The following is a 56,106-nucleotide window of genomic DNA, read 5'->3' on the forward strand; positions in this document are numbered from 1 at the left end:
CACCGCTGCCCCTTCATGTCCGTACGCAGAGGACCACCATAATGGCCGCGGCCTGCGGCGACGTGACAGGACGTCCGTACGGTGGTGTCGCTTTCCCGGGACCGGGGTATGGATGGCCGATTAGGGCCGTTTGCACGGCGGATGGGGGCCCGGCGCCCTTCGGGCCGACCTGGGACCCGCCGGCTGCGGGTCGACCTAGGCCGTTGTCTACTGAGCGCCCGGGCCCCACCCGGGTCACACCTCCCGACCGGCCGGAACGTTCCCTCGTCGCGGCGCGAGCGCTGAGCCTGGCTCCCAGTGGCGGTGCCCCGGAGCGGCACACCGTCCCTGACCCAGCGGCGCCGCGACGCGTGCGCGGAAGATTCCCCGGTCGGACGTCCGGTGGTGGACTCCGCCGAACCTACCGGCCCCCCGCCGTCGCCTGTCAACAGTCGTTCGACCTGCGGCTTCCGTGTCAAAGCCCAGGTCAGCGCGGAGGACGCGCAGGTCGTACGCGGGAGAAGATCATCGCCCCGTCGGCCGTGTGGATCACTCGCCCGGCCGTACGAAGACCGTGCGGCCGCCCACCACGGTGCGCAGGCAGACGGGCAGGTCCCGGCCCGGAGTCAGATCGGGCAGGCCGGGGGTGCCGGAGCGCGGGTCGGTCGACCAGCGCGCCACCCGGTCGTCGGGGGCCTGGACCACGAGTTCGCCGGTACGCCACACGGCGTAGTCGGCGGGCGCGCCCGGCACCAGGACGCCCGCGTCGTCGCGTCCGATCGCCCGCCAGCCGCCGCGCGTGTGCGCCGTGAAGGCCGCACGCACGGAGACGCGGTGCTCCGCCGTGCGATGGAAGGCGGCGGCCCGGACGGTGCCCCACGGGTCGAGGGGCGTGACCGGGCTGTCGGAGCCGAAGGCGAGCGGGACACCGGCGCGCAGCAGGGCGGCGAAGGGGTTGAGCGTGCGGGCCCGCTCGGCGCCCAGACGCTGGGCGTACATGCCGTCCTCGCCGCCCCACAGCGCGTCGAAGGCGGGCTGCACCGAGGCGGTCAGGCCCAGTTCGGCGAAGGCCGCGACCGTCTCGGGGGTGAGCATCTCGGCGTGCTCGACGCGGTGGCGGGCGGCGCGGATCCGGGCGAGGCCGACCTTGTCGGCGGCGGCGCGCACGCCCTCCACGACGGCGGTCACGGCGGCGTCGCCGATGGCGTGGAAGCCCGCCTGGAGGCCGGCCTCGGTGCAGGCGACGACGTGGGCGGCGACCGCGGCGGCGTCCAGGTAGGCGGTGCCGGTGTGGCCGGCGTCGGCGTACGGCTGGTGCAGGCAGGCGGTGTGGGAGCCGAGGGCGCCGTCCACGAAGAGGTCACCGGCGGCACCGACCGCGCCCAGCTCCCGCGCCTTGTCGACGTCCTGTTCGGCCCAGTAGCCGATCACGCGCGGCCCGGTCTCCTCGGCCGCGAGCCGCAGCAGGCCGGTGAGATCGTCCTCGGAGGAGATCTCCGGTCCTGCGCACTCGTGAACGGTTCCGATGCCGAGGGAGGCGGCGTGGGCGAGGGCGGCGCGCTGGGCCTCGGCGCGCTGGGCGGGGGCGACGGCCCCGAGGGCGGCGGCGCGTACGGCGTGGTGGGCGCCGGCGGTGAGCGGGCCGTCCGCGCGGGCGACGTCACCGGGGACGAGGTCGAGCAGGGCGGTGGTGACGACGGCCGAGTGGACGTCGATACGGCTGAGGTAGAGGGCGCGGCCGCCGGTGGCCTCGTCCAGCTGGGCGCGCGTCGGGGGCAGTCCGTCGGGCCAGCGGGAGGCGTCCCAGCCGTGGCCGAGGAGGACCCGGTCGTCCGGGCGGGCCGCGGCGAAGTCCCGTACGAGGGCGAGGGCCGCCTCACGGGTGGGGGCACCGGAGAGGTCGAGGCCGGTGAGGGCGAGGCCGGTGGACGTGGTGTGCACGTGTGCGTCGGTGAACGCCGGGGTGACCAGGGCGCCGTCCAGGTCGACCACCTCGTCCACACCGTCCGCGAAGGCGTCCGCGGCGCCCTCGGAGCCGACCCAGGCGACCTGGCCGCGTTCGACGACCATGGCCGTCGCGAAGGGGTCGGCGGGACTGTGGACCTCGCCGCGGCGCAGCAGGACGGTCGTGGACGGGGTGGTGGACTCACTCATGAGCACCAGTCTCGCCCCTCGCGTGGACGGCTCCGCACGCAGGTCGCCGCCGCGCGGGGTGCGGGCGCCGCCCCGGACGGCCGGAGGATGCGCGAGGGCAGGGCCGCGCGGCCGCGGGTCAGATGCGCGGCGGCCGGGCCTCGTACGGCGTCGACAGCACGACAGTGGTCCGTGTCGACACCCCTGCCAGGGAACGCACCCGGGCGAGCAGTTCCTCCAGTCCGTGCGGGGTCGACACGCGCACCTTGAGGATGTAGTTCTCGTCGCCCGCCACGCTGTGGCAGGCCTCGAGTTCGGGGACGCCGGCCAGGCGGTCCGCGATGTCGTCGGGGGCGCTGGGGTCGAACGGTTTCACCGAGATGAAGGCGGTGATCGGCAGCCCGACGGCCTCCGGGTCGACGACCGCGGCATAACCGCGGATGACGCCACGCTGTTCCAGCCGCCGCACCCGCTGGTGCACGGCCGACGTGGACAGGCCCGTGGCCTTGCCCAGGTCTGTGTAGCTCATCCGCCCGTCCTTGACGAGCAGCTGCACGATCTGTCGGTCCAGCTCCTCCATGGCGCAAGAACCTACAGTGCGGTTGATCTCCTCGGATACCTGAGCAGCCCAGGTCATGCCCGGTTCGTGATGTGACGGGGAGTCGGCCGGCGGGCCGAGTGGGGACAAACCCGCCGCACGGGGCACCTGCGAGCGGCATGTGACGAAGACCACACCCTCCGGACGGTCTCCGTGATGTTCTCGTGATTACCCCGTAGGGGGGACGGGAAGTGCTTGCTGTGGTCGAGGCCGCAGTGCCGTCACGGCCCAGCCCGAGGGGGAGAATCCCATGCAGAGTCTTAAGCGCCCTGGTCGTACCGCGCCCAAGCGGCAGCAGCCGGTCGTCGAGCCCGTATCGGAGGGCGTCGAACCCGACGCCTTCGACGACGAGGAACTCGACACCTACGACACCTTCGAGATGTACCGGGTGATCTGCCCGGACTGCGCGCAGCCCATCGCCCTGCTGGCGGACGAGGAGGTGCTGCCAGAGCACGCCCTGTGCGCCTCGCCGTGGAACCCGTTCGGGCTCTCGGTCTGCGCCGGCACCGGGCGCCGGGCCACCGAGGCCCGTCCCGCGGACGAGTCTTTCCAGCCCCACGAGCAGGACACCGCCCTGCTGTTGACGCTCCCCCGGGGCCTCGACTGGCGGACGCAGCCCTTCTCGCACGTCGGTGGCCCGGGCTCGCGCCCGATGCGGGTGCCGACGATGCGGCGCGAGGCGGCCTGAGCCGCCCGAGCGCCCACCGTCCGGGGGGACACCCGATTCCGTTGACCCACCCGCGCCACGGCTCCCAGCAGACCGCCGTGGCGCGGGTCGGTACGTTCTTGCCCGGTCGGGCCGGTGCGGGGCGGCGGTGCGTCGGCTCCGGTTCGGCAACGGCGACTCGACGGCGGACGCCCGCGAACTCACGCTCGATTCCGCGGGCCGGTGACCTGTCCGCCTTTGCCGCGTTGCCCGGGTATGACCCTCACGTACTCGGCGACCGAGCGTCGGCGCCGTGTGTTCGTCCCGGTGCCCGCGGGACCGGTTCCGCCCGCCCCGCAACTCCCGGACCCGCCGATCTACCGTGAGCTGATGCGGACCTGGGCCGACCGTGGCCGCACCCTGCCGGGGCACCACGACCCGGAGTGGGTCCGGCTCGCGGCGCCTCCGCGCGGCCTCGGGGACTTCTCCGCCACCGGGGACCTGTTCACCACCGGCGACTTCCGCGTCGCCGGCGCCTTCAGCGTCCCTCTGGACCCGCGAGGTGACGGGCGATGACCATCCGCTGGATCTGGTTGGTGCCCTCGACGATCTGCAGCACCTTGGCCTCGCGCATGTACCGTTCGGCCGGGAAGTCCGCGGTGTAGCCGTACCCGCCGAGGATCTGCACGGCGTCGATGGTGGCCCGCATCGCCGTGTCGGTGCAGTGCAGCTTGGCCATGGCGGCCTGCTTGGCGAACGGCAGTCCGGCGTCGCGCAGCCGTGCCGCCGTCAGGTACAGCGCGCGGCCGGCCTCGATCTGGGTCGCCATGTCGGCGAGCATGAAGCGCAGCCCCTGGAAGTCGGAGATCGGCTTGCCGAACTGCCGCCGGTCGGCCGCGTACGACACCGCCTCGTCCAGTGCCGCTTGGGCGACGCCGATCGCACAGGCGGCGATGCCGAGTCGCCCGGAGTCGAGTGCGGACAGGGCGATCGCGAAGCCCTGGCCCTCGTCTCCGAGGCGCCGGGCGTCGGAGACCCGCACGCCGTCGAGGTGGACCTGCGCGGTGGGCGAGCCCTTCAGCCCCATCTTCTTCTCGGGTACCGCGGCACTCAGCCCCTCGGCGTCGCCGGGGACGAGGAAGGCGGTGATCCCGCGCGGCCCCTCCTCACCCGTGCGCGCCATGACGGTGTAGAAGTCGGCGACGCCACCGTGCGTGATCCACGCCTTGGTGCCGGTGAGCACCCAGTCGTCGCCATCGCGTACGGCCTTGGTGCGCAGCGAGGCGGCGTCCGACCCGGAGGCGGGTTCGGAGAGGCAGTAGGCGCCGAGCAGGCCGCCGCCGAGCATCGTGGGCAGGTGCTCGACCTGCTGCTCCTTGGTGCCGTAGGCGGCGAGCGCGTAGGAGGCGAGCGTGTGCACGCTGACGCCGAGGCCGACGGTGAGCCGGGCCGCGGCGAGCTCCTCGAGGACCTGGAGGTAGACCTCGTACGGCTGCTCGCCACCGCCGTACTCGGCGTCGTAGGGCAGACCGAGCAGGCCGGAGTCGGAGAGCAGGGTGAAGACTTCGCGGGGGAAGCATCCGGCATCCTCCTCCTCGGCCGCGCTCGGGGCGATCTCACGCTGCGCGATGTCGCGGACGAGCGAGATCAGATCCCGTGCCTCGTCCGTGGGCAGTTGCCGGTCCACCGGCTGCGGGGCGCGGTCGGGCATGGCGACGCTCTCCTCCCTGTCGGGCACATCGGCGGACGTGCGCCTTGGGTGGAGGCGGTTCCGCCGGGTCGTTCGGGCCTGGCCGATGCTCGCACTCCCGGGTCGCGGAAGCGGCTGACCAGCGGCTGTGCGCTGTGAGTATGCCCGATCGGAGGCATGGAGTCACCAGTTAACGACCGCTTACTTCAAGAAATGCTCCGACCGGTACGGGAGGGTCTGCTTCCGGCGCCCGCGCCGGGAAAATGGTCCGCACCATTGACCACACTGGTCTAGTCCTTCTACGGTGACGGCCCGAACGCCTTACCGCGTTCATGCCAATCGGCGCGCGTTCCCTCTTCCCCCCACGAGGAGACACCCGATGCACGTCCCGTACCTCCCCCGCGTCCGCCCCGTCCGGGCGCTCCTCTCCGCGCTGTGTTCCGTCGCCCTCGGCGCGGGGCTGCTGGCCGGCGCCGGCACGACGGCGGCCACGGCCGCACCGGAGGCACCCGCCGCTGGGGCCGCGGCCGGTTCGAAGGTCGTCGGCTACTTCACCGAATGGGGCACCTACGACCGCAAGTACCACGCCAAGAACATCGAGACGTCCGGTTCGGGTGCCGAACTGACCCACATCAACTACGCCTTCGGCAACGTCACCGGCGGCAAGTGCGCCATGGGCGACGCCTACGCGGCGACCGACCGGGCGTACACCGCGGCCGAGTCCGTCGACGGGGTCGCCGACACCTGGGACCAGCCGCTGCGCGGCAACTTCAACCAGCTGCTCAAGCTGAAGAAGAAGCACCCGGACCTCAAGATCCTGTGGTCCTTCGGCGGCTGGACCTGGTCCGGCGGCTTCGCGGAGGCCGCGAAGGACCCGGCCGCCTTCGCCCGGTCCTGCCACGACCTGGTCGAGAACTCCAAGTGGGCCGACGTCTTCGACGGCATCGACATCGACTGGGAGTACCCGAACGCCTGCGGCCTGAGCTGCGACACCAGCGGCCGGGAGGCGTTCCCGAAGCTGATGAGCGCGCTGCGTACCGAGTTCGGCCAGGACTACCTGGTCACCGCGGCGATCACGGCCGACGCGACACCCGGCGGCAAGATCGACGCGGCCGACTACGCCGGCGCGGCCCGGTACGTCGACTGGTACAACCCCATGACGTACGACTTCTTCGGCGCCTGGGACGCCACCGGCCCGACCGCTCCGCACTCGCCGCTGAACTCGTACTCCGGTATTCCGAAGGCGGGTTACCACACCTCGGCGACGATCGCGAAGCTCAAGGGCCTCGGCATTCCGTCGTCGAAGCTGCTGCTCGGCATCGGCTTCTACGGCCGCGGCTGGACCGGCGTCACCCAGTCCACCCCCGGCGGCACCGCGACCGGTCCGGCCAAGGGAACGTACGAGAACGGCATCGAGGACTACAAGGTGCTCAAGTCCAAGTGCCCGGCGACCGGCACGGTGGCCGGCACCGCGTACGCCAAGTGCGGGAGCGACTGGTGGAGTTACGACACTCCGCAGACCATCGCGACCAAGATGACGTACAAGAACCAGCAGGGCCTGGGCGGCACGTTCTTCTGGGAGCTGAGCGGTGACACCGCCGACGGTGAGCTGATCAAGGCGATCAACTGACCTGACCCACGGGGGGCGGAGGGGCGGAGACCGGCTCGGGTCTCCGCCCCTCCGTCGCGACTGTCAGGCGTCCCGGCGGGCGGGGGCCGGGGCCGGGTAGGCGGGGTCCAGCTCCTCGATGGCACGCAGAGTGCCGCCGAGCGACTTCACCAGCAGTTCACGCATGGTCTCGCGGGGCAGTTCGGGACGGCCGATCCAGTCCAGGGTGGCTCCCTCGACGCTGCACACCCAGGAGAGCAGTCCCATGCGGGCCAGCTGTCCGACGTCGGAGCGGCCGTACGCCCCTTCGGCGATGGTGGCGACGATCGCCTCGCGGACACCGTCCCGGATGGCGTGCACCTCGGCGTCGAAGCCGACCCCGCCGCTGACGATCGTGCGGTAGGCGGCCTGGTTGTGCTCGGCGTAGCGCAGGTAGCCGTCGATGGTGCGGTGGACGCGGTCCACCTGGGGCAGTTCGGTGCCGCGCGCGGCGGTGGTGACCAGGCCGGTGACGGAGTCCTGGATGATCGCCAGGTAGTAGCCCCGCTTGGACTGGAAGTAGTAGTAGATCAGCCCCTTGGCGACATGCGCCTGGCGGGCGATGTCGTCCATCGAGAGCGCGTCGTAGGACGTGTCGGCGAACAACCTCCGCCCGATGGCGATGAGTTCGGCGCGGCGTGCCGCCGAGCGCTCCGTGCCGCGCGCCCGGGGTCGGGCGTCGGCACGCTGTTGACTAATATTCAATTTCGACCCTGGTCTCCTACGGGGGGCGGGACCTCCGCAGTATGGCAGGTCGGATCGTGGGGCAGGTCACACGAGGGTCACGTCACAGCAGACCCAGCTGCACCACGAACATCGCGAGCACCACGACGAGGGTCCAGCCCATGACGTGCTCGAGGATCTTCGGACCATCGTCCTTGGGGCCGCCGGTACGGACACGGGCGGCGGTGGCGGTGTGTGCGGTCATGGCTTCTCGCTGATCTCGACGTTCGGTGGACTCCCCCGGTTCCCCCCAGCGGTAACCCTGTCCACCTTGCCACCGTGAGCGGCTTTTGCGGCGGAGACCTTGGTCACAGCGGACGGCCCCCGGCGGTGCTTCCGCTGTGCCGGGGGCCGTCGTCGCGGTGCGGGTCAGCGCACGCCCACCGCCGCGAGGGCCTTGCGCTGGCGCGGGCTCGGGTGCGCCGGGAAGTACAGGTAGCAGACGCCGCCGGTGCCGGAGGCGACCTTGCCGGCGGCGTTGTACCGCTTCGTCCTGAGCCAGATGTTCTCCCACTCGCGCCGCTTGTAGACGCGGCGCACGGCCTCGTTGTCGTCCGAGGCCGGGTCGTTGGCGATCACGTCGCCGTCGGCGGTGAAGCCGATCACGGTCATCAGGTGTCCCGAGGTGCCGTAACCGGCCCCCGTCAGCTCCTTCTCCAGGAAGGACTGCGACGTTATGGCGGGGATGCCGGCCGCGATCAGCGTCTCCAGGTCGGAGAGGGAGCCGAGGCGGGTGACCACGCCCTGGAGGCCCTTGAAGGTGGCCGCGTAGGCGGCGTTGAAGGGCCAGTTGCCGCAGCCGGCGTACTGGTAGTCGTACGTGTACCTGGCCGCGTGGCAGACCTGCGGGTCGGCGTAGGAGGGGTCGACCCAGGCGAGCTGCTCCTCGGTGAGGCGACCGCCCCAGTACTCGATGATCATCTGTGAGGAGGTGGGGCTGCACCAGGCCTCGCCGCCGTTGTCGTACTCGGGGTACTGGCCCTTGTGGATCTCCTGCGAGTAGCGCGGAACGCGCAGCTCCTGGGCGAGGCCGGGGGTGGAGGCGGGGACGGTGAAGCGGTCGGGGACGTCGGAGCCCATCGCGCCGAGCCGCCACACGGTGGGCGTGGCCCTCGTGCCGGGGCGGCGGTGCAGGGTGAGCCTGAGCCGGTAGGAGGCCAGGCGCAGGCCCGTGGAGGCGTCGTCGATGGCGAACGTGTCCGTCCAGACGCTGCTCTTGCCGTCCCCCTGGTCGTCGACCGAGGTCCGCCGGATGTCCTGGTCGCCGTCGCCGGCCGCCCAGCGGCCCATCACGTACCAGGGGGTGTCCGTGCCGTCGGAGTAGGTTCCCTTGAGCTCGACCTGGAGCCAGGTGCCGCTCGGGGTGTGCGCGTTCCAGGAGGCGATGACCTCGGTCGAGGGCACGGCGAGCCGGTGGACGGGCGAGGTCCAGGTCGCGTACTCCCAGGCTGTGGTCCTGCCGGTGTGCGGGTCGGTGTAGTCGGCGGTGCCGGCCGGGGCGCCGATCACGACACCGGGCCGGGCGCCCGCGACGGGGCGGGCGCCCTGCACGGTTCCGCACCGCCAGTCGCGGAACGTCGTCCAGGCGCGGTAGTCGACCTTTCGGGCGGTCGCGCGGTCGGGGTCCGCGCCGCCGGTGCCCGTGCCGGGCGCGGCTTCGGCGGTGGCCGGGATCGCGCTGCCCGCCACGGCGGCGGCGACGGCTGCGGCCAGGACGGTTCTGCGGGAGGGCTGTTCGGCTCTGCTCATGGGCGGAAGACCCCCAGGTGTCCGAGTCGGGCGGGTCCGTTGCACGGTTGTGCGCCAACTATGGCCGTAGGCGCCCACTCCTGCCAGCACTTCTGCGCACGCCACGCCACGAATATTGGTGTCGACCAGTGGCGTGGACGCTGGGGAGGCGGAGGAGTGGGGGACGGAAGGGACGGAAGGGTGGGGCGGGGGTCGGTGTCGGGCGGCGGGAGGACAGGGGGCCGCACGGCGGGAGGGTCGGTGTCGCGCGGCAGGAAGGCGGGGGCGGGAGCGCCGCACGGCGGGAAGGCCGGTGTCGGGCGGCAGAAGGGCGGGGGCGCCGCACGGTCGGGCGCGAACGGAACCGACGGCGAGGCGCACGCGGTTGCCTCGGGTACGCCGGGGCCGGCGGGGCGGGAATCGCGTGCCGGGGCGGGCTTGGCGGACGCGGCCGGGATCGCGCATGCCTGGAGCCGGCTCGGAGGCGTGACGGGGAGGCCGGAGGCTCACTCGTCCGGTCCGGTCCGGTCCAGTCAGGTCCGGTCAGGTCCCGTCCGGTCCCGTCCAGTCCAGTCCGGTCCGGTCGGCGTGGTGCTCGGGAGCGACGGACGGCGGACGGCCGGAGCGGGACGGCCGGGGCGGACGGCCGGCGGCGGCTCGTTGGCCGGTCCGGGCGTCGGGAGGCGGGCGGGCGCGGTTAGAGTGCAGGGCGAACGATGTCCGTCCCGACGCGCCGCCCAGGACCCGCCATCCACGACCTCGCAGCCCGGCTCCGCCGGCTTCCCCCTTCCTGCGGGCCCGTGCGCCTGATCGGCGTCGACGGGCACGCCGGCTCCGGGAAGTCGACGTTCGCCGGGCGGTTGGCCGCCGAGCTGGGCGACGTGCGGGTGCTGCACCTCGACGACATCGCCAGTCACGACGAACTGTTCGACTGGACCGGGCGGCTGCTGAGCCAGGTGATCGAGCCCCTGCGGCGCGGCGACACCGCGCACTACGCCACCTACGACTGGCGGGCCCGGTCCTTCGACGCGTCCCGCCCACTGCCGCCGGCCCCGGTGGTCCTGGTGGAGGGCGTCGGTGCCGGCCGCGAGGCGCTGCGTCCGCACCTGGCCCACCTGTTCTGGATGGAGCTGCCGCGCGAGGAGGCGTGGGCACGGGGACGGGCGCGCGACGGAGCGGAGCAGCGGGCGTTCTGGGACGGGTGGATCCCGGCGGAGCGCCGGCACTTCGCCGACGACCCCTCGCGCCCCTTCGCGCATCTTCTGGTGCGGCAGAGGGAGAAGGGGTACGAGGTGCTCCCGGGGCCCGCGGGAACCGCCACCGGGGCCTACTTCCTCACTCAGGGTGACGAACCCTCCGCAGTGTGCTGAACTCGTGAAGATCGCTACTGGGCACCTGGCCGAAGTGCCCCAACTCCGCTTGACCCGGGGGCCGTACAGGTCTTACGTTCTGGATGTGCGGCCATTCGGAGCCGCCGACAGACGCGAAGCCCCCGGTTGTTCCCCCGTGATCGGGGGCTTCGTTCTGCCCTGAGCACGTTCTTCGGCTGCTCCGTGGCGCGAACCGCTCACCCACCGTCACCGCCCCGCGCACTCCCCCATCCGCTCCCACCTCGTGCAACGGCCTGCCCCGGCACCCTTCGGAGGAAAGACCGCCGCGGGTACGATGCCCTCGGTGCGACCTACGGGCGGTTGCCGCGCGCACCTTGCAACTCCGGTCCGCGGCGCAGCCGTTGACCGAGGCGGTCGACGGGCGACGGCCCGGCGGCATACCGACGGGGGCACGGTACGTGGGGGACGGGATGGACTTCGGCACGCAGGGCTCACAGGCCCCGGCCGACCTCGCCTGGCTGCGCGGCGTGGACGCCTACACCATGGGGGCCTATCCGCAGGCGGAGGAGGAATTCCGGGCCGCGGTGCGCATCGACCCCACGATGGCCGACGGCTGGCTGGGACTGCACGCGCTGCGCGTCGACACCACCAACGCGCTGCTCAGGATGTTCCGGCACCGGGAGCGCTTCGGCGAGCAGCGCGCCCGTCACCGCCGCACGCTCAACTCCTGGTACTGGCTGGGCTGGTGGGTGCAACCGGTGCTGGAGAACCCTCGCGATCTGCTGCTGGCCCACGCCTCCCACTGGCTCGACGGCCGCCACGTCCCGGAGCTGGACCGGGCCCTGGCGGGGCTGCCGCCCGTGGACGCCGACCCCCAGGTCCGCTTCCTGCACGCCTGCCGCGCCTACCTCGTCAAGGACTGGGAACAACTCGTCCGGCACACCGACCCACTGCTCGGCGATCCCCTGCTGGGTATCGAGGCCGGCCTGTTCAGCGGCATGGCCCGGGTGCGCCTGGAGATGTACGGGCAGGCCGAGCCGCTGCTGTCGGCGGCGCTCATGCGGTGCCGCAGCGAGCAGCCGCAGCGCAAGGAGCTGCGCTACTGGCTGGCGCGGGCCCACGAGGGCACGGGCCGCAGCGCCGCGGCGCTGCCGCTGTACCGGGCCGTGCACCGCGTCGACCCGGCCTTCATGGACACCTCGGCGCGGCTGGCGGCGATCGCCGAGGGCGACGGCTACGACGACTCCACCGACCTCGCGGGGCTCGCCCAGGCCGGTTTGGGATCGGAGGGCCTGGACGGTCTCGATCCCCTCTTCGGCACCGAGGAGCGCGACCTCAAGGTCTCCGCACCCGACCCCTCGCCGGTCGCCGCCCCGCTGCCCCCGCTGAGCGGTCCGTCGGTGCGCGAGAAGCCCGACGGACCGGACCCCTCGCTGCCCACCGGGCCCACCGACCCCGCGTTACTGGAGGAGGCGCTCGCCGAGCTGGAGCGCATGGTGGGGCTGGAGCCGGTGAAGCGCCAGGTGAAGGCCCTGTCCGCGCAGCTGAACATGGCGCGGCTGCGGGCCGGGCAGGGTCTGCCGGTCCAGCCGCCCAAACGTCACTTCGTCTTCTCCGGCCCCTCCGGCACCGGCAAGACCACAGTGGCCCGCATCCTGGGCCGTGTCTTCTACGCCCTCGGCCTGCTCGGCGGCGACCACCTGGTGGAGGCGCAGCGGGCCGATCTCGTCGGCGAGTACCTCGGCCAGACCGCCGTGAAGGCCAACGAACTGATCGACTCCGCGCTCGGCGGCGTCCTCTTCGTCGACGAGGCGTACTCCCTGTCCAACTCCGGTTACGGCAAGGGCGACGCGTACGGCGACGAGGCGTTGCAGGTGCTGCTGAAGCGGGCCGAGGACAACCGGGACCACCTGGTGGTGATCCTGGCCGGCTATCCCGAGGGCATGGACCGGCTGCTGACGGCCAACCCGGGATTGTCCTCCCGCTTCACGACGCGGGTCGACTTCCCGTCGTACCGGCCGCTGGAGCTCACCTCGATCGGTGAGGTGCTCGCGGCCGAGAACGGGGACGTGTGGGACGAGGAGGCGCTCGACGAGCTGCGCTCGATCGCCGGGCACGTGGTGGACCAGGGGTGGATCGACGAGTTGGGGAACGGGCGGTTCCTGCGGACGCTGTACGAGAAGAGTTGTGCGTACCGGGATCTGCGGTTGTCGGTGTATCCGGGGGTGTTGAGCCGGGATGACCTGGCTACGTTGCGGTTGCCGGACTTGATGCAGGCGTACGGGGAGGTGCTGTCGGGGAGGGGGCCGCAGGACCCTCCGGGGGTGTGAGGCGGGGGTGGGTGCGCGGCCCGGCGTGGCGGGGTGCCGCTGCGCCCACCCGTGCCGCCCCTGGGGGTACCTCCCAGGCCGTTCAGGCACTGGGGGAGGCACGACTGCCCGCAGCTGCGCCTACGTCGCCAGCGTCACCTCCCGGTGGGCCGGGTCCCTGACCTCCCCCACCAGTAGTTCCAGTACGTCCTCCAGCGCGACCAGCCCGAGCACCTTCCCGGACGCGTCCGTCACCTGGGCCAGATGGGTCGCCGCCCGGCGCATCACGGTGAGGGCGTCGTCGAGTGGCAGTTCGGGGCGGAGGGTCGTCATCGGACGCCAGAGCTGCTGCGGGACGGCCCGGTCGGAGTCCTCGGAGTCCATGACCAGGTCGAGGACGTCCTTGACGTGGAGGTACCCCATGAAGGCGCCCTTCTCCGCCGCGACCGGGAAGCGCGAGTACCCGGTGCGGGCGGTGAGCCCGACGATCTCGCCCGGCGTGACCGAGGGGCTGACCGTGATCAGGGACTCGCGTCCGAGCAGTACGTCGGTGACCGGGCGGGAGCCGAGTTCCAGGGCGTCCTCCAGGCGCTCCTGCTCCTCCGGGTCGAGCAGGCCGGCCTGGCCGGCGTCCTCCACCAGCCGGTTGAGCTGCTCGCTGGTGAAGACCGCCTCGACCTCGTCCTTGGGCTCGACGTGGAACAGCCGCAGGATGCCCTGGGCGCAGGCACCGAGCGCGGCGGTGATCGGCCTGCAGAGGCGGGCGAAGGCGACCAGGCCGGGGCTGAGCCACAGCGCGGCCTTCTCGGGGGCGGCCATCGCGAGGTTCTTCGGGACCATCTCCCCGATGACGAGGTGGCAGAAGACCACCGCGGCCAGCGCGATGACGTAGCCGAGCGGGTGGATCACGCCGTGCGGCAGGTGGATCCACTCGAAGACCGGCTCCAGCAGGTGGGCGACCGTCGGCTCGGCGACCGCGCCGAGCGTCAGCGAGCAGACGGTGATGCCGAACTGGGCGGCGGCCATCATCTGCGGCAGGCGTTCCAGGCCGTACAGCACCTGGCGGGCGCGGGCGGTGCCGAGCGGTTCGATCTGGCTGCGGCGTACCGAGACGAGCGCGAACTCGGCGCCGACGAAGAAGCCGTTGGCGAGCACGAGCAGCGCCGCGAAGAGGAGTTGCAGGACGCTCATCGGGCGGCCTCCAGCACGGACACCGGCGCCGTTCGCACCAGCCGTATCCGTTCGGCGCGGTAGTGGCCGACCTGCCGGACGGCGAGCCGCCAGCCGGGCAGTTCCGCCCGGTCGCCGACGGCGGGGATGCGGCCGAGCAGGTCGGCGACGAGCCCGGCCACGGTCTCGTACGGTCCCTCGGGGGCGTCGAGGCCGATGCGGCGCAGGGCGTCGACGCGGCAGCTGCCGTCGACGTCCCAGGCGGGGCGGCCGTCCTCGGGCGGGGCGGGGGCGAGTTCGGGGACGTCTAGGCCGTCGTGCTCGTCGCGGACCTCTCCGACGATCTCCTCGACGATGTCCTCCAGGGTGACGACGCCGGCCGTGCCGCCGTACTCGTCGATGACGACCGCGATGGGCTGCTCGCTGCGCAGTCGGGTGAGCAGCGGTCGTACGGGCAGGGTCTCGGGGACGAGCAGCGCCGGGCGGGCGATGCGGCCGGCGGGGGTGCGCAGCCGGTCGGACGCGGGGACCGCGAGGGCGTCCTTGAGGTGGACCATGCCGACGATCTCGTCGATCTTCTCCCGGTAGACGGGGAAACGGGACAGGCCGGTGGCGCGGGTCAGGTTGACCACGTCCTCGGCGGTGGCCGAGGACTGCAGGGCGCTGACTTTCACGCGCGGGGTCATGACGTGCTGCGCGGTCAGTTCGCCCAGCGACAGGGTCCGTACGAAGAGGTCGGCCGTGTCCTGTTCCAGCGCGCCGGCCCGGGCGGAGTGCCGGGCCAGGGAGACCAGTTCGCCGGGGGTGCGGGCGGAGGCCAGCTCCTCGGCGGGTTCGAAGCCGAGCGCGCGGACGAGGCGGTTGGCCACGGCGTTCAGCGCGGCGATCACCGGGTGGAACAGCCGGGCGAAGGCGTGCTGCGGGCCCGCGACGAAGCGCGCGACCTGCAGCGGCTTGGACACCGCCCAGTTCTTGGGCACCAGCTCGCCGATCACCATCTGGACGGCCGAGGCCAGCAGCATGCCGACGACGACGGAGACGCCGGGTACGGCGCCCTCGGGGATGCCGGTCGCGGTGAACGGGCCGTCCAGGAGCTGGGCGAGCGCCGGTTCGGCGAGCATGCCGACGACGAGCGAGGTGATGGTGATGCCGAGTTGGGTGCCGGAGAGCTGGAAGGACAGCTCCTTGAGGGACTCGACGACCCGGCGGGCGCGTCGGTCGCCGTCGGCGGCGGCCTGCTCGGCGTCGGGGCGTTCGACGGTCACCAGGCCGAACTCCGCGGCGACGAAGAAGCCGTTGGCGAGAATCAGCAGGAAGGCGGCTGCCAGGAGCAGCAGAGGGGTGGTCATGATGCCGCCGCCTGTGGGGAGTCACAGCAGGGGGCGGCGCAGGTACTGCAGGACGATCCGTCCATCGCCGGAGGGAGTCACTCCTCGGGTAGCGGGAACCCCCGCGCACCGGGCGGAGCGACAGGGGCGAGGACGCGACGGCCGCGTCCGCGTTCCCAGATTAATCACGAAAAGGGTGCCCGCGGCAGGGTCGACGCCGCGCGTCAACCGCCGGGAGCCTCGGGGGTGGCTGCGGAACGGACCGCGACGAGGGCGCGCAGAGCGCGCGCGTCCTGGATGGCGCGCTGCCGTGCGATGCCCGGCTGGATGCCGAGCGCGGGCAGGCTGGTGCCGTCGCTGAGGTCGAGGAAGGCCCAGGGGTCGCCCTGCCGGAGGTTGACCCGGAGGATCTCGGCCCAGGCGAGGCGCCGCTTGTTGGTGAGGTTGACGACGGTCACGCCCGTCTCGTCGGCGGTGACCCGGGGCCGGGCCAGCAGGAACAGGACCCCGGCGAGGAGGAGAGCGGTCAGCATGAAGCTGAGGCGCTCTCCCATGCCGAGGCCGTCCAGCAGCATCCCGACCGCCGTGATGGCCGCGAAGGTGAGTACGGCGAGGACGACCAGGACCGCACGGGTGCGGCCCGGCCGGAAGGTCACGGGCAGTGCGGGCAGGTCCGGCGTGGTGTCGGGCATGGCGTCGCTCCGGGTCGTGCTCAGAGACGGCAGGCGTGGATGGCCGTGGTCAGGATGGCTCGGGCACCGATCTCGTACAGGTCGTCCATGATCCGCTGGGCCTCCTTGGCCGGGACCATCGCGCGGACGGCGACCCAGCCCTCGTTGTGCAGCGGGGAGACGGTCGGGGACTCCAGGCCGGGGGTGAGCGCGACGGCCTTCTCCAGCTGCTCCACCCGGCAGTCGTAGTCCATCATCACGTACGTCCGGGCCACCAGGACGCCCTGGAGGCGGCGCAGGAACTGCTGCACCTTGGGCTCGGTCGTCTCGTCGGGCTCCGCGCCGGAGCGGCGGATGACGATGGCCTCGGACTTCATGATGGGCTCGCCGAAGACCTCCAGGCCCGCGTTGCGCAGGGAGGTCCCGGTCTCGACGACGTCCGCGATGACGCCGGCGACACCGAGTTCGATGGCGGTCTCGACGGCGCCGTCGAGGTGGACGACGGAGGCGTCGACGCCCCGGTCGGCCAGGTGGGCGGCGACGATGCCCTCGTAGGAGGTGGCGACGGTGCGGCCCTCGAGGTCCTCGACGCCGTTCGCGGTGCCCGGCTTGCCGGCGAAGCGGAAGGTGGAGCGGGCGAAGCCGAGCGGGAGGATCTCCTCGGCGTCGGCGCCGGAGTCGATCAGCAGGTCACGGCCGGTGATGCCGATGTCGAGCTTGCCCGACGAGACGTAGATCGCGATGTCGCGGGGGCGCAGGTAGAAGAACTCGACCTCGTTGGTCGGGTCGACGATGCGCAGTTCCTTGGACTCGCGGCGCTGCTGGTAGCCGGCCTCATGCAGCATCTCCCCCGCGGGGCCTGACAGGGAACCCTTGTTGGGGACGGCGATGCGCAGCATGAGGTCGGCTTCCTTTGCGTGAAGGGGTGGGGAAAAGGGGGCTGGGCTTTACAGGTGGGCGTAGACGTCGTCCAGGGAGATCCCGCGGGCGACCATCATCACCTGGACGTGGTACAGCAGCTGGGAGATCTCCTCGGCCGCCGCCTCCTTGCCCTCGTACTCGGCGGCCATCCAGACCTCGGCGGCCTCTTCGACGACCTTCTTGCCGATGGCATGGACCCCCTTGTCCACCAGCTCGGCGGTGCGGGAGGTGGCGGGGTCGCCGTTCGCGGCCTTGCGCTGGAGCTCGGTGAAGAGCTCCTCGAAAGTCTTCTTGGACATGGTGGCGCCCACTTTACGCGTAGTGCCGACCGGCCTAACGCCACGGTTCGGATACTGAGCGGAGCGTGGCCGCCGTGGCGACGGCCGCGGTCACCGCCTCGTGGCCCTTGTCCTCGCGGGAGCCCTCGATACCGGCCCGGTCCAGGGCCTGCTCCTCGGTGTCGCAGGTGAGGACGCCGAAGCCGATGGGGACGCCGGTCTCCACGGAGACCTGGACGAGGCCCTGGGTCACTCCCTGGCACACGTAGTCGAAGTGGGGGGTGCCGCCGCGGATGACGACGCCGAGGGCGACGATCGCGTCGTAGCCGCGGCCCGCGAGGACCTTGGCGACCACCGGGAGCTCGAAGCTGCCGGGGACCCTGAGCAGGGTCGGCTCGTCGATGCCCAGCTCGTGCAGGGCGCGCAGAGCGCCGTCCACCAGTCCGTCCATCACCTTGTCGTGCCACTGTGCCGCGACGACGGCGACCCGCAGGTCACCCACGTTGCGTACGGACAGCTCCGGTGCACCCTTGCCGCTCACGTCTCTCCTCGCGTTCCTTACTTACTGGGCTTACTGGTTTCCGCAGGTGGACACGGGCGTCGTGTCCAGCCAGGGCAGGTCGTGTCCCATCCGGTCCCGCTTGGTGCGCAGGTAGCGGAGGTTGTGCTCGCCGACCTGGACGGGCATCGGCTCGCGGTCGGTGACCTGGATGCCGTGCCGTTCGAGGGCGTCGCTCTTGTCCGGGTTGTTGGTCATCAGGCGCACGGCGCGTACCCCGAGGTCCGTGAGGATCTGCGCGCCTGCGCCGTAGTCGCGGGCGTCGGCGGGCAGGCCGAGCTCCAGGTTGGCGTCGAGGGTGTCCCGGCCCCGCTCCTGGAGCTCGTAGGCGCGCAGCTTGGACATCAGGCCGATCCCGCGCCCCTCGTGGCCGCGCAGGTAGACGACCACTCCCCTGCCCTCGGCCTGGATGCGGTCCAGGGAGGCGTCCAGCTGGGGGCCGCAGTCGCAGCGCTGGGAGCCGAAGACATCGCCGGTGAGGCACTCGGAGTGGATGCGGACCAGGACGTCCGTGCCGTCACCGATCTCGCCGTGCACGAGGGCGACGTGCTCGACGCCGTCGACGGTGGAGCGGTAGCCGTACGCCGTGAACTCGCCGTGCCGGGTGGGCAGCCGGACCTCGGCCTCGCGGCGGACGGTGGGCTCCTCGCTGCGGCGGTAGGAGACGAGGTCCTCGATGGAGATGATCGTCAGGCCGTGCTTGCGGGCGAACGGGATCAGCTCGGGCAGCCGCAGCATGCGCCCGTCCTCGCCGGCGATCTCGACGATGGCGCCGGCCGGGCGCAGGCCCGCGAGGCGGGCGAGGTCGACGGCGGCCTCGGTATGGCCGTTGCGGACGAGTACGCCGCCGGAGCGGGCGCGCAGCGGGAAGATGTGGCCGGGGCGGACCAGGTCGGTGGGTTCGGCGGTGCCGCTCGCCAGGAGCTGGAGGGTGGTGGCGCGGTCCGAGGCGGAGATGCCGGTGCTCACGCCGTGCGCGGCGGTGGCGTCCACGGAGACGGTGAAGGCGGTCTTCATCGACTCGGTGTTGTCGTCGACCATCTGCGGGAGGCGGAGCCGGTCCAGTTCCTCGCCCTCCATGGGGGCGCAGATCAGGCCGCGGCACTCGCTCATCATGAAGGCGACGATCTCCTCGGTCGCCTTCTCGGCGGCGATGACGAGGTCGCCCTCGTTCTCGCGGTTCTCGTCGTCGACGACGACGACCGGGCGGCCGGCGGCGATGTCCGCGATGGCCTGTTCGACGGGGTCGAGGGCGAGGTCTTCGATGCCGTCGGTGCTGTAGAGGATGGGTGCCGTGCTCATGCGGGCGCTCCTTCCGGGACGGGCCGCGCCGCGGTGCGGGAGCGCAGCCACCAGTCGCGCAGGCCCCACAGGACGAGCGCGCCGTAGATGACGTAGACGAAGCCGGAGAACGCGAAGCCGTTGGCGAAGTTCAGCGGGACGCCGACCAGGTCGACCAGCAGCCAGGCGAACCAGAACTCGACCATGCCGCGCGCCTGGGCATACATGGCGACGACGGTGCCGACGAAGATGTACGCGTCCGGCCAGGGGTCCCAGGACAGGGACGGGTACAAAGTAAACAGGCCGCCGACCGCGAGGGTGCCGAGGGCTGCCGCCGCGACCAGGACGCCGCGCTCGCGCCAGGTGGCGAACCGGACGGCGATGGAGCCGTCCTGGCTCTGCTGCCGGCCGCGGTTCCACTGCCAGAAGCCCCAGGCGGCGACCACCATGACGACGATCTGCTTGCCGGCGCTGCCGGAGAGGTGGGCGGTGGCGAAGGCCGTGAAGAGGACGAGCCCGGAGACGAACTGCACGGGCCAGGTCCAGATGGAGCGCCGCCAGCCGAGCGCGAGGCCGAGCAGACCGATCACGTTGCCGATCATGTCCGACCACTTGATGTGCTGGTCGAAGAGCGTGAACGCCTCGGAGTTGAGCCAGTTCACTTGGTGTCTCTCTGGGCGGCCCGGGCGCCGAGCAGGCGCTCGACGTACTTGGCGATGACGTCCACCTCGAGGTTGACCGGGTCGCCGGGCTGCTTCAGGCCCAGCGTGGTCAGGGCGAGGGTGGTGGGGATGAGGCTGACGGTGAAGAAGTCGGGGCCGGCGTCGACGACGGTGAGGCTGATGCCGTCGACGGTGATGGAGCCCTTCTCCACGACGTAGCGGGCGAGGTCCGCGGGCAGGGAGATCTTCACGATCTCCCAGTGCTCGGAGGGCTTGCGCTCCAGGATCTCGCCGGTGCCGTCGACGTGGCCCTGCACGATGTGCCCGCCGAGGCGGGCGCCGACGGCGGTCGGGCGCTCCAGATTGACGCGGGAGCCGGTGGTGAGGACGCCCAGGCTGGAGCGGTCGAGGGTCTCGGCCATCACGTCGGCGGTGAACTCGTCGCCCTCGTGGTCGACGACCGTGAGGCAGACGCCGTTGACGGCGATGGAGTCGCCGTGCTGTGCCCCTTCGGTGACCAAGGGGCCGCGCAGGCGGAAGCGACAGGCGTCGTCGAGCGTCTCGACGGCGGTGATCTCGCCCAGCTCTTCGACGATTCCGGTGAACACTTCCCGGGTCCTCCTGCCTCTTCGGGCACGGACTCCGGGGCTGTCGAGAGCGACAGATATCGCGAGCTAGGGCACAGGAGCGACGACGCCGGACGGGCCCACCCGTGACGGGCGAGCCCAGAGATCGGCGGCGCGCACGTGTGCTCGCCCACGGCGCACTGCCTCCCATCCGGACTTTAACCGTCGGTCCAGGAATTTCACCTGGTCAACCGTTCGCTGGAGGCGACCGGGTCGCGGACTGTAACCGCCGGTTCGGACTTTCACCGACCCCGGAGTGCGCTGCTTCTGGTACAGGGCCAGTCTGCCACGCCTGATCGCCGTCCATGCGGACGGAGTGTGTGGGGTGGCTCACAGAATGCTTCCCCGGGCACCTCGGGCGCGGCACGCCCGTCTCCAACTGGTCTGCCACCACCTCGCCTTGAGATTGGTCCATACCTATTGACTCACTGGTCTAGTCCTCTCTAGGGTCTGCGCAACTTCCGTGGAGAGGAACCGACTGTGCCTTCCCCGTCACGCTCCAGATCCCGCCGCAGAGCGGGGCCCGCCCTGTTCGCGGCGGTCGCCGCCGTCGCCGGCCTGCTGCTCGCCGGCCTCCCCGCCACCGCGTCGCAGGCCGCCGACCAGGAGACCTGTCGCCCCGACGGCCTCTACCGGACCCCCGGCGTCGACGTCCCCTACTGCTCGGTCTACGACTCCGCGGGCCGCGAGAAGATGGGCGCCGACCACCCGCGCCGGGTGATCGGCTACTTCACGAGCTGGCGCACCGGCAAGGACGGCAAGCCCGCCTATCTCGCCTCCGACATCCCGTGGGACAAGGTCACCCACATCAACTACGCCTTCGCGCACGTGGACGGCGGCAACAAGCTCTCCGTCGGCTCGGACAGCGCGAAGAACCCGGCGACCGGTATGACGTGGCCCGGGGTCGAGGGCGCCGAGATGGACCCGGACCTCCCCTACAAGGGCCACTTCAACCAGCTGACCAAGTTCAAGAAGCAGCACCCGGACGTCAAGACGATGATCTCGGTGGGCGGCTGGGCCGAGACGGGCGGCTACTTCGCCGACGACGGCGCCCGCGTGGACTCGGGCGGCTTCTACTCCATGGCCACCAACGCCGACGGCTCGGTCAACCAGGCCGGCATCGAGACCTTCGCGGACTCGGCGGTCGACTTCGTGCGGAAGTACGGCTTCAACGGCGTCGACATCGACTACGAGTACCCGACGACGATGAAGGACGCGGGCAACCCGCTCGACTGGTCCTTCGCCAACGGCCGCCGGGCCGGGCTGGTCAAGGGCTACGCGGCCCTGATGAAGACGCTGCGCGAGAAGCTCGACCGCGCGGGCGCCGCGGACGGCAGGCACTACCTCCTCTCCGTCGCCGCGCCGTCCTCCGGGTACCTGCTGCGCGGCATGGAGACATTCCAGGTCCAGAAGTACCTGGATTACGTCAACATCATGTCGTACGACCTGCATGGCGCCTGGAACGAGCACGTCGGCCCGAACGCCTCGCTCTTCGACGACGGCAAGGACTCCGAACTCGCCGCCGCGGGCGTCTACACCACCTCCCAGTACGGCGGCATCGGCTACCTCAACACCGACTGGGCCTACCACTACTTCCGCGGCTCGATGCCGGCCGGACGCATCAACATCGGGCTGCCGTACTACACGCGCGGCTTCAAGAACGTCACCGGCGGCACCGACGGGCTCTGGGGCAAGGCACCCGCCACGGACTGCCCGGCCGGCTCCGGCCTGACCAAGTGCGGCGACGGCGCGGTCGGCATCGACAACCTGTGGCACGACCTGGACACCAACGGCGAGGAGTCCCCCGCGGGCTCCAACCCGATGTGGCACGCCAAGAACCTGGAGAAGGGCGTAGTCGGCGACTACGTCACCGACTATGGCTTCCCGGCGGACACGAAGCTGACCGGGACGTACGCCCGCAAGTACGACTCCACCCTGGTCGCGCCCTGGTTGTGGAACGCCGAGAAGAAGGTCTTCCTGTCCACCGAGGACGAGCAGTCGGTCCAGGCCAAGGCGGACTACGTGGTCGACCGCGGCATCGGCGGCACGATGGTGTGGGAGCTCGCGGGCGACTACGCCTGGGACGCGGGCAAGGGGCAGTACGTGCCGGGCTCGACGCTGACCGACACGATGTACGAGACCTTCAAGGACGCCTCCCCCTACGGCGCCGAGCGCGCCACGATCGACATGCCGGCCGAGGCCCTCGACGTCGACGTGGAGTTCGGGGAGTTCCCGCTCGGCGACTCCAACTACCCGATCAGCCCCAAGCTGAAGATCACCAACAACACGAAGACGGCGCTGCCCGGCGGTACGGAGTTCCGGTTCGACTACGCCACCTCCGCGCCCGGCAATGCCAAGGACCAGTCCGGCTGGGGCACTTCGGTGATCCGCAGCGACCACACGGGCGGCAACGTGGGCGGCCTGAAGGGCGACTACCACCGCGTCTCGCTGAAGCTGCCGGCCTGGCAGTCGCTGGCGCCGGGGGCGTCCACGACGGTGGACTTCGTCTACTACCTCCCGGTGTCGACGCCGTCGAACTGGACGGTCTCCTTCGGCGGGAAGACGTACGCCCTGGCGGGCGACCTGGCCCGGGGAACGACCGTGGTGGAGCCCGGGACGGAGACGCCGACCCCGACGCCCACGCCCACGGGGACCGGGTCCCCGAGCCCGAGTCCGAGTCCGACGGACGGCGCCGGGCAGTGCGCGGCCCCGGCCTGGGACGCGGCCACGCCGTACGGCGGCGGCATCACGGTGTCCCACGAGGGGCACTCGTGGAAGTCCAAGTGGTGGACGAAGGGCGAGGAGCCCGGCACCACCGGTGAGTGGGGCGTCTGGCAGGACCTCGGCGCCTGCTGACCCCGGCGAGACCGGCCCGGCGGCGGTGACGAAGGCCCTTGCCCGCCGCCGGGTCTCCCAATGCCCGGCGGGTCACCCATGGCCCGGCGGGTCACCCATGGCCCGGCGGGTCTCCCGAGGCCCGGCGGGTCTTCCGATGCGCCCGCCGGGTCTTCCGATGCGCCCGCCGGGCTTCTGACAGGGTGAGGCGCATGACGACCGCGATCGCCGAGGAGTTCGAGCGCCACCGGCCCCGGCTGTTCGGCCTGGCCTACCGCATGCTGGGCTCGGCCGACGAGGCGGAGGACACCGTCCAGGACGCCTACCTGCGCTTCAGCGGGGCCGACCGGGCGGGCATCGAGCAGCCGGCGGCCTGGCTCGCCAAGGTCGTCACCAACCTGTGCCTCGACCGTCTCACCTCCGCCCGCGCCCGGCGAGAGACCTACGTCGGCGCCTGGCTGCCGGAGCCGGTGCTGACCTCCGACGGCACCCTCGGCCCCCTGGAGTCGGCCGAGCGGCGTGACGCCGTGTCGACGGCGATGCTCGTCCTGCTGGAGCGGCTGACGGCGACTGGGGGTACCTCCCACGCCCTTTAGGCAGTGGGGGAGGGCGGTGTACGTGCTGCGCGAGGCGTTCGCGTACGGGCACCGCGAGATCGCCGAGGTGCTGGATCTTACCGAGGCGAACTGCCGTCAGCTCTACCGGCGGGCGGTGGCGCGGGTCGGTGAGCCGGGGAAGCGTTTCCCGCTCTCGCCCGAGCGGCAGGAGGAGCTGGTCACGTCGTTCCTCACGGCGGCCCGTGACGGCGACCTGACCGGGCTGCAGCAGCTGCTCGCCGAGGACGTGGTCTGGTGGAGCGACGGCGGTGGCATGGTCACCGCGGTGCGGCGCGCGATCGAGGGCCGTACGAAGGTCGTCCGCTTCGTGCTGGGCGGACTCCCGAAGTTCGCGGCCGACTGGGACATCTCGGTCACCGAGGTCAACGGCGCCGGCGCGCTGGTCGCACGGGTCGGCGGCACGGTCGTCGGCGTCATGTCGTTCGACGTGCGCGACGGGCTCATCACGCAGGTGCAGGTCATGCTGAACCCGGACAAGCTGGACTTCGTACGCCGTCAGCTGGGGCGGTCCTGACATTTCCTCGCCGGAAGTGTCACATCCGGCACCGGCCACGCCGTCCCAGCTGACGACAGGGCGCTCCGTCCGGGAGCGTCCGCCGTGGCGAAGGGGCTGAACAGCATGACCACGATCCTGGTGACGGGCGGCACCGGCACGCTCGGCCGGCTCGTCTCCGAGCGGCTGCGCGCGGACGGGCACGAGGTGCGGGTGCTCAGCCGGCACGCCCAGCCGTACGCCGTCGATCTGCGTGCGGGCGGCAGCGGTCTGGACGTGGCGCTCGGCGGTGTGGACACGGTCGTGCACTGCGCGACCAGCCCGCGCGGCGGCGACGAACAGGCAGCCACGAACCTGATCGCGGCCGCGCGGCGGGCCGGGGTGGGGCACCTGGTCTACATCTCGATCGTCGGCGTGGACCGGGTACCGCTCGGCTACTACCGGTCCAAGCTCGCCGTCGAGCGGCTGGTGGAGGAGTCGGGACTCGGCTGGACCGTGCTGCGGGCGACGCAGTTCCACGACCTGGTGGTGCACGTGCTCCAGGCGCTGGCCAAGGCGCCGGTCGTGCTGCTGCCGGCCCGTGTCTCCGACCAGCCGGTGGAGGTGGCGGAGGTCGCGGAGCGGCTCGCCGAGCTGGCCGGTGGCGCGCCCGCCGGGCGGGTGGCGGACCTGGGCGGGCCCGAGGTGCGGACGTTCGAGTCGCTGGCCCGCGCCTATCTGGGCGCGGCGGGGCGCCGGCGGACCGTGGTGAAGGTGCCGCTCGCGGGGAAGGCTTACCGGGGGTTCCGCAGGGGCGGGCACCTCACGCCCGAGCGGGCGGTGGGCAAGGGGACGTTCGAGGAGTACCTGACGGAGCGGTTCGGCGGCGGGACGGATGGGCGGCGCGGATGAGCGGACGGGACCGGACTAGCAGGCGGCGCGCGATGAGCGCACGGGACCGGACGAACGGGCGGCGCCCGATGAGCGGACGGGACCGGACGAACGGGCGGCGCGCGATGAGCGGACGGGCTCGGGCGAGCAGGCGGGCGCACACAAGCGGGCGGCGCACGATGAGCGGACGGGCGCGGACGAACAGGCGGCGCGGATGAGCGGACGGGCGCGGACGAACAGGCGGCGCGGATGAGCGGACGGGCGCGGACGAACAGGCGGCGCGGACAAGCGGACGGGCCCGGATGAGCGGACAGCGCGGACGAGCAGACGGGCGCGGACGAGCGGGCGGGCGCGGATGAGCAGACGGGCGTGGCTGCGGGCGGGGCTGGGGCTGCTCGCCGGGGCGCAGGTGGTGCTGGGGCTGTGGATCCTGCTACTGCCCGAGCTGTTCTGGAAGTGGCCCTGGGTGTCGCACCTGCCGCCCTACAACGAGCACCTGCTGCGGGACTTCGGCGGGGCGAGCGTCGCGCTCGCGGTGGTGCTGTGCTCGGCGGTGGCGGCGATGGAACGGCGGCTGGTGATCACGGCGCTGGTGGCCTACCTGGTGTCCTCCGTGGCCCATCTCCTCTTCCACGCCCAGCACCTGGAGCCCCTGTCCGCGGCGAGCGGTGCGGGGTTCATGGCGCTGCTGGGAGTGGCGGTCCTGCTGCCGGCGGCACTGCTGTGGCTGGCGGCGGACGGGGCGGCCTTCCGGGAGCCCGAGCCCGCGGGGCGCCCCGTGCTCTGAGCGTCCGCTTGGATCAGGGCCGCTCAGGCGGCGCGAACAGCTCGTCCTGGGCGCGGTCGCGGGCGGTCAGCAGGGCCCCGCGCAGTACGGCGCCGCCGCCCAGCGTGCTGGACCGTACCTCGGTGGCGAGCGGCGACATCCGGGTGAGGCGGTGCTGGACGCGCGCGGCGAGGGCGTCGGAGCCGGCCCGGCCGACCTCACCGGCCAGCACCAGGCAGCCGGGGTCCAGGACGGAGACGACGGCGGCGGCGCCGAGGGCGACCCGGTCGGCGAGCGCGTCGAGGAATCCCTCGGCGGCCGGGTCCGGGTCATGGTCCCGGCCCGCTCCCGACCGGCGTACCGCCTCCCGCACCAGCGCGGCGGCGTGCGGCTCGGGTCCGTCGGGCGTCGCCGTCACGCCGTGCCGCGCCGCCAGGGCGGTCACCGCCGCCGCCCCGGCCACGGAGTGGAAGCCGCCGTCGCAGTCGGTGGCCGACGGCAGGCCCGAGGTGCCGGGCACCGGCATGAAGCCGACCTCGCCCGCGCCGCCGGAGACGCCCCGCCGCAGCGTGCCGTCGAGGACGACCGCGGCGCCGATGCCCAGGCCGAGCCAGAGCAGGACGAACGTGTCCCGGTCCCGGGCGGCCCCGTCGCGCTGCTCGGCCAGGGCGGCGAGGTTGGTCTCGTTCTCGACGCCGACCCGCGCCTCGGGGAACTTCTCCTGCAACGCGACCATCAGCCGGCGGTGCCACTCGGGCAGGCCGGTGGAGTCGCGCAGTTCGCCGCTCGCCGGGTCGATCAGGCCGGGTGCGCCGATGCCGACGGTGTGCAGCCGGTCGGCCCCGGCCTCCTTCGCCGCCCGCTCGACCAGGCTCACCGCCTGCTCCACCGCGGGCCCGGTGCCGGTGTCGTCGCCGATCGGCACGGACGCCTCGGCCAGCACCCGGCCGAGCAGGTCGGAGACGAGCACGGCGACGCCCTCGGTGCGTACGTCGAGGGCGGCGAGGTGGGCGCGCCCGGCGACGATGCCGTACAGCTTGGCGTTCGGCCCCCGGCGCTGCTCGCCCGACTCCCCCGCCACCTCGATGAGTCCGGAGGCGGTGAGGCGTTCGACGAGGTCGGCCACGGTGGGGCGGGACAGGCCGGTCAGCTGTTTCAACTGCCCTGCCGTCAACGGGCCCTCCTGCTGGAGCAGGCGCAGGGCGAGCCGGTCGTTGATGGCCCGGGCGGTGCTCGGGGATGCGGGCATGCCGGGATCCTTCCAGATCGGCGGCGCGGGGGCCCACGCCGGTAATCCCCTATCTATCAGGCAGGGTTCCTGATAGTTTACGCGGCGCAGTGACGCCAGGCAGCCGAGCCGGCCGCGCAGACCCGACGGAGGGGCCCGAGAATGAGCGCAGTGGTCTACGAGCAACGCACGGTGCGGCGCGCCCGGTACGCCGTGGCGGCCGTGTTCGCCGTGCACGGTGCCGTCACCGGCTCGTTCGCCACCCGCGTGCCGTGGATCCAGGACCATGCCGGGGTGAGCGCGGGCCAGTTGGGTCTGGCGCTCGCTTTCCCGGCGCTCGGCGCGTCGGTCGCCATGCCGCTGGCCGGCAGCGTCAGCCACCGCTTCGGCGCCCGCACCGCCCTGCGCGGTCTGCTGGCCCTGTGGACACTGGCGCTGGTCCTGCCGGCCCTCGCCCCGAACCTGCTCACCCTGTGCCTCGCCCTGTTCGTCTACGGCGCCACGGCGGGCATGTCGGACGTGGCGATGAACGCGCTCGGCGTCGAGATCGAGAATCGTCTCGACAAGTCGATCATGTCGGGCCTGCACGGCATGTGGAGCGCGGGCGCCCTGATCGGTTCGGCGGCCGGCACGCTCGCCGCCCACCTGGGCGCGGACGCCCGGCTGCACCACGTGCTGGCCGCCGCGGTGCTGACCGTGGCGGGCCTGGTGGCCTGCTCCTGGGTGCTGGACCTGCAGCCCGCCGAGGACGAGGATCCGCCGCCGAGGTTCGCGCTGCCGCCCAGGTCGGCGCTGCTGATCGGCGCGGTCGGGTTCTGCGCGGTCTTCGCGGAGGGCGCGAGCCTGGACTGGTCGGCGGTCTATCTGCGGGACCAGTTGGAGGCCTCGGCCGGTCTGGCGGCGGCGTGCACGACGGGCTTCACCCTCACCATGGCCCTGGCCCGGTTCGCCGGCGACAAGGTGGTGGACCGGTTCGGCGCGGTGCGCACGGTCCGGGTGAGCGGTGTGCTGGCCACCCTCGGCGGCCTGCTCATCGTCGTCGGGGGCCACCCCGCGGTGGCGATGACCGGCTTCGCGCTGATGGGCCTCGGGATCGCCGTGGTCGTCCCGCTGTGCTTCGCGGCGGCCGGCCGGGCCGGCTCCAACCCCAGCCTGGCCATCGCGGGCGTCGCCACCATCACGTATACCTCCGGCCTGGTCGCCCCGAGCGCGATCGGCGGTCTGGCCCAGGCGACGAGCCTGGTGGTGTCGTTCGGTCTGGTGACCGCGCTGGCCTGCTGTCTGGTGGTGTTCGCGAAGGTGCTGCGGGCCGGGGACCGGGACCGTCCGAAGATCAGTCCGTCGAGCGCAGGAGTGCCCGACCGGCAGTCCTGAAGGTGTCGCTCCACGGCGCCGGGCGCAGCGTCTCCGAATCCAGCCGGACCAGCACCCGGGTGCCGTGGGCGTACGTGGTGGCGCCGTCCGCCGAGCAGAACCGGAAGCCGTACGTCAGCCCGGTCCTGCCGAGCCGGTCCAGCCAGAGGTGGACGGCGTACGCGCCCGGCCGGGTGACCGGCGCCTCGTAGCTGATCGTCAGTTCCTTGACCGCGTTGCAGGCGTCGCCGGCCGCCGCCCAGTCGCCCTCGAACCGGAAGCCGTGCTCGGTCCACAGCTCGGCCCAGGCCCGCTCGACCATCACCGGGTAGCGGGCGTTGTGCAGCAGGCCGAGCGCGTCCAGGTCGTCGAAGTGGACGGTGACGGGGACGAGCCGGCCGTAGGAGAGAAGGGGCGCGGCGGGGGCTTCGGCTGTCACGGGCGGGGCTCCTGGTCTTGCTCGGCTGTGCTCACGTACGGCCGGCCGTACTTGCTCACGTACGGCGGCTCCTTCCATCCTAAGCGGACGCTCAGCGGCGGTCGCCGGGAAGGTGCTGGTCAGCGGGGGGCGCGGGACGTGGGACCGTCCGGTACCCCTGACAATGGTGCGGACAGTCCTCACGTACAGAGAAAGCGAAACCTCACCATGGACCTCGGCGTGCGCTGGAAGCTGCACGGTGACGGGCGCACGCCCGCACCCGGAGCGGTGGTCCGCCCCGACGAACGGCTCTCGTGGCCCCGCACGGCCGGGCTCGGCGCCCAGCACGTGGTGGCCATGTTCGGGGCGTCCTTCGTGGCTCCGGTCCTGATGGGCCTGGACCCCAACCTCGCGATCATGATGTCGGGCGTGGCGACCGTCATCTTCCTGCTCGCCACCCGCGGCCGGGTGCCCAGCTACCTCGGCTGCTCGCTCTCCTTCGTCGGCGTCGCCGCGGTGATCCGCGCCCAGGGCGGCACCAGCGCCACGGTGACCGGCGCGGTGCTGGTGGTCGGTGCCGCGCTGTTCCTGGTGGGGCTCGCCGTGCAGCGGTTCGGGGCGCGGATCATCCACGCCACGATGCCGCCGATCGTCACCGGCGCGGTGGTGATGCTGATCGGCTTCAACCTGGCCCCGGTCACCGCGTCCACGTACTGGCCGCAGGACCAGTGGACGGCGCTGCTCGTGATGCTGTTCACCGGTCTGGCCGTGGTCTGCCTGCGCGGATTCTGGTCCCGGATCGCGATCTTCCTGGGGCTGGTCTTCGGCTACGTGCTCTCCTGGGTCCTCGACCGGATCTTCGGCAAGATCCACTCGGTGGACGGCAGCGGCAAGCTCACCGACCACTGGCGGCTGGACTTCTCCGCCGTGGGCCAGGCCGACTGGATCGGGCTGCCGTCCTTCCACGGGCCGAGCTTCGAGTGGTCGGCGATCCTGGTGGCCCTGCCGGTCGTCATCGCGCTGGTCGCGGAGAACGCCGGACACGTCAAGGCGGTCGGCGAGATGACCGGCGACAACCTCGACGACAAGCTCGGCACGGCCATCTCCGCCGACGGTGTCGGCTCGATGCTGTCCACCGCGGTCGGCGGCCCGCCCAACACCACGTACTCCGAGAACATCGGCGTGATGGCCGCGACCCGGGTCTACTCGACGGCCGCCTACTGGGCCGCCGCGGGCTTCGCCCTGCTCTTCGGCCTCTGTCCGAAGTTCGGCGCGGTCGTGGCCGCGATCCCCGGCGGCGTCCTCGGCGGCATCACCGTCATCCTCTACGGCATGATCGGGCTGCTCGGCGCCCAGATCTGGATCAACGCCAAGGTGGACCTGCGCAACCCGCTGAACCTGGTGCCGGCCGCCGCGGGCATCATCATCGGCGTCGGCAACGTCAGCCTGGAGTTCACCGACACCTTCTCCCTCAGCGGCATCGCGCTCGGCACCGTGGTCGTCATCACCGGCTACCACGCGCTGCGGGCCTTCGCACCGGCCCACCTCAAAACGCAGCAGCCGCTGCTGGACGAGGGCACGTCGACGTACGACGAGAAGGCCGGGGGCAGCGGTGACGGCGGCGACGGGTCCGGCGACGGGTCTCAGCGCGCCAAGGCGTAGGCGTAGGACGGGGTGAAGGTGCCCGGCTTGCCCTTGCAGCCGTCCGACTCCCCGGGCAGCTTGACCCACAGGTAGGCGTCGACGCGCCCCATGCCGGTACTCAGCGTCGGTGCGCGGCCGAGCTTGCGGCCGGCCGGGTCGCACCACTCGCCGTCGGAGGGGGCGCCGTTGCCGTTGCGGCTGGTGTCGATGACGGCGCCCAGGCTCGCGGGGCCGCCGAGGGCGTCGAGGACCGCGCGGACGTAGGCGACCTCGTCGGCGGTGGCGTGGAAGTTGGAGACGTTGCTGAAGATGCCGTCGGAGGAGTCGGCCGAGGCGGCGCCGGCCTGCCTGAGCCAGCCCGCCTGCTTGGCGGGCGCGTGCCAGCCGGAGTGGCCCGCGTCGAAGTAGACCCGGGCTCGGGGATTGGCGTCCTTCAGCACGCGGCCGGCGCGGGCCAGGGAGGCGAAGCGGTCGGCGCGCTCACCGGCGGACAGGCACTCGGCCTGGGCGACCGAGTCGGGCTCCAGGACGACGATGACATCACCGGAGCCGAGCCCGGCGGCGAAGCGGTCGATCCAGTCGTCGTAGGCGTCGAGGTCGGGCGCCCCGCCCTGGGAGTGGCCGCCGCAGTCGCGGTCGGGTATCGCGTACGGCACGACGACCGGCACCCGGCTCTCGGCGGCACCGCCGGAGGTGACGGCGCGGACTCGGGAGGTGATCGTCGCGGGCGTGTAGTCGGCGAACCACACGGCGGCCGGATGGTCGGCTATCCGCGACTCGATGACGTCCTGACGCGGGTCGCCGGGGTGGGCCCGGACCCAGTCGAGGACCTGGGACCGGGGGTGCCGGTAGAGCCGGGTGGAGGCCGCGGCGGCCCGGGGCTTGTCCTTCTCCGCCTTCGCGGACTTCTTCTTCGGCGAGGGACTGGGACTCGCCTTGCTCGCCGGGGCGGAGGGCGAGGCGGAGACCGACGGCGCCGCCGACGGGGACGGGGACGGCGCGACGGGCAGGGACTGCAGCCGCGGTGACCGCGTCACCTCCGGACGGGCCTCGTCCGCCGCTCCGCCGTCGTCGCCGAGCGCGGACAGCATGCCGGCCGCGGTGCCCACCGCGATCACGACGGACGCCGCCGCGACCATCGCGCTGCGCCGGGCGGCACGCCTGCGCTCGGCCCTGCGAGCGGCCAGACGCCGGGCACGAAGGCCTGACACGTTTGGCTTCCTCCTCCCCCGCACAGCGGGCGCGTTCCCCCGTTCTGGGGAAGCGTCGGGCCCGCCGGCACTCCCGCCAGCCTAAAGCTGCGACCCTGCCGCCATGGCGCACTGCGAGCAAGTCCCGGCGGCCGTCCGGACGGTGGACACGGTCCTCTCCCGGATGCGCGCCCTCGACACGTCGCTGCCCGCCCGGGACGGGGTGGCCGTCTTCAACCGCGTCTACCTGACCGTCACGGAGGCCGTCGACCGGCACATCGACGGCGGAGGGTTTCCGGACGCCCGGGCCGCGATCGCGCTGGACGTGCGGTTCGCGGAGCGCTATCTGGCCGCCCTCGACGCGCTGGAGGACGGGCACCGGCCACCCGCGTGCTGGCGGCCCCTGTTCCAGTTCCGCCGCCATCCCGGCGTACGGCCGCTGCAGTTCGCGCTGGCGGGCATCAATGCGCACATCGGCCACGATCTCGCGCTGGCCGTGGTGGACACCTGTCGTACGCTCGGCTGCGAACCCGTCGAGCTGGAGGACGAGTTCGACCGGGTGGGTGACCTCCTCGTGTCGTTGGAGGAGCGTATCCGCGATGAGCTGATGCCGGGTCCCGACCTCCTGCAGATCGCCGACCCGCTGACCCATCTGCTCGGCTCCTGGAGCCTGGAGCGCGCCCGCGACGCCACCTGGGCGTCGGCCCGCGCGCTGTGGGCGCTGCGCCGGCTGCCCGACGTCGCCGAGGAGTTCACCGAGCGGCTGGACGCGGCGGTGGGCTTCGCGGGCCGCATGCTGCTCACCCCGCTGCCGGACTGATCCGGCCGTCGTTCCGGGTGCGCACTCCCGGAACCCCCGTGCGATCGCTGTACGTTGAACCCTTGGGCACCATGCAACATCGCACCCCGACTGCGAAGGAGCACCCAGGTATGACGACCCGGCTCGGACTCGGCCTCCCCCAGATGCGGCAGTACGACCTCGGCAAGGACGTCCCCGACGTGGCCCGCGCGGCGGAACGGCTGGGCTACGAGAGCCTGTGGGTCTTCGAACGGGCCCTGTTCCCCGAGCCCGCCACCCAGGGGCTGTACGGCATCGAGGGCCTGCCCTGGCCGGACGAGTACCGGAACGTTGCGGAACCGCTGGTCACCCTGACCCTCGCCGCAGCGGCCACCGAACGGGCGGAGCTGGGCTCCAGCGTCCTGGTCGCCCCGCTGCACGTCCCTTTCCAGCTGGCGAAGGCGCTGGCCTCGCTGGACGCGGCGAGCGGTGGCCGGGTGGTCGCCGGCTTCGGCACCGGCTGGTCCCACGACGAGTACGCGGCGGCTTCCGTGCGGCCCTTCGCCGAGCGCGGGCGGGCCCTGGACGAGCTGATCGAGGTGTGCCGCGCGGTCTGGGGACCGGACCCGGTGGTGTACGACGGCGAGTTCACGAAGATCGCGTCCGCCGTGGTCGGTCCCAAGCCCGCCCGGCCGATCCCGGTCCTGCTGGCGGCGGGCAGCGGCAGGGCCCGGCGCCGCCTGGTCGACCACGCCGACGGCTGGCTGCCGAACGGCATCGGCGCCGGGGTCGTGGCCGAGCAGTGGCGGCGGCTGCGGGACCTGGCCGCCGAGCGGGGCCGCACGAAGCCGATCCGCACGGTACTGCGGGCCAACGCCCGGTATCGCGCGTCGGCCCACGAGGGCGCCGACCGCCGCCCCTTCCACGGCAGCGTCGACCAGATCGTCGAGGACCTCGCCGCGCACGCCGAGATCGGCCTCGACGAGATCCTCATCGACCTCCAGGGCTCCGCGCGGGACGCCGAGGAGCTGACGGACCTGGCCGCCGAGGTGTACGAGAAGGCTCGCGCGGCCGGGGTCTGACGGACCGGTCAGTCCTCGGGGAGCTCGACCGGCGCGATCCCGTCGTAGACGTCACCCGGGCCCGGGTTGGTCGCGTCGGTCTCCCCGCCGAAGTGGTGCATGACGCCCCAGACCGCGTTCAACGCGGTCTGGACGGCACCCTCGGCCCAGCCGGCCGTCCAGGAGATGTCGTCACCGGCGAGGAAGATGCCCCGCTTGTCCGCGGGCAGCTCCTCCTGCATGAAGTGCGTGAACAGGCGCCGCTGGTAGCGGTAGTGACCGGGGAGGTTGGCCTTGAACGCGCCCATGAAGTAGGGCTCGTTCTCCCAGGAGACCGTCACCGGGTTGCCGATGACGTGCTTCCTGATGTCGACCTTCGGGTAGATCTCGCCGAGCGACTTCAGCATGACCTCCATCCGCTCGTTCGCGGACAGCGGCAGCCACTTCAGGCTGTCGTCGCACCATGTGTAGGAAAGGCAGATGACGGCGGGCTTGTCCGGACCGTCGTCGAGGAGGTAGGTGCCGCGGGTCATCCGGTCCGTGAGCGTCATCGACATGACGTCCCGCCCGGTGTCCTCGTCCTTGTCCAGCCAGAAGGGCCGGTCCACCGGCACGAAGAGCTTGGAGCTCTCCATGTAGTGCGTCCGCTCGATCGCGGTCCAGTGGTCGATCGGGAAGAGCGAGTCGTCGCAGGCGATCTTCGAGAGCAGCATCCAGGACTGGGCGGTGAAGATCGCCGCCTGGTACGTGCGGATGTCGCCGTCGGCGTCGGTCACGGTGATGCGGTTGCCGGCGGTGCGGGTGAGCCGGGTCACCGCCGGGCGCGGCTCGCCGTCCATGTGCAGGGACCTCAGCGAGGTGCCGTGGGGCCAGTGGACGATCTTCTCCGGCTCGCGCTCCCAGATCCTCAGCGGCAGCTGCTGGGAGCCGCCGACGATGCCGCGGTGGTGGTCGTCGGCCTCGGTGTAGACGACGCGGAGGATCTCCAGGATGGAGTTGGGGAAGTCGGTGTCCCAGCCGCCGGTGCCGAAGCCGACCTGGCCGAAGATCTCACGGTGGCGGAAGGACTTGAAGGCCTCCGAGTCGCAGAGGAAGCCGTAGAAGGTCTGGTTGTCGAACTTCTCGACCAGCTTCGCCCAGATCTCGCGGATGCGCGGGACGTCGCGCTCGCGCAGGGCGCGGTTCATGTCGGAGAAGTCGGCGCCCTCTTCGAGGCACTTCGCCCAGGCGTCGGCAACGTCGCGGTAGACCTGGGGGAGGTCGTCCAGCGTCTCGGCGTAGTGCGACTCGCCCTTGAGGTCGACGACGGTCGAGGGCGTCGCCTCGGCGAGGGGGTTGGGGAAGGGGCTGGTCTTCAGGCCGACCAGGTCGATGTAGTGCTGGAGGGCGGTGGAGGAGGGCGGGAAGCGCATCGCGCCCATCTCGGCGGTCAGGGACTCGTCGCAGCCGTCGAAGCCGACGGTCCGCAGCCGCCCGCCGATCTTGTCGGCCTCGTAGACGACGGGCTTGAGGCCCATCTTCATCAGTTCGTAGGCGGCGACGATGCCGGAGAGTCCGCCGCCGATGACCGCGACCTCGGTGCCGTGCTCGGTCGCGGGTATCTGGCCGAGACCCGCCGGGTGGGCGAGGAAGTCGTCGTACGCGTACGGGAAGTCCGGCCCGAACATGGTGATCGGCGGCTGCTGCTCGTCTGCGTGCTCGATCGCGTTGGGCACGGTGGACGTCATGGGGTACGGACTCCTTGCACAGGTGGAACGGGGGTGGGGCTCGGGGCTCGGACTCAGACGAGGGGCCCGTAGAGACCGGGTCGGCGGTCCTTCAGGTACGGGTTCGCCTCGCGGGAGGCGGCGAGGAAGGCCGGGTCGACGTCGGCGAGGACCAGCTCCTCGGCACGCCCGGCCCGGGCACGGGCGGTCCCGTCGGGTCCGGCCAGTGCGGACAGCCCGACGAACTCGAACTCGCCCTCCCGGCCGACGCGGTTGACGTACGCCACGTACATCTGGTTCTCGAAGGCCCGCACCGGCACGACGGACTCGGCGACGAACTGGAACGGGTGCATCTGCGCGGTCGGGACGAGCAGCAGGTCGGTGCCGGCCAGGGCGTGGGCGCGGACGTTCTCCGGGAACTCCACGTCGTAGCAGATCATCAGGCCGACGGTCACCCCGTCGAGCTCGGCCTGGACGACGGGCTGCTCGCCAGGTTTGAAGTGATCGCGCTCGAAGCAGCCGAAGAGGTGGGTCTTACGGTAGTTCGCCGCACGGGCGCCGTCGGCGGAGATCAGCTGGACGGAGTTGAAGACGCTCTCGCCGGCCCGCTCCGGGTAGCCGTAGGCGACGGCGAGGCCGTGGCGTCCGGCGATCTCCGCGACGGCGTCGGCGGAGTCGCCGTCGGCGGGCTCGGCGAGGACGGCGACGTCGTCGCCGATCGCGTACCCGGTCAGGAACAGCTCGGCGGTGACCAGCAGCCCGGCTCCCGCGGCGGCGGCCCGGCCCGCGGCCTCGTCGAGGACCTTGAGGTTCTCGGCGGTGGAGCCGGGCCGGCCGGAGCTCTGGAGCAGGGCGGTGCGCATGCGTGTTCCTCACCGGTGGGCGGGGGTCGGGGGGGCCAGATAGACGGTACGGTCGGCGGACTCGGCCGGACAAGAAGGACCTGTTGCGCGCCGGTGAGCGGATCGTTGCGTTCGCGGGGCACCCCACGGCGATTCGTTGCGCACCCCACGCACCCGGCCGCCCGCGGCCGCAGACGCCCCCGCCCAGCCACCCGTTCCCGCCCCGCCGCCCACCACCCCGGCCGCCCGCGCGTCCTCACCCCGCCCGCCGCCCTGGCCACCCGCCCGTCCTCACCCCGCCCGCCGCCCCGGCCACCCGCCCGTCCTCACCCGGCCTGCCACCCTGGCCACCCACGTGGCCTCACCCTGGCCACCCGCCCATCTTCGCCCCGCCTGCCGCCCCGGCCCCCTTGGCCACCCGCCCGTCCTCACCCCGCCCGCCGCCCCGGCCACCCGCCCGTCCTCACCCGGCCTGCCACCCTGGCCACCCGCGTGGCCTCACCCTGGCCACCCGCCCGTCCTCACCCCGCCTGCCGGCCCCGGCCGCCCGCGCGTCCTCACCCCGCCTGCCCCCGCACAAGCGCGACCGGTCCAGCAGCCCGGCATCGACCACCGGACGGCGAATGCCGGGCGGCGCCGACGGCGGGCGGCCCGGGCCTCGAAGCTCCGTAGACCGCCAGGCGACCGCCGTGAGGACCGCCGGACGACCGCCGGACGACAGCCGGGCGCCAGTCGGCAAGCCGATCGCCCTCTTCCCGTCGCCCGACGGGCCATCACGCGCTCACGCCCCGGCCGCACGGCCGGTTCCGCACGGCCGGTTCCGCACGGCCGGTTCCGCACGCCCGGCTCCTCCCCAGGGTGCAGACCGCGCCCGCCGTGCGGCGGAGGGCACTCGCCCCCGAGCGCGATGTGGTGGGAGCACGGCGCCGGGACAGTGGTGAGCGTTCAGTTCGCCAGTTTCCGCCGACGAGGGGACCGCCTTGAATCGCCGTACGATGACCGCCGCACTCTGCGCCGCACTGCTCCTCACCGCCGTCACGACGGGCGCCGCGGTCGCCTCCGGCCCTCACGAGGAGCGGCCGCCGAGAGAGGCCGCCGCGCTCACCGGCACCGCCGAGCTGTACCGGTCGGCCGGGGACGACATCACCTTCACCTTCGACGCGCATCTGGCGGCCGAGGACAACGACGACCCGCTCAGGGCCACCGGAACGTTCGAGTTCAGCCACTACGTGAACGGCGAGGGCGCCCGCGCGAAGGCCGACGTCGACTGCCTGCTGACCGGCGGTGACGTGGCCGTCGTCTCCGGTGTCATCACCGACTCCGACCTGCCCGGCGCCGAGGGCAAGCGGGTCGGCGTCACGGTCCACGACCAAGGCCGCCACGACCGTCTGGGCTACAGCTGGGCCGCGACGGGCAGCCCCGCGGAGGGCGCGGAGCTGCCCCGGTGCGTGTCCTCGGCGCCCTTCGAGAAGGTCAGGAAGGGAACCGGCGACTTCGAGGTCGTGCCCTGGCAGCCGCGGCTGTAGTCCGGGCGGCGGTGGCCAGCAGCAGCGCCGTCAGCAGATACGGCACCGCGGACAGGGCGAACGCGGTGCCGTGCCCCGTCACCGTGGCGGCCGCCCCGTACGCGCCGTAGGTGGCGAGGGTGCCCAGCTCGGTGCCGAGGCCGGCGACCGAGGTCAGAGTCGCCCGGCCGGTGTCCTGGATGCGCTGCTGGAGACGGGCGTCGGCCAGCACGGTCGCCAGCTGGAAGCCGCCGAAGGCCAGCGCGACCAGGACCAGGGCGGCCGGGGTGCCCGCCGCGGCGCCCACGGCCAGGGCGAGCGCCGAGCCGGTGAGCAGGGCGGCGAACCCGGTCGTGGTCAGGCGTTCGGCGGCACCGGCCAGCAGGCTGCCGGCCGTTGCCCCGGCCCAGATCACCAGCAGCAGCCAGGGGACGGTCTCCTGCGCCACGCCGGTGTCGTGCGCCAGCAGCGGCGTGTACTCGTCGAGCGCGCCCCACACCGCGGTCACGGCCGGTACGAGGAGCAGCGCGCCGCGCACGGACCGGTCGGTGCGGGCCTCCACCAGTCCGGCGCGCAGGGTCGCGGACCATCGGTCGCCGTCGGCGGACGGTGTGCGGTGCTCGGGGAACCGGGTGGCCACGACCGCCCCGGCCAGGCAGACCAGCACGCTCGCCGCGCCCACCGCCTCGTATCCGCCCCAGGCGAACACCGGCCCGGCCAGACCCATCGCGGTCATCGTCGACGCGATCCCGACCGCCCGCGCCCGGCCCATGACGCGGGCGTACCGGTCGGCCGCGCCGGCCCGGTCCAGCTCGTCGTAGACCAGCGCCTCCAGCGCCCCCGAGCCGAGCGCTCCCCCGGCGCCCCACAGCACGAAGCCGAGCGCGAAGGCGCCGTAGGAGGGCACGAGCACCCACAGGGCGAAGCCGGCGGCGGTGAGCAGCGGGCCCAGCACCAGCAGCAGCCGCCGGGAGACGGCGTCGGCCCAGGCGCCGGAGGGCACCTCCAGAACCACGCTGGTCAGCGACCACAGGGCGAACAGGGAGGACATCTGCCAGACGGACAGACCGGTGTCGCTGAACAGCAGCGCGTACACCGGGTACAGCAGGACGAACTCGTCGCAGAACGCGGAGCCGTACAGCGTGCGCGTCAGCCGCCGGGTGGCGGCGGTGGCGGGGGCACGCTCGGGTGAGAGAGTCATGAGGCCTTCCCGAGGGGGCGGATCGGACACCGGAGGTACGGCGTCCGAGGCGGCCCTCGGGAGGAGGCGCTGCTGGTGGATCAATGTCGCCAGGTCATGGCACCGATGCTAGACGGCACGCGGCCCGCTGCCCAGCGATTACCGGAGACGGCCCGACTTACGTGGGTGACCCCGACGAGAAGCGCCGCAGCAGCGGCGACAGCACCAGCACGGACCGGGTCCGCTCCACGAACGGCTCCCCAGCGATCCGCTCCAGGACCCGTTCGAAGTGCCGCATGTCGGAGGCGAAGACCTGGGCGACCGCGTCCGCGTCCCCGGTGACGGTGGACGCGGCCACGACCTCCTGGTAGCGCTCCAGGCCCCGCTGGATGGTCTCCGGCGAGGTGTTGCGGCGGCAGAAGATCTCGACGAACCCCTCGGTCTCCCAGCCGAGCGCGGCGGGGTCGACCCGGACGGTGAATCCGGTGATGGCTCCGGTGGCGCGCAGCCGGTCCACGCGCCGTTTGACGGCGGGCGCGGACAGGCCGACCGACTGCCCGATGTCCGCGTATGAGCGGCGGGCGTCCTCGGCGAGGGCGTGCACGATGCGTTCGTCGAGATCGTTCAGCACTGCGGGTCGTTCACTTCACTTCTGGAGCTACTGGAGCTACTGGAGCTATTGGGGCTACTGGTGCTACTGGAGCTACTGGGGCTTCTGGGCTTCTGGGGTGTCCTGCGTGGCCAGCCGGGAACGGCGGTGGCCGTACACGAAGTAGAACACGAGCCCGACGGCCATCCAGACACCGAAGACCACCCAGGTGACGGTGGACAGGCTGCCCATCATCCAGACGCAGAAGGCGAAGCCCAGCGCCGGCAGGACCGGTGCCAGCGGCACCCGGAAGGTGCGGTGCATGTCCGGACGGGTCCGGCGCAGCACCACTACGGCCACGTTGACCAGGGCGAAGGCGAAGAGCGTGCCGATGCTGGTGGCGTCGGCGAGCTGGCCGAGCGGGATCGCGGCGGCCAGGACGCCGCAGAACAGGGAGACGATCAGCGTGTTGGCCCGGGGCGCGCCGCTCTTGGGGTGGACCCGGGAGAACACCTTGGGCACGAGCCCGTCGCGGGACATGGCGAACAGGACGCGGGTCTGGCCGTAGAGCACGGTCAGGACGACGCTGGCGATGGCGACGACCGCGCAGAACGCCAGCAGGGTGCCCCAGAACTCCTGCCCGGTGACGTCGGTCATGATCTGGGCGAGGGAGGCCTCGGAGTCGGTGAAGGTCCGCCAGGGCCTGGCGCCGACGGCGACGGCCGCGACGAGGACGTACAGCACCGTGACGATGATCAGGGACAGCATGATCGCCCGGGGCAGGTCGCGCTGGGCGTTCTTGGCCTCCTCACCGGCGGTGGAGGCGGCGTCGAAGCCGATGTACGAGAAGAAGAGCGTCGCCCCGGCGGCGCTGACCCCGGCCATGCCGAGCGGCATGAAGTTCTCGTAGTTGCCGGAACGGAAGCCCTGCACGCCGATCGCGCAGAACAGCACCAGCGCGGCGATCTTGACGACGACCATGACGGTGTTGGCCCGGGCGGACTCGCGGGCACCGCCCAGCAGGAACGTCATGGCGAGGAGCACCACGATCAGCGCGGGCAGGTTGAAGATGCCGCCGTCGCCGGGCGGGGCCGACAGGGCGGCCGGGATGGTGACGCCGATGGTGCCGTCGAGGAGTTCGTTGAGGTACTCGCCCCAGCCGACGGCGACGGCGGCCACCGACACGCCGTACTCCAGGACCAGACACCAGCCGCAGATCCACGCGACCAGCTCGCCCATCGTCGCGTAGGCGTACGAGTAGGAGGACCCGGCGACCGGGATGGTGCCGGCCAGCTCGGCGTAGGACAGGGCTGAGAAGAGCGCCGTGAGGCCGGCGATGACGAAGGAGAGCGTGACGGCCGGGCCGGCCTTGGGGACGGCTTCGCCGAGGACGACGAAGATGCCGGTGCCGAGGGTGGCGCCGATGCTGATCATCGTGAGCTGCCACAGGCCGAGGGAGCGGCGCAGCGTGCCGCCCTCGCCCTGGCCGCCCTCGGCGACCAGGCGTTCCACGGGTTTGCGGCGCATGAGGCGCGCGGCCAGGCCCGGGGACGAGGGGGTGGCCGGTCCGTCGTGGTGCGGGGGTGCGCCTTGGTCGAGCACGCGTTGACTCCTTTGTCGCTGCCGGTCGCGCCCGTCGGTGTGAGCGGACGGGCTCGCGGCGGGCTCTGGAGCGGCGGGGACCGGCGGGCACGCTCGTGAAGAGCGGGAACCCACCGAGCGGAGTCCCCGCCACGCCACGTACAGCGCAGAACACTACGAGGGGTGCGGGCCCCCGGTAATGCAGCAACCTTGCGCGTCTCCGCACGATCGTTGCGTTCACCGGGGCGGGGCGCGTGTTCGTTGCGCGGAGGCTGCGGAGCGTTGTGCCCCAGGGTCGGCGGGCCGTGGATCGGACCTGGTCAGCGGCCGTCCGGCTCGCCCGCGATCGCCCGTGCCTCAGCCGCGTCCGCCGCGTCGAAACCGATCTCTCCGGGCCGGTCGCGCGCGGCCTCCTGGGCGTCGATCCAGCGCAGGTGCGCCTCCCAGGCGGCCTGCTTGCTGGTGCCCAGCGCGGCCCCGATCTGCGACCAGGAGGCACCGGCCTCCCGGGCCGTCCGGACGGTGAGCTGGCGCCCGTAGGCCGCCTTGCGGGCCACCACCTCGCTCAGCGCGAGCAGTTCGAGGAGCTGGGTGCGGTCGAGGGCCTCCTCGTCGCTCCCGTCCCCGGCCAGGGACTCGCGGGTGCGCAACTCGTCGAGGCGGGCCACGGCGGTCAGCAGGGTGTGCTGCGGCTCGATGCTCTGCGGTGTCGTCATGCGTCCAGCGTCGCGTCAGGGTGGCTTGACGTCAAGCCTCCCTGACGACGCTCGGACTGGGGTGCTGCTCAGCTCCAGCTGGCGTGCAGCGGCTTGCCCTCGGCGTAGCCGGCGGCGCTCTGGATGCCGACGACGGCCTTCTCGGCGAACTCCTCCAGGGAGGCGGCACCGGCGTAGGTGCAGGAGGAGCGGACGCCCGCGATGATCGAGTCGATGAGGTCCTCGACGCCCGGGCGGGTCGGGTCGAGGAACATCCGGGAGGTGGAGATGCCCTCCTCGAACAGCGCCTTGCGGGCCCGGTCGTAGGCCGACTCCTCGGAGGTGCGGTTGCGCACCGCGCGCGCGGAGGCCATGCCGAACGACTCCTTGTAGGGGCGGCCGTTGGCATCGTGCTGGAGGTCGCCCGGGGACTCGTAGGTGCCCGCGAACCAGGAGCCGACCATCACGTTGGACGCGCCGGCCGCGAGGGCCATCGCGACGTCGCGCGGGTGGCGGATGCCGCCGTCGGCCCACACGTGCTTGCCGTACTTCTTCGCCTCGGCGGCGCACTCCAGGACCGCGGAGAACTGCGGCCTGCCGACGCCGGTCATCATGCGGGTGGTGCACATGGCACCGGGTCCGACGCCGACCTTGATGATGTCGGCGCCCGCCTCGATCAGGTCGCGCACGCCCTCGGCGGAGACGATGTTGCCCGCGACGATCGGGACCTGCGGGTCGAGGTCGCGCACCACCTTGACGGCGCCGATCATCGACTCCTGGTGGCCGTGCGCGGTGTCGATGACGAGGGTGTCCACGCCCGCGTCCAGCAGCTGCTTGGCCTTGCCCGCCACGTCGCCGTTGATACCGACGGCGGCGGCGATGCGGAGCCTGCCCTTCGCGTCGACGGCCGGGGTGTAGAGGGTGGCGCGCAGGGCGCCCTTGCGGGTCAGGATGCCGGCGAGGCGGCCGTCCTTGTCGACGGCGGGCGCGTAGCGCCGGTTGGCGGCGTCGAGGGTGTTGAAGGCCTCGCGCGGGTCCAGGTCCGCGTCGATGAGGATCAGGTCCTTGGACATGACCTCTTCGAGCTGGGTGAAGCGGTCCACACCGGTCAGGTCGGTGTCGGTGACCACGCCGATCGGCTTGTGGTCCTCGTCGACGACGACGCCGGCGTTGTGCGCGCGCTTGGGCAGCAGGGACAGCGCGTCGGCGACGGTCTGGTGCGGGGCCAGCACGATCGGGGTGTCCAGGACGTGGTGGCGGCCCTTCACCCAGGAGACGACGTCGGTGACGACCTCGATCGGGATGTCCTGCGGGATGACCACCAGGCCGCCGCGCCGGGCCATCGTCTCGGCCATACGGCGGCCCGCGATGGCGGTCATGTTGGCGACGACGAGCGGGATGGTGGTGCCCGTGCCGTCCGGGGAGCCGAGGTCCACGCCCTGCCGGGAGCCCACGGCGGAGCGGCTCGGCACCATGAACACGTCGTCGTACGTCAGGTCGTACGAGGGCTGGATGTCATTCAGGAAACGCACGTGCTGCACATCCCAGTCGATCAGAGGTCGCCCCCGGACAGGTCAGCCAGGGGGAAAGAGCACGTACTTCATTCTCCCACGGCTGGTGGCCGACAACCCCCGGGCAGATCATCCAGGCTGGTCAGCGACCCTCTTGGAGGATCCTCCAGGGCCGAGGGTCACGAAAAGCCCCGGCCCGCGGTCCGTCGCCTCGGCGAAGACCTCCTCGGCGACGGACCACTCGTCCGGCCGCGCCTCGGCGTACTCCCGCCAGCCCCGCACGACGAGGACCAGGCCCCGGTCCGCCGCGCCCTCGGGCCAGACGGAGGGGTCGGCGAGGGAGTCGGCGAGCGCGTCCCAGTTCCGGCCGAACCAGTCGGGCAGCGCCAGGTCACGGGCGCAGCGGTCCATCAGGCCCGCCTTGTCCGTGACCCCGTCGAGGTCCAGCGTGACCATGATCCGTCCCGCGGGGTCCTCGTTCATGTCGCGCCCTTCTCCTTCTCCTGATCGCCTGATCGCCAGATCGCCAGATCGCCAGATCGTCCGAGCGCCTGATCGTCCGACCGCCTGATCGCCTGATCCGTCGTCAGATGCCGTCCGGGTCCGTCCGGTTGAGCGTCGACTTCGGCGTCGAGCCCACCGTCATCAGGTAGTCAGCGGCCGACGTGTCCGTCACCAGGCTGGTGACAAGACCGGAGCGCAGCACCGCGTCGATGGCCGCCGCCTTGCGCGCCCCTCCCGCGATCGCCACGACCTCGGGGATACGGCGGAGCTGGTCGGCCTTGACCGTGATGCACCGCTCCCCCAGGTCCCGGCCGACCCGGCGCCCCTCGGCGTCGAAGAGGTGCGCGGACATCTCGGCGGCGACACCGAGCGAGGCGTAGTGCGCGCGCTCCTCGTCGCTGAGCATGTCGTGCACCGTCGAGATGCCGGGCTCCCAGGAGCCGATGGAGACGCAGGCGACCGTGACCTTGTCGAAGTACTCGAAGGCCCGGGCGATCCCGGTCTGGTGGCGCAGCGCCTGTGCGGTCGCCGCGTCCGGCAGCAGCATCGGCGCGTAGATGGGGTGGGCGTCGCCGCCCGAAACCTGGGCGGCGCGGCGCACGGCCTCGACCGAGCCGCGCTCGGCGGTCCCGGCGTCGTACACGCCCGTCAGCTGCACCACCGTGCACGGCGGCAGCTTGTCGAGCGCCGCCGCCATGTGGATGGTGGACCGGCCCCAGGCCAAGCCCAGCACATCACCCTCGTTGACCAGCTCGCCGAGCAGGTCGGCGGCCACCTCTCCCAGGTTCTCCGGGTCGGGCGTCTCCTCGGCATCGGCCGGGGACTCCACCACGACGGCGTGCCTGAGCCCGTAGCGGGCCCGCAGGGCATCCGAGCGCTCGGCGTCCAGCTCGGCCGGCACCCGGATCTCGATTCGTACAAGGTCTCTCTCAAGGGCGGTCTCGAGGACCCTGGCCACCTTGAAGCGGCTGACGCCGAACTCCTCCGCGATCTGGATCTTGGACTTGCCCTCAAGGTAGAAGCGGCGGGCCATGGCCGCCGCCTGGACCAGCTCAGCGGGTCCCATCCGCATGGCTGAACGGCCCGCCGACATACCCGACACGGCGATCTCCTCACTGCTGTTCACACTCTGGATACGCCGTTCATCCTTGCAGATTCGGCGCACTTGATCAGCCCTGATGGGAGCCGTTCACGTTCTGTTCCTCAGTGGTCGCACGCCCAGGACGCCTTGGCGGTCGCCGCCTCGGCCTGCGTGCGCAATGCACGTACCGCCTCGGCCGGGTCGGACGCCCCGTACACGGCGGAACCCGCGACGAAGACGTCGGCGCCGGCCTCGGCGCACCGCTCGATCGTCGATGCCGACACCCCGCCGTCGACCTGGAGCCACAGCTCCAGACCGTGCTTCTTGATCAACTCACGGGTGCGCCGGATCTTCGGGAGCATGATGTCGAGGAACGCCTGCCCGCCGAAGCCCGGTTCAACCGTCATGATCAGCAACATGTCGAGTTCCGGGAGCAGATCCTCGTACGGCTCGATGGGCGTCGCCGGCCGCAGCGCCATGGACGCGCGGGCGCCCTTGGCCCGGATCTCCCGGGCGAGCCGCACCGGCGCGGCGGCCGCCTCGACGTGGAAGGTGACGGAACCGGCGCCCGCCTCCACGTACTGGGGCGCCCAGCGGTCGGGGGCCTCGATCATCAGGTGGCAGTCCAGCGGGGTGTCCGTCGCCCTGGCCAGGGACTCCACGACCGGCACGCCGAGCGTGAGGTTGGGGACGAAATGGTTGTCCATGACGTCGACGTGGAGCCAGTCGGCTCCCCCGACCGCCTTGGCCTCGTCCGCGAGGCGGGCGAAGTCGGCGGAAAGGATGCTGGGGTTGATCTGCGCGGCCATGCCCCAAGACTGCCATGCCCTGCGGGGGCGGGGCGGGACGGGTCCCCGGGGGACGCGGTTGTCTTCGCGGTGCGGGTGGTTCGTGGTTGCTCGCGCAGTTCCCCGCGCCCCTTTGGGGCGCGTTACGCGGTGCGGCGGATCAGAGCGAGGTACATGGCGTCCGTGCCGTGCAGGTGGGGCCACAGCTGTACGTCGGGGCCCTCGCCGAGGTCAGGGACGTCCGGAAGAAGGGGGCGGGCGTCGAAGAGTTCCGCGTCGGGGAACTGCTTGAGGACGTCCGCGACCACGGCCCTGGTCTCCGCGAGGTGCGGGGAGCAGGTCGCGTAGCCGACGACGCCGCCGACCCGTACGGCCTCCAGGGCGCTGCGCAGCAGCCCGCGCTGGAGCGGGGCGAAGCCGTCCAGGTCCTCGGGACGGCGCCGCCAGCGCGCCTCGGGGCGGCGGCGCAGGGCGCCGAGCCCGGTGCAGGGCACGTCGACCAGGACGCGGTCGAAGCCGCCGGGCCGCCACGCCGGGCGGGTGCCGTCGGCCGCGATGACCTGGTAGGGCCCCGGATTTCCGTCCAGTGCCTTGGCCACCAGACCGGCCCGGTGCGGCTGCTTCTCGGAGGCGAGCAGGAAGGCGCCGCGCTCGGCGGCCAGGGCGCCCAGGAGCGCGGCCTTGCCGCCCGGCCCGGCGCACCCGTCCAGCCAGCGCCGGTCCGGCCCGTCCAGGGGCGCGTTCGCCAGCGCGAGCGCGACAAGCTGGCTGCCCTCGTCCTGCACGCCGGCCCGGTTCTCCCGTACGGCGTCGACGGCCCCGGGCTCGCCGCCCTCGCTCAGCCGCACCGCGTACGGCGACCAGCGCCCCGGTACGGCGGCCTCCTCGCCCAGCAGCTCGTCGGCCGTGGCCCGTCCGGGGCGGGCGACGAGGGTGACCTCGGGCCGCTCGTTGTCCGCGGCCAGCAGTTCCTCGATGCCGGCCCGGCCGCCGCCGAGGGAGTCCCACAGCGCGGAGACGACCCAGCGCGGATGCGAGTGGACGACGGCGAGGTGGTCCTCGGGGTCCTCGTCGTAGGGCGGGGCGACCCGCTCCAGCCACCCGTCGAGATCGTCCCGCGCGACCTTGCGCAGCACGGCGTTGACGAACTTGGCCCGCCCGTCGCCGAGCACGACCCGCGCCAACTCCACGGTGGCGGACACGGCGGCGTGGCTCGGGATCCGCGTCCCGAGCAGCTGGTGGACGCCGAGACCGAGCACGTCCAGCACCGGCGGGTCGACCTCCCGCAGCGGCCGGTCGACGCAGTCGGCGATGATCGCGTCGTACGTCCCCTGTCGGCGCAGCGTCCCGTACACCAGCTCGGTGGCGAGGGCCGCGTCCCGGGCGTCGAAGTTCTCGGGCCCCTCCTTCTCCCGGGCCTTGCGCAGCAGCGGCGGCAGAACGAGGTTGGCGTACGCGTCCCGCTCGTCGACGGCCCTGAGCGCCTCGAAGGCGAGGATGCGGACGGGGTCCTTCTGGGGCCTGCGGTACGGCTTGCCGGGCTTACGGGGACGACGGGGCTGCTCGCTCACGAAAAAGGTGCTCCGGGTGTGGGATGAAGTGAGCTCACCAGCGTACTTCGGACCGGTGAACGGTGGCTGCGGAGGCGCAGGTCAGTCGCCGAGCGACTCGCCCTCGGCGATCCGCACGCCGCGCGCCCAGTCCGCGGCCCGCATCGGCTTCTTGCCCTGAGCCTGCACCCACACCAGCTCGACGGCGTACGAGCCGGTGCCGACGTGCACGTTGTTCTTGCCGGCGGCGAGCTGCCCCGGGGCGAGATCCGTCCGGTCGGGCACGGGCAGGGCCTGTACGAGCTTGAGCCGCTCGCCCCGGAAGGTGGTCCAGGCGCCGGGGGCCGGGGTGCAGCCGCGCACCACCCGGTCCACACGCAGCGCCGGGGCGGCCCAGTCGACCCGTGCGTCCTCGACGGTGATCTTCGGGGCGAGGGTGACGCCGTCGGCCGGCTGCGGTACGGCCTTCAGGCTGCCGTCCTCGATGCCGTCCATGGTGGCGGCGAGCAGCCCGGAGCCGGCGAAGGCGAGCCGGGTCAGCAGGTCGCCGCTGGTGTCGGTGGGCCGGATGGTCTCGGTGACCGTCCCGTACACGGGGCCGGAGTCGAGGCCCTCCTCGATCAGGAAGGTGGACGCGCCGGTGATCTCGTCGCCCGCCATGAGCGCGTGCTGCACGGGCGCTGCTCCGCGCCAGGAGGGCAGCAGCGAGAAGTGCAGGTTGACCCAGCCTCGGGCGGGCACGTCGAGGGCGACGCGGGGCAGCAGGGCACCGTAGGCGACGACGGGGCAGCAGTCGGGCGCGATCTCGCGCAGCCGCTCCAGGAACTCCGGGTCGCGCGGTTTCGCGGGCTTGAGCACCTCGATCCCGGCCTCCTCCGCACGCTCGGCCACGGGAGAGGCGACCAGTCGGCGCCCGCGCCCGGCCGGAGCGTCGGGCCGCGTGACGACGGCGGCCACCTCGTGGCGCCCGGAGGCGATCAGTGCGTCCAGGGCGGGAACGGCGACCTCGGGGGTACCGGCGAAGACGAGCTTCATGGGTGGGACGAGCCTCTCGGGCGGGGCGGATGTCGGGCAGCGCCCCAGTCTACGAGCCCACCCCCGGACGGACAGCCGCCGACGGCGACGCACCCCCACGGCAGACGTCCGCCTCTCGACCGACTGGAAACGGGTGGTGCGCGGGTGGGAAAGAACACCGCCGACGGCCGAAGGCCAAGGCGCACGCCCGGCGAAAACAGGCGCACGCATATGCCGCCACGCCCCCACCCCGTGACCACCGGAGCGCCCACGCGTTGGTCAAGGAAGAGTTGACCACCGGACCGCCCGCGCGGCCCGATTCCTTTCAACGCCGGTTCGAGAGGCTTGTTCATGGCCGACCACGCAACCCACGACGCCCAGGCTCGGGCCAGCCTGCACTTGCTGGTGCGGGACATCGAGCGGGTCCGCCGGCAGGTGGACGCACTGCGCACCCTCACCGCCCAGTTGGGCAACGTCTACCGCCCGCGCCGCTCCGGCCCCTCCACGGGCTTCGTCGTCTACGGGCGGGCCCCCGCCCCGACGGTCCGTCTCGCCCAGGAGCTGCGGGACAGCGTCGAGACCCTGGTCACGGCCGCGGTGGACTTCGACCGTTCGCTCGGCTTCTCGTGGGACGCGGTGGGCTCCGCACTCGGCGTCACCAAGCAGGCGGTGCACCGCCGCTACGGCTCCCGCCGCGCCGCGACCCAGGCGGCCTCCGCCACCGAGACCCCCGAGCACGCACCGGAACCGACGGGCACCCACCCGGTCAACGTGGGCTCCGGCCTCCCCACCGTGCCCACGGTCCCGGCCGCCCGCTCCCTGCCGACCCAGCCGACGGCGGGCAGCCCGGTCCTGCGCGACGACGTCCGGCCGACGGCCTTCCCCGGCCCGCGCAACGGCTAGCCGCAACGGCTGAGCCACGACGGCTCACCGGCCCGCTGTCCGCCCGGTTCACGCGGGAGGACAGCGGGTTCTTGTGTGTACGCCTCCGCCTACGCCGTCACCCGATGTCGGGCGGATCGATCCGCACCCACACCGCCGCGTCGCTCCCCCGCGCCATCCGCGCCGCCTGAGCGGCCTTCAGCGCACCGGCCAGCGCCGCCCCGCGCCCCGGCGGCACCCGGACCAGCGCCCGCTCCCAGTGCTCCTCGGGCGGCGGCGAGCCCACCCGCCGTGGACGCCCCGCGGCCGTGACCGGCAGCGGCACCGGACCCAGCACCTCGGCCTCGGGCGGCAGCTCGACCGCGCGCAGGAAGTCGGCCACCGCCTCCGCCGGCCCCGCCACGGCCGCCATCCGCGACACCGGCGGAAAGCCCAGCTCGGCCCGCTCGGCCAGTTCCCGCACCGCATGGCCGACGGGGTCCCAGCGCACCAGCGCCTGCACCGGCCGCAGGGTCGGCTCGGCGACCGCGACGACGGTGCCTCCGGCACTCTGCGGGCGCACCAGCGCGGAGGCGGCCAGCCAGCGCCGCAGCGCGTCCTCACCGGCGCGCAGGTCGGGCCGCCCGAGCATCGCCCAGCCGTCGAGCAGCAGGGCCGCCGCGTAGCCGCCCTCGGCGACGGGTTCGGCCCCCGGAGTGCTGACGACCAGCGCGGGCGTCTCCGGCACGGTGTCCAGCACCTGCTCGCGCCCCGAGGTGCGCACCGGCACCGCCGGGAACGCCCGCCCCAGTTCCTCGGCGGTGCGGCGCGCCCCCACGATCTGGGCGCGCAACCGGAACGCCCCGCACTCCGGGCAGTGCCACCCGCCCTCCTCCCGCCCGCACCAGCCGCACCGCAGCGCGGCCCCGGACTCCTGCCCCTCCAGCGGCCCCGAGCAGTGCCGGCATCGCGCGGGCGTCCGGCACGCGGCGCACGCCATCCGCGGAACGTACCCCCGCCGGGGCACCTGCACGAGCACCGGTCCGTGCCGCAGCCCGTCCCTGACGGCCTGCCAGGCGAGGGTCGGCAGCCGAGCGGCGCGGGCGGCCTCGTCCCGGGCCAGGTCCTGGTCCCCCACGGTCCGCACCAGCGGGGCGGCGGCCCGCACCTGCTCCCGCGCGGCGACCAGCGGCCGGGCCCAGCCGGTCTCCACGAGCTGGGCGGCCTCCACGGTGCAGCTCCAGCCCCCCAGCAGGAAGGCGCACCTGTCCTGGGCGGCGCGCAGCAGCAGCACCTCGCGAGCGTGCGGCTGCGGGGCGTGCGGCTCGCTGTGGCTGTCGTCGCCGTCGTCCCAGAGGGCGACAAGACCCAGGTCCCGCACCGGCGCGAACATGGCTGCGCGGGTCCCGACGACGGCCCGTACGGTCCCTCGGCGCACCGCGAGCCACTGCGCGTACCGCTTCTCGGGTCCGGCGTCGGCGGTGAGCACCGCGTGCCGTCCCTCGCCCAGCAGGGCGGTCAGCGCGGCGTCGGCGCGGGCGACGGCCCTCCCGTCCGGCAGGACGACGAGGGCGCCCCGGCCGGAGGCCAGCGTCGCCGCCACTGCCCGCGCCAGCTCCTCGCTCCACCGCGGACCTGGCAACGCGTTCCACACCGCGCGCGGCGCACCCCCCGAGGCGAGGGCCGCCACGAACGCGGCCCCCTGCTCGTACCGCGTCCAGGACCCCGGCTCGGGCACCGGCGGCGGGGGCAGCGGATCGGGCGACGTCCGCTTCTCGGCGCGCGCGTTGCGCGGCGGTACGGCGAGCTGCAGCACGTCGGCGAGGCTGCCCGCGTACCGGTCGGCGACCGCCCGCGCGAGTCCGAGCAGTTCCTCGTCGAGCACCCGCTCGGGCGAGACGACCTGGGCCAGCGCGGCGAGGGGGCCCGAGTACTCGGACTCGGCGAGCCGCTCGACGAGGAAGCCGTCGATGAGCCCCCCGCCCTCGCGCCGCCCGTCCCGCACCCGGTGCCGCCCGGCGCCGAACCGCACCCGCACCCGCACGCCGGGCTGGGCGTCGGCGTCGAGCTCCTCGGGCACGGCGTAGTCGAAGTACCTGTCGAGGTGGAGTACGCCCTTGTCGACGAGGACCCGGGCGACGGGCAGTTCCTTGGCGAGCGCCGCTCCGCGCCAGGTCCGCGGCTTGGCCCGCGGCGCCTTCGCCTCGCGCACGCTCTCCCGGATGAGCGCGAGCTGTTCGGGCGGCGCGTCCTGAGCGCCACCGCCCGCCGGTTCGTTCTCGCTGCTCACGCCTGCATTCCTACCAAAGACCACTGACAAACGACGACGCCGAACGACGGCGCCGAACGACGGCACCCGGGCGCACACCGCTGCGCCGCGCACCTGCCCTGCCCGCGCGCGGACACGCCGAGGCCCGGCGTCCCCACCGGGGACACCGGGCCTCGCGACGTGCCGTCGGCCGTCAGGCGGAGCGCTCGGGCGCCTTACAGCCCCGCCGCCTGCCGCAGCGCATCCACGCGGTCCGTGCGCTCCCAGGTGAAGTCGGCAAGCTCGCGGCCGAAGTGGCCGTACGCCGCGGTCTGGGCGTAGATCGGGCGGAGCAGGTCGAGGTCACGGATGATGGCGGCCGGACGGAGGTCGAAGACCTCGTCGATCGCCTTCTCGATCTTCTCGGTGTCGATCTTGGCGGTGCCGAAGGTCTCCACGAAGAGACCGACCGGCTCGGCCTTGCCGATGGCGTAGGCGACCTGGACCTCGCAGCGGGCGGCGAGGCCCGCGGCGACGACGTTCTTGGCGACCCAGCGCATCGCGTACGCGGCGGAGCGGTCGACCTTGGACGGGTCCTTGCCGGAGAAGGCGCCGCCGCCGTGGCGGGCCATGCCGCCGTAGGTGTCGATGATGATCTTGCGGCCGGTCAGGCCGGCGTCGCCCATCGGGCCGCCGATCTCGAAGCGGCCGGTCGGGTTGACCAGGAGACGGTAGTTCTCCGTGTCGAGCTTGATGCCGTCCTCGAGCAGCGCCTTGAGCTCCGGCTCGACGACGAATTCCTTGATGTCGGGAGCCAGCAGGGACTCCAGGTCGATGTCGCTCGCGTGCTGGGAGGAGACGACGACCGTGTCGAGGCGGACGGCCTTGTCGCCGTCGTACTCGATGGTGACCTGCGTCTTGCCGTCCGGGCGCAGGTAGGGGATCGTGCCGTTCTTGCGGACGTCCGACAGGCGCTTGGACAGGCGGTGCGCCAGGAAGACCGGGAGCGGCATCAGGGTCGGCGTCTCGTCGGACGCGTAGCCGAACATGAGGCCCTGGTCACCGGCGCCCTGCCGGTCCAGCTCGTCCTCATCGCCCTCGACCCGGTTCTCATAGGCCGTGTCGACGCCCTGCGCGATGTCCGGGGACTGGGCGCCGATCGAGACCGAGACACCGCAGGAGGCGCCGTCGAAGCCCTTCTTCGAGGAGTCGTAGCCGATCTCCAGGATCTTGCCGCGGACCAGCGTGGCGATGTCCGCGTAGGCCTTGGTCGTCACCTCGCCGGCCACGTGCACCAGACCGGTGGTGATCAGGGTTTCGACGGCGACCCGGGAAGTCGGGTCCTCACGCAGTAGCGCGTCGAGAATCGTGTCGCTGATCTGGTCAGCGATCTTGTCGGGGTGACCTTCGGTCACGGACTCCGAGGTGAACAGGCGACGGGACACAACGCTCCCTGGGGTTGCAGCGGCTGCTGGCTGATCATTGGTGGACGGCACGGGGAGCTGCACCCGGCGACGTCCGAGAACAGTTTATCGGTCGCGCTCTGCCGCGGACCCACCCGTCTCAGCTCTCGGGAGGGCTGTGACCTGCGGCACGGGCATTCTGCCTGGAACGAAGCACCCTTGGCCAGGGCCGCCACGCTCGAATGCGAGCGGTTCACGAGCCGGGTGAAGTGAATGAGTCATTCAGCCGAGCCGTTCCACCACGAGGTCCCACACCGTCTCGGCCAGGGCTTCCTTGGGGCCGTGCGCCACCGGAGTCTCGCTGCCGTCGGCGCCGAGGACCACGGCCTCGTTCTCCTCGGACCCGAAGGTCTTGCGCTCCCCCACCTCGTTGACCACGAGGAGGTCGCAGCCCTTGCGCTTCAGCTTCGCCCGGCCGTTGGCGAGGACGTCGTCGGTCTCGGCCGCGAAGCCGACGACCAGCTGCCCGGAGCGGGCCCGGCCCGTGGAGATCTCCGCGAGGATGTCCGGGTTGCGCACCAGGGTGATCGGCGCGGGTTCCTGGTCGTCCTTCTTCTTGATCTTCCCGGCGGCGTACACAGCCGGCCGGAAGTCCGCGACCGCCGCGGCCATGACGACGGCGTCGGCGTCCGCCGCGGCGCGCAGCATCGCCTCGCGCAGCTCCACGGCCGTGCCCACCGGGACCACGTCCACGCCGGCCGGATCCGGCAGCGACGCGTTCGCCGCGACCAGCGTGACGCGGGCGCCCCGGGCGGCGGCGGTGCGGGCGAGGGCGTAGCCCTGCTTGCCGGAGGAGCGGTTGCCGAGGAAGCGGACCGGGTCGAGGGGCTCCCGGGTGCCGCCGGCGCTGACGACGACGTGCCGTCCGGCGAGGTCCGGCTCGCGCACGCCGCGGGCGAGCACCCGGCGGCAGACCTCGAAGATCTCGCCCGGGTCGGGCAGCCGGCCCTTGCCGGTGTCGACGCCGGTGAGGCGGCCGACGGCCGGTTCGATCACGAGGGCACCGCGGCGGCGCAGCGTCGCCACGTTCTCCTGGGTGGCCGGGTGCTCCCACATCTCGGTGTGCATGGCGGGGGCGAAGACGACCGGGCAGCGGGCCGTGAGCAGTGTGTTGGTGAGGAGGTCGTCGGCGAGGCCGTGGGCGGCCTTGGCGAGCATGTCGGCGGTGGCCGGGGCGACGACGACCAGGTCGGCGTGCTGACCGATGCGCACGTGCGGGACCTGGTGGACGTCGTCCCACACCTCGGTCGACACGGGATTGCCGGACAGCGCGGACCAGGTGGCGGCGCCGACGAAGTGCAGCGCGGAGGCGGTGGGGACGACCCGGACCTCGTGTCCCGACTCCGTGAACCTGCGCAGCAGCTCACAGGCCTTGTACGCGGCGATGCCGCCGCTGACCCCCACAACGACCTTGGGCTTGTCCACCGTCTGCTCCCCGTCTCCCCGGCTCGGATGTCGCGTACGACCCATCACACACCACAGGCCCGGCAGACGGACTGCCGGGCCTGTGGAAAAGTCAGCTTCAGGCTGAAAATACTACCGCCGATACTGTCGGCACTACTGCGCCGGACCCTCGATGGCCTCGGAGGTCAGCAGCCCCGCGTTGATCTCGCGCAGGGCGATCGAGAGCGGCTTCTCGTGCACGTGGGTGTCCACGAGGGGACCCACGTACTCGAGGAGGCCCTCGCCGAGCTGCGAGTAGTACGCGTTGATCTGGCGGGCCCGCTTGGCCGCGTAGATCACGAGGCTGTACTTCGAGTCCGTGGCCTCGAGGAGCTCGTCGATCGGCGGGTTGATGATGCCCTCGGGCGCGGAGATGGAAGAGGACACGCTCTACCTTCCGATGGATGGGAAAGATGAAGTCGGGATGTTCGCAGGGTGACCAGTAACGATCACACGACGTTCGTCAAGGCTAGCAGCTCGCGCGCCACATCCTCGACGGAGGTGTTGACCAGGGTCTGGTCGAACTCCGGCTCGGCCGCCAGCTCGACCTTGGCCACGGCGAGGCGGCGCTCGATCACTTCCGGCGGCTCGGTGCCCCGGCCGGTGAGCCTGCGCACCAGCTCTTCCCAGGAGGGCGGGGCCAGGAACACCAGCTGGGCCTCGGGCATGGACTCGCGGACCTGCCGCGCGCCCTGGAGGTCGATCTCCAGGAGCACCGGCTCACCGGCCTCCAGGCGCTCCAGTACGGCCGCACGCGGTGTGCCGTAGCGGTTGCCGGCGAACTCGGCCCACTCCAGCAGCTCACCGTTGGCGATCAGCTTGTCCATCTCCTCGTCGGTGACGAAGAAGTAGTGGACACCGTGCTGCTCGCCGGGGCGGGGCCTGCGGGTCGTCGCCGAGACCGACAGCCAGACCTCGGGGTGTTCCTTGCGCATATGAGCGACGACCGTGCTCTTGCCGACCCCCGAGGGGCCGGAGAGCACGGTCAGCCGCGGACGTGCGTCCGGGGGTACGGGGGACGTCCCCCGGGGTGTTGCAGCCATGCAGCGATTATTCCAGCAATCCCGGAGTGGTCCGGACTCAGCTGCCGGTGCTGCCGAACTCGCGCTCCAGGGAGGCGATCTGGTTGGAACCGAGCCCGCGCACACGGCGGCTCTCGGAGATACCCAGTCGCTCCATGATCTGCTTGGCGCGGACCTTGCCCACGCCCGGCAGGGACTCGAGGAGGGCGGAGACCTTCATCTTGCCGATGACGTCGTTCTCCTGGCCCTGCTTGATGACCTCGTGGAGGGAGGCGCCGGAGTGCTTGAGTCGATTCTTGACCTCGGCCCGCTCCCGGCGAGCCGCGGCGGCCTTTTCGAGCGCGGCTGCGCGCTGTTCAGGGGTAAGGGGCGGAAGAGCCACGCCTACGTCACCTCGGATGTCGAACTGTCGGATACGGACCGGTGAGGAACCTAGTCGCCCCACACCTGGGGAGCTACGAGCAACACGCTTGCCCGTTGACTCTTCCCGGAGACTAGCGTCCAAGTCCTCAAGAGTCAGCGAGAACAGCGGAAAAGTCCTGGTCAGCCTCCGTCAGGACGGACATATAGGACATACTGCCTCGGATTTGAGGATGTATCCAGAGTCAGGACGCCGTGACCGCGGTCCTGATCTCCTCCGCGAAACGGTCCGCGGCCTTCCGCAACGCGGCCGCATCGGGGCCGTGACGAAGCACACCCCGGCTGACGTTCGGAACGACGTTGCGCACCGCGGCGCCGAAGACCCGTGGCAGATCCGCGGGGGTGGCTCCCTGGGCGCCGATGCCGGGTGCGAGGAGCGGGCCGTTGATGCCCAGGTCGTACGACGACAGGTCGCCGAGGGTGGCGCCTACCACCGCGCCGAAGGACCCCAGGGGCTCCTCCCCTGCGTTCTCGGCGGCCAGGTGCGCCAGCACCGTTGCCCCGACGCTCCGCCCGTCGGCCCGGACCGCGTGCTGGACCTCGCCGCCCTCCGGGTTGGAGGTCAGCGC

The 56,106-nt window shown here is 72.4% G+C and carries 54 protein-coding genes and 1 riboswitch (2 of these 55 cut by a window edge); of the genes, 16 read left to right on the plus strand and 38 right to left on the minus strand.

The features are described 5' to 3' along the window. The 3 genes from ACFCZF_RS18655 to ACFCZF_RS18665 form a co-directional block, all read right to left on the minus strand. Positions 1-3, minus strand: partial view of a polyprenol monophosphomannose synthase gene (locus ACFCZF_RS18655; RefSeq protein ID WP_376672579.1) — the 5' portion only. The gene continues 897 nt to the left of window position 1, outside the view; only the first 3 of its 900 coding nucleotides appear in the window; it begins with the start codon at positions 1-3; its stop codon lies off the left edge, out of view. A gap of 525 nt (positions 4-528) precedes the next feature. Continuing rightward, positions 529-2,133 carry an amidohydrolase gene (locus ACFCZF_RS18660; RefSeq protein ID WP_376672580.1) on the minus strand — a complete coding sequence of 535 codons (1,605 nt, stop codon included), beginning with the start codon at positions 2,131-2,133 and terminating at the stop codon, positions 529-531. Positions 2,134-2,251: 118 nt separating this feature from the next. Next, positions 2,252-2,692, minus strand: coding sequence for an Lrp/AsnC family transcriptional regulator (locus ACFCZF_RS18665; protein ID WP_121745856.1), 441 nt, complete (start codon positions 2,690-2,692; stop codon positions 2,252-2,254). 268 nt (positions 2,693-2,960) lie between these two features. Here ACFCZF_RS18665 and ACFCZF_RS18670 point away from each other — a divergent pair, with 268 nt between their 5' ends. Together ACFCZF_RS18670 and ACFCZF_RS18675 are read left to right on the plus strand one after the other, a co-directional pair. Continuing rightward, entirely contained in the window at positions 2,961-3,398 is a 438-nt protein-coding gene (locus ACFCZF_RS18670; protein ID WP_375913938.1) for a hypothetical protein, read from the plus strand. Positions 3,399-3,632: 234 nt separating this feature from the next. Then, positions 3,633-3,932: a hypothetical protein gene (locus ACFCZF_RS18675; protein WP_376672581.1), complete on the plus strand. Its 300-nt coding sequence runs from the start codon at positions 3,633-3,635 to the stop codon at positions 3,930-3,932. Here the strand turns inward: ACFCZF_RS18675 and ACFCZF_RS18680 are convergent. After that, positions 3,895-5,067, minus strand: coding sequence for an acyl-CoA dehydrogenase family protein (locus ACFCZF_RS18680; RefSeq protein WP_376672582.1), 1,173 nt, complete (start codon positions 5,065-5,067; stop codon positions 3,895-3,897). The two genes, ACFCZF_RS18675 and ACFCZF_RS18680, sit on opposite strands and share 38 nt — an antisense overlap. A gap of 358 nt (positions 5,068-5,425) precedes the next feature. On the opposite strand from ACFCZF_RS18680, the gene ACFCZF_RS18685 reads away from it, so the two are divergent. Further along, complete coding sequence (locus ACFCZF_RS18685) at positions 5,426-6,676, plus strand: glycoside hydrolase family 18 protein (protein ID WP_376672583.1); 1,251 nt, start codon at positions 5,426-5,428, stop codon at positions 6,674-6,676. A gap of 63 nt (positions 6,677-6,739) precedes the next feature. Here the strand turns inward: ACFCZF_RS18685 and ACFCZF_RS18690 are convergent, their stop codons facing one another. The 3 genes from ACFCZF_RS18690 to ACFCZF_RS18700 all read right to left on the minus strand — a co-directional run bounded on the left by ACFCZF_RS18690 (position 6,740) and on the right by ACFCZF_RS18700 (position 9,166). After that, positions 6,740-7,399, minus strand: a complete 660-nt coding sequence (locus tag ACFCZF_RS18690; protein WP_376672584.1) for a TetR/AcrR family transcriptional regulator — start codon at positions 7,397-7,399, stop codon at positions 6,740-6,742. 82 nt (positions 7,400-7,481) lie between these two features. Continuing rightward, positions 7,482-7,622: an SCO1431 family membrane protein gene (locus ACFCZF_RS18695; RefSeq protein ID WP_375913924.1), complete on the minus strand. Its 141-nt coding sequence runs from the start codon at positions 7,620-7,622 to the stop codon at positions 7,482-7,484. Positions 7,623-7,786: 164 nt separating this feature from the next. Beyond that, positions 7,787-9,166: a peptidase C39 family protein gene (locus tag ACFCZF_RS18700; RefSeq protein ID WP_376672585.1), complete on the minus strand. Its 1,380-nt coding sequence runs from the start codon at positions 9,164-9,166 to the stop codon at positions 7,787-7,789. 695 nt (positions 9,167-9,861) lie between these two features. Here ACFCZF_RS18700 and ACFCZF_RS18705 point away from each other — a divergent pair. Both ACFCZF_RS18705 and ACFCZF_RS18710 read left to right on the plus strand, forming a co-directional pair. After that, entirely contained in the window at positions 9,862-10,515 is a 654-nt protein-coding gene (locus ACFCZF_RS18705) for a uridine kinase (RefSeq protein ID WP_376672586.1), read from the plus strand. A gap of 431 nt (positions 10,516-10,946) precedes the next feature. Continuing rightward, a complete protein-coding gene (locus tag ACFCZF_RS18710; RefSeq protein WP_376672587.1) occupies positions 10,947-12,806 on the plus strand; it encodes an AAA family ATPase in 1,860 nt (619 codons plus the stop codon). Between the two features lie 120 nt (positions 12,807-12,926). Here ACFCZF_RS18710 and ACFCZF_RS18715 read toward each other — a convergent pair whose 3' ends face one another. The 9 genes from ACFCZF_RS18715 to ACFCZF_RS18755 form a co-directional block, all read right to left on the minus strand. Further along, positions 12,927-13,976: a hemolysin family protein gene (locus tag ACFCZF_RS18715; RefSeq protein ID WP_376672588.1), complete on the minus strand. Its 1,050-nt coding sequence runs from the start codon at positions 13,974-13,976 to the stop codon at positions 12,927-12,929. Beyond that, positions 13,973-15,304 carry a hemolysin family protein gene (locus ACFCZF_RS18720; protein ID WP_376672589.1) on the minus strand — a complete coding sequence of 444 codons (1,332 nt, stop codon included), beginning with the start codon at positions 15,302-15,304 and terminating at the stop codon, positions 13,973-13,975. Before ACFCZF_RS18720 ends, ACFCZF_RS18715 begins: the two co-directional genes overlap by 4 nt. A 203-nt stretch (positions 15,305-15,507) precedes the next feature. Continuing rightward, complete coding sequence (locus tag ACFCZF_RS18725) at positions 15,508-15,975, minus strand: PH domain-containing protein (RefSeq protein ID WP_376672590.1); 468 nt, start codon at positions 15,973-15,975, stop codon at positions 15,508-15,510. A gap of 20 nt (positions 15,976-15,995) precedes the next feature. Further along, on the minus strand, positions 15,996-16,853 hold the full coding sequence (gene hisG / locus ACFCZF_RS18730) for an ATP phosphoribosyltransferase (RefSeq protein ID WP_376672591.1): 858 nt from the start codon (positions 16,851-16,853) through the stop codon (positions 15,996-15,998). A 48-nt stretch (positions 16,854-16,901) separates the two neighbouring features. After that, on the minus strand, positions 16,902-17,174 hold the full coding sequence (locus tag ACFCZF_RS18735) for a phosphoribosyl-ATP diphosphatase (protein ID WP_376672592.1): 273 nt from the start codon (positions 17,172-17,174) through the stop codon (positions 16,902-16,904). Between the two features lie 34 nt (positions 17,175-17,208). Then, positions 17,209-17,694, minus strand: coding sequence for a 6,7-dimethyl-8-ribityllumazine synthase (gene ribH / locus ACFCZF_RS18740; protein WP_375913898.1), 486 nt, complete (start codon positions 17,692-17,694; stop codon positions 17,209-17,211). Between the two features lie 30 nt (positions 17,695-17,724). After that, the gene (locus ACFCZF_RS18745; RefSeq protein WP_376672593.1) at positions 17,725-19,014 is read right to left on the minus strand and encodes a bifunctional 3,4-dihydroxy-2-butanone-4-phosphate synthase/GTP cyclohydrolase II; all 1,290 of its coding nucleotides are present in this window, start codon (positions 19,012-19,014) and stop codon (positions 17,725-17,727) included. Continuing rightward, positions 19,011-19,655 carry a nicotinamide riboside transporter PnuC gene (locus tag ACFCZF_RS18750; RefSeq protein WP_375913893.1) on the minus strand — a complete coding sequence of 215 codons (645 nt, stop codon included), beginning with the start codon at positions 19,653-19,655 and terminating at the stop codon, positions 19,011-19,013. The genes ACFCZF_RS18745 and ACFCZF_RS18750 overlap by 4 nt, the downstream gene beginning before the upstream one ends. Beyond that, the gene (locus tag ACFCZF_RS18755; RefSeq protein ID WP_376672594.1) at positions 19,652-20,263 is read right to left on the minus strand and encodes a riboflavin synthase; all 612 of its coding nucleotides are present in this window, start codon (positions 20,261-20,263) and stop codon (positions 19,652-19,654) included. The genes ACFCZF_RS18750 and ACFCZF_RS18755 overlap by 4 nt, the downstream gene beginning before the upstream one ends. Before the next feature lie 151 nt (positions 20,264-20,414). Next, positions 20,415-20,545, minus strand: a riboswitch (FMN riboswitch). Between the two features lie 216 nt (positions 20,546-20,761). Between ACFCZF_RS18755 and ACFCZF_RS18760 the strand changes: the two genes are divergently transcribed. The 5 genes from ACFCZF_RS18760 (at position 20,762) to ACFCZF_RS18780 (ending at position 25,883) form a co-directional block, all read left to right on the plus strand. Next, a complete protein-coding gene (locus tag ACFCZF_RS18760) occupies positions 20,762-23,137 on the plus strand; it encodes a chitinase C-terminal domain-containing protein (protein ID WP_376672595.1) in 2,376 nt (791 codons plus the stop codon). 191 nt (positions 23,138-23,328) lie between these two features. Then, complete coding sequence (locus ACFCZF_RS18765) at positions 23,329-23,712, plus strand: sigma factor (protein ID WP_376672596.1); 384 nt, start codon at positions 23,329-23,331, stop codon at positions 23,710-23,712. 16 nt (positions 23,713-23,728) lie between these two features. Beyond that, a complete protein-coding gene (locus ACFCZF_RS18770; RefSeq protein ID WP_376672597.1) occupies positions 23,729-24,247 on the plus strand; it encodes a nuclear transport factor 2 family protein in 519 nt (172 codons plus the stop codon). A gap of 105 nt (positions 24,248-24,352) precedes the next feature. Beyond that, positions 24,353-25,117, plus strand: a complete 765-nt coding sequence (locus ACFCZF_RS18775) for an SDR family oxidoreductase (RefSeq protein ID WP_376672598.1) — start codon at positions 24,353-24,355, stop codon at positions 25,115-25,117. A gap of 334 nt (positions 25,118-25,451) precedes the next feature. After that, the gene (locus ACFCZF_RS18780) at positions 25,452-25,883 is read left to right on the plus strand and encodes a hypothetical protein (RefSeq protein WP_337306294.1); all 432 of its coding nucleotides are present in this window, start codon (positions 25,452-25,454) and stop codon (positions 25,881-25,883) included. 13 nt (positions 25,884-25,896) lie between these two features. Here the strand turns inward: ACFCZF_RS18780 and ACFCZF_RS18785 are convergent, their stop codons facing one another. Beyond that, complete coding sequence (locus ACFCZF_RS18785; RefSeq protein ID WP_376672599.1) at positions 25,897-27,111, minus strand: ROK family transcriptional regulator; 1,215 nt, start codon at positions 27,109-27,111, stop codon at positions 25,897-25,899. Positions 27,112-27,252: 141 nt separating this feature from the next. On the opposite strand from ACFCZF_RS18785, the gene ACFCZF_RS18790 reads away from it, so the two are divergent. Continuing rightward, the gene (locus ACFCZF_RS18790) at positions 27,253-28,464 is read left to right on the plus strand and encodes an MFS transporter (protein ID WP_376672600.1); all 1,212 of its coding nucleotides are present in this window, start codon (positions 27,253-27,255) and stop codon (positions 28,462-28,464) included. Here the strand turns inward: ACFCZF_RS18790 and ACFCZF_RS18795 are convergent. After that, a complete protein-coding gene (locus ACFCZF_RS18795; RefSeq protein ID WP_376672601.1) occupies positions 28,424-28,882 on the minus strand; it encodes an acyl-CoA thioesterase in 459 nt (152 codons plus the stop codon). The two genes, ACFCZF_RS18790 and ACFCZF_RS18795, sit on opposite strands and share 41 nt — an antisense overlap. Before the next feature lie 207 nt (positions 28,883-29,089). Here ACFCZF_RS18795 and ACFCZF_RS18800 point away from each other — a divergent pair, with 207 nt between their 5' ends. Beyond that, complete coding sequence (locus ACFCZF_RS18800) at positions 29,090-30,523, plus strand: uracil-xanthine permease family protein (RefSeq protein ID WP_376672602.1); 1,434 nt, start codon at positions 29,090-29,092, stop codon at positions 30,521-30,523. On the opposite strand, the gene ACFCZF_RS18805 is transcribed toward ACFCZF_RS18800, so the two are convergent. Continuing rightward, a complete protein-coding gene (locus tag ACFCZF_RS18805; protein ID WP_376672631.1) occupies positions 30,505-31,644 on the minus strand; it encodes a glycoside hydrolase family 6 protein in 1,140 nt (379 codons plus the stop codon). The two genes, ACFCZF_RS18800 and ACFCZF_RS18805, sit on opposite strands and share 19 nt — an antisense overlap. Before the next feature lie 175 nt (positions 31,645-31,819). Here ACFCZF_RS18805 and ACFCZF_RS18810 point away from each other — a divergent pair, with 175 nt between their 5' ends. After that, entirely contained in the window at positions 31,820-32,515 is a 696-nt protein-coding gene (locus tag ACFCZF_RS18810; RefSeq protein WP_376672603.1) for a DUF5995 family protein, read from the plus strand. 110 nt (positions 32,516-32,625) lie between these two features. Then, the gene (locus ACFCZF_RS18815) at positions 32,626-33,555 is read left to right on the plus strand and encodes an LLM class F420-dependent oxidoreductase (RefSeq protein WP_376672604.1); all 930 of its coding nucleotides are present in this window, start codon (positions 32,626-32,628) and stop codon (positions 33,553-33,555) included. A gap of 8 nt (positions 33,556-33,563) precedes the next feature. Here the strand turns inward: ACFCZF_RS18815 and ACFCZF_RS18820 are convergent, their stop codons facing one another. Beyond that, complete coding sequence (locus ACFCZF_RS18820; RefSeq protein ID WP_376672605.1) at positions 33,564-35,261, minus strand: flavin monoamine oxidase family protein; 1,698 nt, start codon at positions 35,259-35,261, stop codon at positions 33,564-33,566. A 53-nt stretch (positions 35,262-35,314) separates the two neighbouring features. Beyond that, positions 35,315-36,103, minus strand: coding sequence for a carbon-nitrogen hydrolase family protein (locus tag ACFCZF_RS18825; RefSeq protein ID WP_376672606.1), 789 nt, complete (start codon positions 36,101-36,103; stop codon positions 35,315-35,317). 959 nt (positions 36,104-37,062) lie between these two features. On the opposite strand from ACFCZF_RS18825, the gene ACFCZF_RS18830 reads away from it, so the two are divergent. Further along, on the plus strand, positions 37,063-37,608 hold the full coding sequence (locus tag ACFCZF_RS18830) for a Repetin (protein ID WP_376672607.1): 546 nt from the start codon (positions 37,063-37,065) through the stop codon (positions 37,606-37,608). On the opposite strand, the gene ACFCZF_RS18835 is transcribed toward ACFCZF_RS18830, so the two are convergent. The 10 genes from ACFCZF_RS18835 to fmt all read right to left on the minus strand — a co-directional run bounded on the left by ACFCZF_RS18835 (position 37,556) and on the right by fmt (position 48,101). Next, positions 37,556-38,788 (minus strand): MFS transporter, encoded by a 1,233-nt coding sequence (locus ACFCZF_RS18835; RefSeq protein ID WP_376672608.1) that lies wholly within the window; start codon positions 38,786-38,788, stop codon positions 37,556-37,558. The genes ACFCZF_RS18830 and ACFCZF_RS18835 overlap by 53 nt on opposite strands. Positions 38,789-38,945: 157 nt before the next feature. Then, positions 38,946-39,398, minus strand: coding sequence for an Lrp/AsnC family transcriptional regulator (locus ACFCZF_RS18840; RefSeq protein WP_055415902.1), 453 nt, complete (start codon positions 39,396-39,398; stop codon positions 38,946-38,948). A 72-nt stretch (positions 39,399-39,470) separates the two neighbouring features. Beyond that, entirely contained in the window at positions 39,471-40,958 is a 1,488-nt protein-coding gene (locus tag ACFCZF_RS18845; RefSeq protein WP_376672609.1) for an amino acid permease, read from the minus strand. Positions 40,959-41,257: 299 nt separating this feature from the next. Beyond that, positions 41,258-41,653 (minus strand): hypothetical protein, encoded by a 396-nt coding sequence (locus ACFCZF_RS18850; protein ID WP_376672610.1) that lies wholly within the window; start codon positions 41,651-41,653, stop codon positions 41,258-41,260. Between the two features lie 68 nt (positions 41,654-41,721). Beyond that, positions 41,722-43,164, minus strand: coding sequence for a GuaB1 family IMP dehydrogenase-related protein (locus ACFCZF_RS18855; protein ID WP_376672611.1), 1,443 nt, complete (start codon positions 43,162-43,164; stop codon positions 41,722-41,724). Positions 43,165-43,272: 108 nt separating this feature from the next. Further along, positions 43,273-43,626 carry a barstar family protein gene (locus ACFCZF_RS18860; RefSeq protein WP_376672612.1) on the minus strand — a complete coding sequence of 118 codons (354 nt, stop codon included), beginning with the start codon at positions 43,624-43,626 and terminating at the stop codon, positions 43,273-43,275. A gap of 103 nt (positions 43,627-43,729) precedes the next feature. Further along, the gene (locus ACFCZF_RS18865; RefSeq protein WP_376672613.1) at positions 43,730-44,773 is read right to left on the minus strand and encodes a sugar-binding transcriptional regulator; all 1,044 of its coding nucleotides are present in this window, start codon (positions 44,771-44,773) and stop codon (positions 43,730-43,732) included. 77 nt (positions 44,774-44,850) lie between these two features. Next, positions 44,851-45,537, minus strand: a complete 687-nt coding sequence (rpe, locus tag ACFCZF_RS18870; RefSeq protein WP_375913830.1) for a ribulose-phosphate 3-epimerase — start codon at positions 45,535-45,537, stop codon at positions 44,851-44,853. Between the two features lie 122 nt (positions 45,538-45,659). After that, the gene (locus ACFCZF_RS18875; RefSeq protein WP_376672614.1) at positions 45,660-47,087 is read right to left on the minus strand and encodes an RsmB/NOP family class I SAM-dependent RNA methyltransferase; all 1,428 of its coding nucleotides are present in this window, start codon (positions 47,085-47,087) and stop codon (positions 45,660-45,662) included. An 81-nt stretch (positions 47,088-47,168) separates the two neighbouring features. Then, entirely contained in the window at positions 47,169-48,101 is a 933-nt protein-coding gene (gene fmt, locus ACFCZF_RS18880) for a methionyl-tRNA formyltransferase (RefSeq protein WP_376672615.1), read from the minus strand. 330 nt (positions 48,102-48,431) lie between these two features. Between fmt and ACFCZF_RS18885 the strand changes: the two genes are divergently transcribed. Beyond that, positions 48,432-48,983, plus strand: a complete 552-nt coding sequence (locus tag ACFCZF_RS18885; RefSeq protein WP_376672616.1) for a hypothetical protein — start codon at positions 48,432-48,434, stop codon at positions 48,981-48,983. A gap of 97 nt (positions 48,984-49,080) precedes the next feature. Here the strand turns inward: ACFCZF_RS18885 and ACFCZF_RS18890 are convergent, their stop codons facing one another. The 7 genes from ACFCZF_RS18890 to pyrF all read right to left on the minus strand — a co-directional run. Further along, positions 49,081-51,231, minus strand: a complete 2,151-nt coding sequence (locus ACFCZF_RS18890; protein WP_376672617.1) for a primosomal protein N' — start codon at positions 51,229-51,231, stop codon at positions 49,081-49,083. A 194-nt stretch (positions 51,232-51,425) separates the two neighbouring features. Further along, positions 51,426-52,634 carry a methionine adenosyltransferase gene (metK, locus tag ACFCZF_RS18895; RefSeq protein WP_375913815.1) on the minus strand — a complete coding sequence of 403 codons (1,209 nt, stop codon included), beginning with the start codon at positions 52,632-52,634 and terminating at the stop codon, positions 51,426-51,428. Positions 52,635-52,874: 240 nt separating this feature from the next. Next, a complete protein-coding gene (gene coaBC, locus ACFCZF_RS18900; protein ID WP_376672618.1) occupies positions 52,875-54,077 on the minus strand; it encodes a bifunctional phosphopantothenoylcysteine decarboxylase/phosphopantothenate--cysteine ligase CoaBC in 1,203 nt (400 codons plus the stop codon). A 132-nt stretch (positions 54,078-54,209) separates the two neighbouring features. Further along, the gene (rpoZ, locus tag ACFCZF_RS18905) at positions 54,210-54,482 is read right to left on the minus strand and encodes a DNA-directed RNA polymerase subunit omega (protein ID WP_003977348.1); all 273 of its coding nucleotides are present in this window, start codon (positions 54,480-54,482) and stop codon (positions 54,210-54,212) included. A gap of 62 nt (positions 54,483-54,544) precedes the next feature. Continuing rightward, positions 54,545-55,138: a guanylate kinase gene (gene gmk, locus ACFCZF_RS18910; protein WP_376672619.1), complete on the minus strand. Its 594-nt coding sequence runs from the start codon at positions 55,136-55,138 to the stop codon at positions 54,545-54,547. A 37-nt stretch (positions 55,139-55,175) separates the two neighbouring features. Further along, positions 55,176-55,499 carry an integration host factor gene (locus ACFCZF_RS18915; protein ID WP_003977346.1) on the minus strand — a complete coding sequence of 108 codons (324 nt, stop codon included), beginning with the start codon at positions 55,497-55,499 and terminating at the stop codon, positions 55,176-55,178. Between the two features lie 223 nt (positions 55,500-55,722). After that, a protein-coding gene (pyrF, locus tag ACFCZF_RS18920) for an orotidine-5'-phosphate decarboxylase (protein WP_376672620.1) crosses the window boundary here: on the minus strand, positions 55,723-56,106 show its 3' end. The gene runs 462 nt beyond the window's last position; 384 of the gene's 846 nt are visible here — the last part of the coding sequence; the start codon falls outside the window, past its right edge — the gene reads right to left on this strand; its stop codon occupies positions 55,723-55,725.

This window comes from Streptomyces sp. NPDC056296 (genome assembly GCF_042268605.1).
Lineage (GTDB): Bacteria > Actinomycetota > Actinomycetes > Streptomycetales > Streptomycetaceae > Streptomyces.

Bases quoted from the DNA above. Each gene is read 5' to 3' on its own strand.
- ACFCZF_RS18705 (WP_376672586.1), top strand. From the start codon at position 9,862: ATGTCCGTCCCGACGCGCCGCCCAGGACCCGCCATCCACGACCTCGCA.
- ACFCZF_RS18665 (WP_121745856.1), bottom strand. From the start codon at position 2,692: ATGGAGGAGCTGGACCGACAGATCGTGCAGCTGCTCGTCAAGGACGGG.
- gmk (WP_376672619.1), bottom strand. From the start codon at position 55,138: ATGGCTGCAACACCCCGGGGGACGTCCCCCGTACCCCCGGACGCACGT.
- ACFCZF_RS18720 (WP_376672589.1), bottom strand. From the start codon at position 15,304: ATGACCACCCCTCTGCTGCTCCTGGCAGCCGCCTTCCTGCTGATTCTC.
- ACFCZF_RS18860 (WP_376672612.1), bottom strand. From the start codon at position 43,626: ATGAACGAGGACCCCGCGGGACGGATCATGGTCACGCTGGACCTCGAC.
- ACFCZF_RS18670 (WP_375913938.1), top strand. From the start codon at position 2,961: ATGCAGAGTCTTAAGCGCCCTGGTCGTACCGCGCCCAAGCGGCAGCAG.
- fmt (WP_376672615.1), bottom strand. From the start codon at position 48,101: ATGAAGCTCGTCTTCGCCGGTACCCCCGAGGTCGCCGTTCCCGCCCTG.
- ACFCZF_RS18810 (WP_376672603.1), top strand. From the start codon at position 31,820: ATGGCGCACTGCGAGCAAGTCCCGGCGGCCGTCCGGACGGTGGACACG.
- ACFCZF_RS18820 (WP_376672605.1), bottom strand. From the start codon at position 35,261: ATGACGTCCACCGTGCCCAACGCGATCGAGCACGCAGACGAGCAGCAG.
- ACFCZF_RS18725 (WP_376672590.1), bottom strand. From the start codon at position 15,975: ATGCCCGACACCACGCCGGACCTGCCCGCACTGCCCGTGACCTTCCGG.
- ACFCZF_RS18685 (WP_376672583.1), top strand. From the start codon at position 5,426: ATGCACGTCCCGTACCTCCCCCGCGTCCGCCCCGTCCGGGCGCTCCTC.
- ACFCZF_RS18800 (WP_376672602.1), top strand. From the start codon at position 29,090: ATGGACCTCGGCGTGCGCTGGAAGCTGCACGGTGACGGGCGCACGCCC.
- ACFCZF_RS18765 (WP_376672596.1), top strand. From the start codon at position 23,329: ATGACGACCGCGATCGCCGAGGAGTTCGAGCGCCACCGGCCCCGGCTG.
- ACFCZF_RS18695 (WP_375913924.1), bottom strand. From the start codon at position 7,622: ATGACCGCACACACCGCCACCGCCGCCCGTGTCCGTACCGGCGGCCCC.
- ACFCZF_RS18850 (WP_376672610.1), bottom strand. From the start codon at position 41,653: ATGACGACACCGCAGAGCATCGAGCCGCAGCACACCCTGCTGACCGCC.
- ACFCZF_RS18790 (WP_376672600.1), top strand. From the start codon at position 27,253: ATGAGCGCAGTGGTCTACGAGCAACGCACGGTGCGGCGCGCCCGGTAC.
- rpe (WP_375913830.1), bottom strand. From the start codon at position 45,537: ATGGCCGCGCAGATCAACCCCAGCATCCTTTCCGCCGACTTCGCCCGC.
- ACFCZF_RS18700 (WP_376672585.1), bottom strand. From the start codon at position 9,166: ATGAGCAGAGCCGAACAGCCCTCCCGCAGAACCGTCCTGGCCGCAGCC.
- ACFCZF_RS18780 (WP_337306294.1), top strand. From the start codon at position 25,452: ATGAGCAGACGGGCGTGGCTGCGGGCGGGGCTGGGGCTGCTCGCCGGG.
- hisG (WP_376672591.1), bottom strand. From the start codon at position 16,853: ATGCTGCGCATCGCCGTCCCCAACAAGGGTTCCCTGTCAGGCCCCGCG.
- ACFCZF_RS18675 (WP_376672581.1), top strand. From the start codon at position 3,633: ATGACCCTCACGTACTCGGCGACCGAGCGTCGGCGCCGTGTGTTCGTC.
- ACFCZF_RS18710 (WP_376672587.1), top strand. From the start codon at position 10,947: ATGGACTTCGGCACGCAGGGCTCACAGGCCCCGGCCGACCTCGCCTGG.
- ACFCZF_RS18715 (WP_376672588.1), bottom strand. From the start codon at position 13,976: ATGAGCGTCCTGCAACTCCTCTTCGCGGCGCTGCTCGTGCTCGCCAAC.
- ACFCZF_RS18775 (WP_376672598.1), top strand. From the start codon at position 24,353: ATGACCACGATCCTGGTGACGGGCGGCACCGGCACGCTCGGCCGGCTC.
- ACFCZF_RS18825 (WP_376672606.1), bottom strand. From the start codon at position 36,103: ATGCGCACCGCCCTGCTCCAGAGCTCCGGCCGGCCCGGCTCCACCGCC.
- ACFCZF_RS18835 (WP_376672608.1), bottom strand. From the start codon at position 38,788: ATGACTCTCTCACCCGAGCGTGCCCCCGCCACCGCCGCCACCCGGCGG.
- ACFCZF_RS18735 (WP_376672592.1), bottom strand. From the start codon at position 17,174: ATGTCCAAGAAGACTTTCGAGGAGCTCTTCACCGAGCTCCAGCGCAAG.
- ACFCZF_RS18885 (WP_376672616.1), top strand. From the start codon at position 48,432: ATGGCCGACCACGCAACCCACGACGCCCAGGCTCGGGCCAGCCTGCAC.
- ACFCZF_RS18660 (WP_376672580.1), bottom strand. From the start codon at position 2,133: ATGAGTGAGTCCACCACCCCGTCCACGACCGTCCTGCTGCGCCGCGGC.
- ACFCZF_RS18680 (WP_376672582.1), bottom strand. From the start codon at position 5,067: ATGCCCGACCGCGCCCCGCAGCCGGTGGACCGGCAACTGCCCACGGAC.
- ACFCZF_RS18805 (WP_376672631.1), bottom strand. From the start codon at position 31,644: ATGGTCGCGGCGGCGTCCGTCGTGATCGCGGTGGGCACCGCGGCCGGC.
- ACFCZF_RS18785 (WP_376672599.1), bottom strand. From the start codon at position 27,111: ATGCCCGCATCCCCGAGCACCGCCCGGGCCATCAACGACCGGCTCGCC.
- ACFCZF_RS18815 (WP_376672604.1), top strand. From the start codon at position 32,626: ATGACGACCCGGCTCGGACTCGGCCTCCCCCAGATGCGGCAGTACGAC.
- ACFCZF_RS18745 (WP_376672593.1), bottom strand. From the start codon at position 19,014: ATGAGCACGGCACCCATCCTCTACAGCACCGACGGCATCGAAGACCTC.